The sequence below is a fragment of the Salibaculum sp. genome, from assembly GCF_035270045.1.
Classification (GTDB): Bacteria; Pseudomonadota; Alphaproteobacteria; order Rhodobacterales; family Rhodobacteraceae; genus Salibaculum.
The window spans coordinates 53,768-108,266 of sequence record NZ_DATFIP010000019.1 but is presented as its reverse complement, the minus strand read 5'-3'; the positions used below and the strand labels follow the sequence as shown (position 1 = coordinate 108,266).

Sequence of the window (54,499 nt, the reverse complement as noted above, 5' to 3'; positions counted from 1 at the left end):
CCGGCTTCAACTGGAACATGAAGTAGAAAGAGGCCACTTCCAGCGCCCGGATATGGGCCAGTCCCAGCATGTCGGCCACGTATTCGATGGCCGGGCGCGACAGCCAGCCTTCCTGCTCCTGGGCGCGCCACAGCAGCGGGATGATCGCGCTGGCCTGGCGGCCCTCGGGGTACTTGGTGATCTGAGCCTCGGCCCAGGCCCGGTTGGCGGGCGTGAAGTCGAAGCTGTCGGGCTGGTCGTGGTGCGGACGGCGGAGCATGGTCTTAATGTCTTTCCGTGTCTTGACCGCCCGTTACGGGCAGGTCTCGTTCGTCAGTTCGGCGGACCCGTCTTCACGCAGGGCCAGCGCGCCGGAGGCGTAGAGCTCGGCAATGACCGCGTTCACCTTTTCGGGCGGCAGGCCCGAGGCCGCCATGATCGTGTCACCATTTTCAACGGTGACGACACAGCCGGCCTCTTCGATGGCCTGCGCCATGGACGCCACGTCCTCGGGATCGGCCTGCTGCTGCGCAAGCGCGGGCGCAGCGGTCACGAGGGCCAGCAAGGCGGCGGCGCGGATCATCTGTCAACCTCGCCGAAGACGATGTCGAGCGAGCCGAGAATGGCCGAGACGTCGGCCAGCTGGTAGCCCGATCCGAGGTGGTCCATGGATTGAAGGTGCAGATAACCCGGTGCGCGGATCTTGGCACGATAGGGTTTGTTGGTGCCATCCGACACCAGGTAGACGCCGAATTCCCCCTTGGGCGCCTCCACACAGGCATAGACCTCGCCCTCGGGAACGCGGAACCCCTCGGTGTAGAGCTTGAAGTGATGGATCAGCGCCTCCATCGAGGTCTTCATGTCCGACCGCGTCGGCGGGGTCAGCTTGCCACGGGTCAGAACGTCGCCCTGGTTTTCCGGCTCACGCAGCTTGGCACAGGCCTGGCGCATGATATGGGCCGACTGGCGCATCTCTTCCATGCGGCAGAGGTAACGGTCGTAGCAGTCGCCGTTCTTGCCCACCGGGATCTGGAAGTCGAATTCGTCATAGCATTCATAGGGCTGGGCGCGGCGCAGGTCCCAGGCCAGGCCCGATCCGCGGGCCATGACGCCGGAATAGGCCCAGTCCTGGATGTCCTGTTCGGTGACGACGCCGATATCGACATTGCGCTGCTTGAAGATCCGGTTTTCGGTCAGCAGCTCGCTGATGTCGTCGACCACCTTGGGAAACTTCTCGGCCCAGGCGTCGATATCGTCGATCAGCTTGGGTGGAAGGTCCTGGTGAACACCGCCGGGGCGGAAATAGGCCGCGTGCAGACGCGCGCCGCAGGCCCTTTCGTAGAAGATCATAAGATCCTCGCGTGCCTCGAAGCCCCACAGCGGCGGGGTCAGCGCCCCCACGTCCATCGCCTGTGTGGTCACGTTCAGCAAGTGGTTCAGGATGCGGCCGATCTCGCAGTAGAGCACACGGATGAGGGACGCGCGGCGCGGGATCTCGACTCCCGACAGTTTCTCGATGGCCAGGCACCACGCGTGTTCCTGGTTCATCGTGCCGACGTAGTCCAGCCTGTCGAAGTAAGGCAGGTTCTGCAGGTAGGTCCGGCTTTCCATCAGCTTCTCGGTGCCGCGGTGCAGCAGGCCGATGTGGGGGTCCACCCGTTCGACGATCTCGCCGTCAAGCTCCAGCACCATGCGCAGCACACCGTGCGCCGCCGGGTGCTGGGGGCCGAAGTTGATGTTGAAGTTGCGGATTTTCTGTTCGCCCGTCTGGGCGTCATCGAATTTGGTGCCGTCCATCACGCGCGCCTTTCGTCGATCTGGTCCTTGAAGGCCATGATCCAGAGCAGGATCAGCGCCACCAAGGGAAATATCGCGAGGATCGCGACCCAGTTAGGAATTCCGAACCGGGGCAGGAGCCGCCAGAACGGCACCACGATCAATGCCCCGATGACGAGCATCATGAGAAAGCCGCCGCCACCCATGCCGTAACTTCCCATCATTTCTAAGCCTCCTCGCCCTTTTCATCACCGGGCAGGATGTAATCCGCCCCTTCCCAGGGCGACATGAAATCGAACTGGCGGTATTCCTGCACCAGGTTGACGGGTTCGTAGACGACCCGCTTTTCGACCTCGTCATAGCGGACCTCGGTATAACCGGTGGTCGGGAAATCCTTGCGCAGGGGATGCCCGCGAAAGCCGTAGTCGGTCAGGATGCGGCGCAGGTCCGGGTGGCCCGAAAACAGGATGCCGAACATGTCGAAGACTTCGCGCTCGAACCAGTTGGCCGAGGGGTGCACCTCGGTGATCGAGGCGACCACGTCATCCTCGTGAATGCCCATCCGCAGGCGGATGCGCTGGTTCTGGTACATCGACAGGAAGTGATAGACGAGGTCGAACCGCTTGACGCGCCCGGGATGGTCCACCGCGGTTATGTCCACCAGCGTCGAGAACTTGCAGGTCGCGTCGGTCTTGAGGAACTCGACGAAGCCCGCGATGTTCGCCGGGGCGATCTCGACGGTCAGCTCGTCGCGGGCGATCCCCCAACCAAGCACGCAGTCGCTTCGCTTGAGCTCGATGTGGGTGCCAAGATCCTTGAGGGCTTCGGTCATGAGGGGCGCCTTTAGCGGGTGATTGTGCCGGTGCGGCGGATTTTGCGGGCCAGCTGGAGGATGCCGTAAAGCAGCGCCTCGGCCGTGGGCGGGCAACCGGGCACGTAAATGTCGACGGGCACCACGCGATCGCAGCCGCGCACAACGGAATAACTGTAGTGATAGTAGCCGCCACCATTGGCACAGGACCCCATCGAGATGACGTAGCGCGGCTCCGGCATCTGGTCGTAGACCTTGCGCAGCGCCGGGGCCATCTTGTTGGTCAGCGTGCCGGCCACGATCATGACGTCCGACTGTCTTGGCGAGGCGCGCGGGGCCACGCCGAAGCGTTCGGCGTCGTAGCGCGGCATCGAGGAATGCATCATCTCGACCGCGCAGCAGGCAAGGCCGAAGGTCATCCAGTGGAGGCTGCCGGTGCGCGCCCAGTTGATAAGGTCCTCGGACGAGGCCACGAGGAATCCCTTGTCCTGCAACTGCTTGTTGAGATCCTGGGTGGCGATCCCGGTGTCGGCCCCGGCGGCATCGGCGTCATAGGGCGCCTTGACCGACGGGGCGGATTTCACGCGCGCCTCCTGCTGGCCGTCGCCCTGCACGTCCGTCACAAGCGGCTTGTCGTCGCTCATTCCCATTCCAGCGCCCCTTTCTTCCATTCGTAGGCAAAGCCCACTGTCAACACGGCCAGGAACACCATCATCGACCAGAAGCCGGCCATGCTGATGTCGGCAAAGGCCACCGCCCAGGGAAACAGGAAGGCCACTTCCAGGTCGAAGATGATGAACAGGATCGACACCAGGTAGAAGCGCACGTCGAACTTCATGCGCGCGTCGTCGAAGGCGTTGAAACCGCACTCGTAGGCGCTGACCTTCTCGGGATCGGGATTGCGCACCGCCAGGACGACGGCGGCGAGGATCAGCACCAGGCCCAAGCCGATCGCCAGCCCCAGGAAGACGATGATGGGCAGGTATTCCCTGAGAAACTCTTCCACGCGGCAGCTCCCTTAGGTGGTCTTGGGCGGTCTCGGGCGGTGCGGGTCAAGTGCCGTTGGGCGCCAGCCCGCTTGGATTGCCCCTCCATGTATCCCCGTGACCGGGGGTGGTCAACGCCATGACCGGCCAAACCGGCGAAACTTTACCTCGAACGGACCGCCCTGATGGCCCGATGTCCGCTGCAGGATCAGGCGCCCGCCCAGGAGGGTGCGCGCTTGTGGAAGACGGCTGCGATGCCCTGACTGACCTCGCCGCTTTTCCGGCACGCGGCCAGCGGCGACGGGTCCAGCCCCGTGTCATGGCCAAGCGCCGACACCCGGGCCTTCGCCGACCCGGTCACCACGTCACCCGCGGCGCCGGGGACACAAGAGCAACCGCCCCGGCCCGCGACCGCTGCGTCGAAGACCCGCGGACCGCGCACTTTGGGCGTCAGCGCCGCCTTTCTAGCCACCGAGGCATGCCGCGGGTCGTTCTACAGCCCGTCGCGGGGACAAATTCGCCGGTTTCGACCCGCTCAACCACCAGGACCGCCCCACGGCGGATAAAAGTCCTGCGCGTAAAGCCGGTTGCCCTCGTCCTCGGGCGGCAGGGACTTGTGGAAGTCCTCGCGCTCGGTGATCCGGTCATACCACTTGGCCAGTTCGGGATAGCCGTCGAGCGTCACGAAATGCCGGCCCATGTAGACCGCCTGACCCACACCGATATCGGCGGCCGAGAACCCGGAGGTCAGCAGGTAATCCCGGTTCTCGACCGGGGTCGAAAGCCGCGCCTCGATCACGTCATAGCACCTGGCCAGGCGCCGCGCCTCCAGCTTCATCACCGTGGGTGACCGCATGGAGTCGTCGAACAGCGCGACATGCTGCTGTGTCAGCGCGGCCGTGTGCTGGGTGACGGTCTCGGCGAAATGCACCCAGACCAGCCAGTCCATGCGGTCCAGGTCGCCCGGCGGGCGGCCCAGCCCCGCATCGGGATGGGTTTCGCAAAGGTACTCGGCGATCGCGCCGGTTTCGGTCATGACCTCGCCCTCGATCTCCAACGCCGGAACCCGGCCCAGCGGGTTGAGGGTGCGATAGGCGTCGCTGCGCAACGTCTCGTCGAACGGGTAGAGCACCAGGTCGAAATCGACCTCCAGCTCGTGCAGCAGCCAGAGCGTGCGCATGGAGCGGGTCTGGTGGCAGTGATGCAGGCGGATCATGGCGCGTCCTTTTCCTGTGCGATCAGCGGGGTTCCGGCGGCGACCTGCGCGCCAGCCTGCACCATGATTCTGGCAATGCAACCGTCGCGCGGCGCAACCCCTGTGCCTTGGCCGCGCGGACGACGCGGCAGGCGATCTCGCCACGGTCGGCGGTCAGCAGGGTGTCCAGAATCGGGCTAGTCCCCGTCCTTGTCCCCGTCCAGCACCGAGTATTTCCGGTACCGGTGGCGGTAGATGAGGTTCGGCCGGTCCCCCTCGACAAGGTAGAAGATGATCCCGACCGAGACGATCCCGTCGAAGAGCAGCAACACGTCCGGGTTCGCGCCGACGTTGCGCACGAAGGCGTAGAGGTTGAACCCCGCCATCACCAGCGCGACCACGACCGCCCAGGGCAACCGCAGCCACAGCCCCACCCCCGCCAGCACCGGCAGCAGCCCGCCCAGCAGGATCACCCCCGGCGCATAGCCCGCCCCGGCGAACAGCCACAGCTTGAGCAGGCCGACGAGGACCAGGTAGACAGAGATGACGTGAAGCGCCGGGGTCAGACGACCCTTGGGATGGGCGCGCGCAACCTGCGGGTCGACATGAACCCACGGAACACCGGAATAGGCGTCGGGCTTTTCTTGCTCGGTCATGCGGGGACTCCTTTCAGCTGGTCGCACCATGGCCTGTCCCCCCGCAAGTAGGGCCGCGCCAGACCGGCGTCGAGAAGGTGGCCTGACGCCGCCCGCCCATCCAGTAGAAGCCGGCCCAGCCCGCGGTCGTAGCGGTCGGTCTCGCCCGAGAGCATCACCTCTACCTGCCCTGCGCGGTAGAGCTTCCAGCGTAGAAACAGGCTGGCACGTGCAGCCAACAGCCGTTCCTGCCAGCAGCCGCCGCGCAGTTCCGGCGTGTCGATGCCCGACAGCCGCAGGCGGGTCTGCGACGCTTCGGCGCAGGTCATGGCGATGGTGTCGCCGTCGATGACGCGCACCAATCGGCAATCGCCCTCGGCCTTCATCCAGCCGTTCACGTAGTCGGCCACCACCGGCGCGGCGATGATCACGAAGACCGCCGTCGCGATCTTGCCCAGGGGCCGCCGGCCCCGCCCCGGACCACGATAGCCGCGCATGCGCGGCATGCGGGTGCGCCGCAGAACCATTACATGCGGAACACGCAGAAGCGCATGTCCTCGATGGGGGCCTCGAGCGCGGCGCGCAGCGACCGGACCGGCACCTTGCGACTGTCGCGCGGGTCGATCACGCCGTCATCCCAGAGGCGCGCGATGACCCCGGCGCATGGCGCGCCGCCCTCATAAATGCCATGGGCCGCCGTTACGCCCCTTTCGAGGAACTCCGACCCGGGGTCGAGGACCTTGGCCAGCCGAGCGGGCGGGGGCAACTTGCCGCGTCCGGCCGGGCGCGCGCCGGCCTGTTCGCCGCCACTCTGGGCGGCCCGCGCCGTCTCGCGCGCCGGTGTCGTGTCATGGGCCTGTCTCATGGGCCCTCCGCGAACAGGAATTTCAGGTCGATCGTGCGTTCGGCGGTCATCTGCAACCGGCAGGACGAGGCGAAAGTCATCCGGACCGTGCCCGCCCCGCCCTCGGCCCGGGCGAGGGCGCAGTCGGCATCGCGAAAGGCGATCCAGGCGCGTTGCGCCGCTAGCAGGCTCTCGGCCCGGGTCGCAAATTCGGGAAACCGCGCCGACTCGGCGGCATCCAGGGCCTGCGCGGCAACGCGCGCACGCATGTATTCGGCGTTGAGCAGCCTGTCCCAGGCCTCGGTCTCGGCCAGGACGCAGAACATCAGGCCCTGGGTGGAATAGCCGCCCGGCTCGGCCTCCATGCAGGCGGCAGAGCCTTGCCCGATACAGACCTCGGCGGCCGCGCGGGTGCGCGATACGGCCAGGCAGGGGTGCACCCCGTCCATGTACTGCATGAGCGCCGCCACCCGGGGCTGTGGTTCAGCCCACGCCCCGGTGGTGGCGAGCAGGCCGAGGAAAAGCGCGAAGAGCCGGGAACCACCCGGCGCCCTGCCGCCTCGACCGCAGTTCATTCGTCCAGCTCCCGTCTTATCAACTCGAGCTCGTGATCCAGGAAATACGAGATAACCGCACGGATGATGACCAGCAAAAGCAGGAACACCAGGTCCGTCAGCGCGAGACTGAGCGCGGTGTGAATAACATCCGTGACGATGAACAGTTCCAGCCCGGCCAGGATGTAATGGCCCAGTTCGGCCCGGGCACCATTGGTCCGGCGCAGGCGGTCGGTCCCGCGCCGGGCGACCTCGGCCCGCGCCACGCTCAGGATGAAGCGCACGGCCCCGATGATCAGCAGCAGGCAGGCGAATATGTCGATGATGGCCGCCGCCCATTCCAAGCTGTCGACCAGCCACGGCAGGCGTCCATGCAGGATGCCGCCGGTCTGCTCGGTATCGAACAACGATTCCATGGTCAGCCCATCGCTCCCATCCGTTTCTTCCCGATCAGCATGTGGCGGATCTCGCTGGTGCCGGCATAGAAATCCATCAGCTTGGCCTCGCGGAACAGAGGGCTGACCACGTTGTCATTCATGAAACCCGTCCATGGCCTGTTGACTGGCGCAACGGGCGCCCCGGCCCGGCTGCCCTAGTCGAATTCGAGTGATGCGGTGACCACGCCATGCTCCCGCTCGTTGGGCGCGTATTATCGAACAATTGTAAAATTTTTGCAGGTGCAACCGCCGCCGTCAATCGTCTTCCCTCAGCCCGAAACACGACAGGTCCAGGCGCCGGGCATTGGCCCGTTCCCGCGGCGTCAGCGGGTAGCGTGCCAGCATCTCGCGGTAGTGGTGATGCAGCCGCGCGCCCCAGTCCCGGCGCAGATGGCCCATCAACCGCTCATGCGCCTCGATCCAGGTCTGCCGACTGTAATTGTCGTCGATCGTCGGACGATGCTTTCCGAAACGGCGTGGCGTGGTGCGCCGCGTGGCGGCCTCGGCCTCCTGCACCATGGTCCGGGTCAGGCCGCTGAGCGTCTCGAAAAGCCAGTCTTCGGCATCCTCGACCTGGTCGGGGACAGCGATCCCGGGCCCCCGATACCCCAGCCGCGCGAGCGCCGCGCGCAACGCGGCCTCGGCCTCGGTGCCCGTCACTGCGCCTGTCACTGCGCCGCGACCCCCGCCTGCCAGACGGCCCCGACCTCGGCGCGGATGATCCGGGCGATCTGGGCGCAATCCTCTGGGGTGAAGGTCAGCGGCAGACGCATGTCGACGATGCCGCGCAGAACCCTGTCGCTTGCGGGCATGGGATCGGACGGGGCATAATGCCAACTGTCATAGCGGCTGGTGAAACCCTGCGGTTCCGCGGCACCGAACCACTTGAGCTCGACCCCACGGCGGGCACAACGGGCCAGCACCTCCTCGATGGCGGGCCCGGACCAGTCCAGAAGCAGGAACTGGTAGGACGAGGCGACGAAGCCCTCGCCCTCGGGCCGGTCGATCCGGGCCAGGCCCGGGGTGTCGGCAAGGCCCGCATCGACAGCGGCATGGAGCGCGTTCCAGCGGGCACACTGCCGGTCCAGATCGGCCAGTTGCGGCCGCAGGATGGCCGCGCGCAAGTTGTCCATGCGCCCCGAGACATTGGGCGTGTCATACTTTATCCGCGCAAAGACCTCGGGCGGCGGCGCCGCCCTGTGGCGGTCGAACAGCATGTAGGACCCCGACAGCAGGATTGCCCGGGCCATGGTCTGGGCATCGTCCGAAACCAGCAATCCCCCCTCGCCCGAGTTCATGTGCTTGTAAGTCTGGGTCGAGAAACATCCCATGCGGCCCCAGCGCCCCGTGGGCCTGCCGCGCCAATGCGCACCCATGGTGTGCGCGCAGTCCTCGATCAGGGTCAGGCCGTGCGTATCACAGAGCCCCACCAGCTTTTCCATGTCGCAGATGTGCCCGCGCATGTGCGACAGCATGAGCACATCGGCGCGGTCCGCCTTCGCGGCCAGATCGTCCAGGTCAATCACAAGGCCTTCGGTCACGCCGACGAAAACGGGCTGCGCGCCGATACCGGCAATGGCGCCGGGCACCGGCGCCAGCGTGAAGGCATTGGTCAGGACCCGGTCGCCGGGCCCCACGCCGACGGCCCGCAGCGCCGTGGCAAGCGCATAGCCCCCCGAGGCCACGGCCAGCGCGTACCTAGCCCCGACGGAGGCGGCGAATTCCTCTTCCAGGGCCGCGACCTCGGGAACCTCGCCCGGCGTGATGTTGTAGCGGTGGAGCCGTCCGTGGCGCATGACCTCGACGGCGGCTGCTATCCCCGCCTCGGGGATCGGTTCCTGCTGGGTGAACCTGCCTTCGAAGACCTCTTCCATCCCGCTCATCCCCGCCGGCGCGCGGCGCTGCCGTCCTCCATGACGGTGGCGCAAGGGCCGGCCCAAGCACGCAACCACCTCTGGGACCGTAGCAAATCGCAAAGACTCCGGAAAGCCAAGACCGGTCGCCCGCGAGCCGGTGCGCCCGGATCAGCCCGACAGCAGGAGGCGCCACACAAGGTAGTTGGGCGCGAAGCCTGCAAACGCGACACAACCGACCTGTGCCCAGGCGACCATGCGCCCCATGGCCCCCTTGCCCTGACTGGCGGGATACAGCGTGTAGGCCCCTGCCATGACGGCGTAGCCCGCAGCTTCGCGCTTGCGGTTCGCCCGCTCGCGTTCCGCCATCGCCCGCTCGAAAACCTCTTTCTGGCGCGCCGCCTCGGCCGCCTGGCGTTCCTGCCGGGTCATTTCTTCCTGCATGGGTGTCGAAACCTCCCTCTTTATCCTCGGGCGAAGTAGACCGGCCACTCGTGATATCCAATCACTCGATCAGTTATTCCTGCCAAGCGCAACGATCCGAGCACCTGGCGTCGCAACGCCGATCAGCCGATCAGCCGCCGGACCTCGGCGCCCAGCGCATCGTACCCGCCGATCAGACCCTGCGCCCCCATCCCGCGCACCGCATCGCCGTGCGGGCCGAAGGTGACGAGAATCACGGGCACCCCGGCGGCGCGGGCCGTGTCACGGTCGGTCACCGTGTCCCCGACCAGGACCGAGCTCTCGGATCGACCGCCAGCCCGGTCCACCGCCGCCAGGTAGGGGGCGGCATCGGGCTTGCGCGTGGGCAGCGTGTCGGCACCGATCAGCGAGGCGAAAAGATCCCGCACGCCGAGGCTGGTCAGCAACCGGTCGGCCAGCGCTTCGGGCTTGTTGGTGCAGACCCCGACCCTGTAGCCGGCCCCGCGCAGCGCCTCGATCGCCGGGAGTGCGCCGGGAAAAAGCCGCGAGTGCACGTCGAGCGCCGCGGCGTAGTGCGACAGGAACAGGGGATACTGCCGGTCCACCTCTGCCGCGTCGCGCATGCCGGCGCGCGCCAATCCAAGCGCCAGCATGGCCCGCCCGCCACGCATCGCCGTGGCCGCATCCGTCACCGGGTCCAGCAACGCGCCCGGCCCGAAATCGCGCAGGCAGACATTGGCCGCGGCCACCATGTCGCCGCTGGTTTCGGCCAGGGTGCCGTCGAGGTCGAAAATCACGGTGCGCATCACGGGTCTCCGGCAAGGTTTCGCCTTCTGTAACCTGACGACACGCGATGTGAAGCCCCCCGCCTTGCCAAGCCCACTGTGGGCGGTAGAAGGGGACCGAAGTCAAAGAGGTGGGGCAGCATGGCCACAGCACTGGTCGTTCTTGCCGCGGGCAAGGGCACGCGGATGAAATCGGACCGGCCCAAGGTCCTGCACGAGGTCGCGGGGGCACCGCTGCTGGCGCACGCGATGCGGGCAGGCGCGTCCATCGACCCGGTGCGGACCATCGTCGTCGCCGGCCACGGCGCCGCGGCGGTCGAGGCCGCGGCCCGGGCCTGGGACCCGGAAGTGGAGGTCGTGCTGCAGGCCGAGCAACTGGGCACCGGCCACGCGGTCGACCAGTGCCGCTCGGCCCTGGCGGATTTCGACGGTGACGTGGTCGTGCTCTACGGCGACACACCCTTCATCCGTCCCGAAACGCTGGCCGCCATGCAGGCGGCCCGTGCCACCCATGACATCGTTGTCCTCGGCTTCGACGCGGCGGATCCGGGCCGCTATGGTCGCTTGAAGATGTCGGGCCAGTCCCTTGAGGCCATTGTGGAGTTCAAGGACGCATCCGAACAGGACAGGGCCATCACACTGTGCAATTCCGGCGTCATCGAAACCGATGCAAAAGGGTTGTTTTCCTTGCTCGAAGCAGTCGGCAACGACAACGCCAGCGGCGAATACTACCTGACCGACGTCGTCGGGCTGGCACGTGCACGGGGGCTCACGGCCACGGTCGTGACCTGCGACGAATCCGAGACGCTGGGTGTTGATTCGCGCGCCGCGCTGGTCGATGCGAATGCCATCTACCAGGCCCGTGCCCGCACCGAGTTGATCGCGGCAGGCGTGACCATGCTGGCACCCGACACGGTTCACCTGGGGTTCGACACCGTGATCGGACCGGACACGGTGCTGGAGCCGAACCTGGTCTTCGGCCCCGGCGTGACAATCGAGAACGGCGCCACGATCCGCGCCTTCAGCCACCTGGAAGGTTGCCACGTCGCCCGCGGCGCCGTGGTCGGCCCCTACGCGCGGCTGCGTCCGGGCGCGGAACTGTCCGAGGACACCCGCATCGGCAACTTCGTCGAGATCAAGAACGCGCAGATCCACGCCGGCGCCAAGGTCAATCACCTGTCCTACATCGGGGACGCGGAACTGGGCGAGAAGACCAATGTCGGCGCGGGCACCGTGACCTGCAATTACGACGGGGTCTTCAAGCACCGCACGACCATCGGGCGCAATGTCTTTGTCGGGTCAGACACGATGCTGGTCGCGCCGGTGACACTGGGCGACGACTCGATGACCGCCACCGGAACCGTGGTCACCGAGGACGTGCCCGAAGGGGCGCTGGCGCTGGGCCGCGCCCGGCAGGTCAACAAGCCTGGCCTGGCGCGCAGGATGTTCGAAAAGTTAAAATTCGCGAAGGCCCAACGCGATAAGGATACTGAATAATGTGTGGAATTGTAGGTATTCTGGGCAGACACGAAGCGGCACCGATCCTCGTGGATGCGCTGCAACGGCTTGAATACCGCGGCTATGACAGCGCCGGCATCGCAACGGTGAACAACGGCGCACTGGACCGGCGACGGGCCGTGGGCAAGCTGGTCAACCTCCAAGACCTGCTTGTGCATGACCCGCTCACCGGCAAGGCCGGGATCGGCCATACGCGCTGGGCCACCCACGGCGCCCCGACGCTGACCAACACCCACCCCCATGGTGCCGGGCGCGTTGCCGTGGTCCACAACGGCATCATCGAGAATTTCCGCACCCTGCGCCACGAACTTGGCGGGTTGGGCATCGACCACCAGACCGAGACCGACACCGAGACAGTGGCGCTGCTGACCCAGCACCACCTGGACGAGGGGCTAGACCCGCGCGCCGCCGCCGAAGCCACCATCGCCCGGCTGGAAGGCGCCTATGCGCTGTGCTTTCTCTTCGAGGGGGCCGATGACCTGCTGGTGGCCGCGCGCAAGGGAAGCCCGCTGGCCATTGGCCACGGCGAGGGCGAGATGTTCGTCGGTTCGGATGCCATCGCGCTTGCGCCCATGACCGACCGGATCACCTACCTCGAAGAAGGTGACATCGCCGTCATTACCCGCAACAGCCTGGAGGTGCGCGACAGCACCGGACAACTGGCCGACCGCCCCGTCAAGACGATTCAGCGCGACGCCGCGCTGGTGGACAAGGGCGGGCACCGGCATTTCATGGCAAAGGAGATCGCCGAGCAGCCCACCGTCCTGACCTCGGCGCTGAATTACTATTTGGACGACGACGCCATCACCCTGCCCGACCCGGGCCTCGATTTCACCGGTGTCCAGAGGGTGATCATGGTCGCCTGCGGCACCGCCTACCTGGCCTGCCTGACCGCCAAGTACTGGGTCGAGCAACTGGCCGGCATCCCTGTCGAGGTCGACGTGGCGTCGGAGTTCCGCTATCGCGAGCCCCCAATCGGCCCGGGCACCGTGGCGCTTTTCGTCAGCCAGTCGGGCGAGACCGCCGATACCCTGGCCGCGCTGCGCTATTGCCAGGGCAAGGCTGACCACATCGTCTCGATCGTCAATGTCGCCGAAAGCTCGATCGCGCGGGAAAGTGACCTCGCCCTGCCGATCCTGGCCGGCGCCGAGATCGGCGTCGCCTCGACCAAGGCCTTCACCTGCCAGTTGACGGTGCTGGCGGCCCTCGCGCTCAAGGCCGCGCAGGACAAGGGCCGGATCGACGCCAACGGGCTGGCCGGGCACATCTCGAATCTGCGCGGTCTGCCTGGGCTCATGAATATCGCCCTGGGCCAAGAAGAGAAAACGCAACGTCTGGCCCGCAAGCTCGCCGAGGCGCGCGACATCCTTTTCCTCGGGCGCGGTCCAATGTATGCGCTTGCCCATGAGGGCGCCCTGAAGCTTAAGGAAATCAGCTATATACATGCCGAAGCTTATGCGTCGGGCGAACTCAAGCACGGCCCCATCGCACTCGTCGACAAGACCGTCCCTGTCATCGTCATGGCCCCGCGCGACGCGCTGTTCGACAAGACCGTCTCGAACATGCAGGAGGTCATGGCCCGCGGCGGCAAGGTGCTGTTGATCACCGACCAAGAGGGGGCCGAGATCGCCGGAGACGGGGTCTGGGACACGCTGATCCTGCCGGCCGTCGATCCCCTGCTGGCCCCGATCCTCTACGCGGTGCCTGCCCAGCAACTGGCCTATTATACCGCGATCGCACGCGGCACGGATGTCGATCAGCCGCGCAACCTGGCCAAATCCGTCACCGTGGAATGACCCGATGCCCGACCTGACCCCGCAGGTCAATGTGCTGGCGGATCGTATCCACGCCATGCGCGGCGACGGCCGGCGCCTTCTGGTCGCCCTCGCCGGGGCGCCAGGCAGCGGCAAGTCGACCCTCGCCGGGGAACTTGCCCGGCGGTTGAACGCCCAGAAGTGCGCAACCCGGGTCGTGCAAATGGACGGTTTCCACCTGGACAACGCGGTGCTGACCGACCGCGGACTGCTTGGGCGCAAGGGCGCCCCCGAGACCTTTGACAGCGCCGGGTTCCTGCACCTTGTGCAGCGTCTGCGCGAACGCACGGAGGTCATCGCCCCAGCCTTCGACCGCGCCCGGGACCTGGCCGTTGCCGGGGCACAGGTGATCCCCGCCGAGGCCGAGGTGGTCCTCGTCGAAGGCAATTACCTGCTGTTCGATGCCCCTCCCTGGTTCAACCTGGCACCGAACTGGTCGCTTTCGGTGCGGCTCGAGGTGCCCCTGCAGGACCTGCGCGCACGGCTGATCCAGCGCTGGCTCAAGCTGGGGCATACCCGCGTCGCGGCAACGCGCCGGGCCGAGGCGAACGACATTCCCAACGCCGAGGCCGTGGTGGCGCGCGCCCTGTCGGCCGATATCGTGCTGACACCGGATGGCCAGGCGGCCGACGGGCCATAGCGACTCGGAGCCTGGGCGCATATAGTAGCTGTCAATGAGCATCACACCAGATATTGCCGGCGATTCGGCGGGCGCCTTTCTCGGGGTTGGCGCCTCTTTGAGCGGGCGGCGCTGGGTCGGCCCCACGATCGAGGCCGACCGCCTTGCCCAGGGCCTGGCCCAGGAGGCCGCGCTGCCCCTGCCGCTGTGCCGCATCCTGGTGGCGCGCGGGGTCACGGCAGGGGCGGCCCCGGCCTTTCTCTCGCCCACGCTGCGCGCCTTGCTGCCTGATCCGCGTGTCCTGCGCGACATGGAAACAGCCGCCACGCGGCTTGTGCGGGCCGTGGACGCGGGCGAGCGCATCTCCGTTTTTGCCGACTACGACGTCGACGGCGGCGCCTCGGCGGCGCTGCTGCTGAGCTGGCTGCGGGACCTCGGGGTCTCGGCCACGCTCTATGTTCCCGACCGCATCGACGAAGGCTATGGCCCCAATGTGCCGGCGATGCAGACGCTGGCCCGAGACCACGACCTGATCCTCTGCGTCGATTGCGGCACCCTGTCCCACGAGGCCATCGCCGCCGCCGAGGGCGCGGACGTGCTGGTGCTCGATCATCACCTGGGCGGCGAGACCCTGCCCCCGGCCCTGGCCGTGGTGAACCCCAACCGCCAGGACGAGGACGGCGGACTGGGCCATCTCTGCGCGGCAGGTGTCGTGTTCCTGCTGCTGGTCGAGGTGACGCGCCAGCGCCGCGCGGCCGGGCAGCCCGGCCCCGACCTCATGGGGCTGCTGGATCTGGTGGCGCTGGCCACCGTGGCCGACGTGGCACCGCTTCAGGGGATCAACCGCGCCTTCGTTCGCCAGGGACTGACAGTCATGGCCCGGCGCCAGCGGCCGGGGCTGGTGGCGCTGGCCGACGTCGCGCGGCTGGACAGCGCCCCAAGCAGCCATCACCTCGGCTTCGTTCTGGGGCCGCGTGTGAACGCGGGCGGACGGATCGGCAAGGCCGACCTGGGCGCACGGCTGCTGGCCACGCCCGACCCGCGCGAGGCGCAGGCCATGGCCGCCCGGCTGGACGCATTGAACACCGAACGCCGCGAGATCGAGGAACAGGTCCGCGCCGCCGCCCTGTCCCAGGCCGAGGCGCGCGGAATGGACGCCCCGCTGGTCTGGGCAGCGGGCGAAGGCTGGCATCCGGGCGTGGTGGGCATCGTCGCCTCGCGGCTGAAGGAGCGCACCAACCGCCCCGCCATCGTGATCGGCCTGGAGGGGGACGAGGGCAAGGGATCGGGCCGCTCCGTTTCCGGCATCGACCTGGGCGCGGCAATCCAGCGGCTGGCGGCCGAGGGGCTGCTTCTCAAGGGTGGCGGGCACAGGATGGCCGCGGGCCTGACCGTGGCGCGCGACCGGCTGGACGACGCCATGGACCGCCTGTCCGAACTGCTGGCCAAGCAGGGCGCTGACGGGCTCGGACCCGCGGATCTGGCGCTCGACGGGATGCTGATGCCGGGGGGCGCCACGGTCGAGCTGATCGAACAGATCGAACAGGCCGGCCCCTTCGGCGCGGGCGCTCCGGCACCGCGCTTTGCGTTCGCGGATTGCCAGATCCTGTTTGCCAAGCCGGTGGGCACCGGTCACCTGAAGGTGACCTTCGGCGACGGGTTGGGCGCGCGCGTTGACGCCATCGCATTCGGCGCCATGGACGGGCCGCTCGGGGCCGCGCTCACGGCCCGCGACGGCGCCCGCTTCCACCTCGCGGGACGACTTGAAATCAACACCTGGAAGGGCCGCCGCAGCCCCCAGTTGCGCCTCGAGGATGCCGCGCGCGCCCATTAGAAAAAAGCGCACGAATCCTCTTGCGTCCCCCCGGGGGTTTTTCTAAACAGCGGTTCACGGTCAGCGTGGCCCGTTCGTCTATCGGTTAGGACGCCAGGTTTTCAACCTGGAAAGAGGGGTTCGATTCCCCTACGGGCTGCCACATTTCCTTTTACCATCTGCATTGACCTTGTGGTCCGACACGTGTTGACGCGCGATGCCGCTCAGATGCTTGCATTCGGGGCACCTCGGCATATCTGCTACGGACACGCCCCGGAAAAAGGAGAGCCCGATGAAGTGTCCAATCGACGGAGAGACCCTCGTGATCGCAGAGCGCAGCGGTGTCGAGATCGATTATTGCCCGACCTGCCGCGGTGTATGGCTGGACCGTGGCGAACTGGACAAGATCATCGAGCGCTCGGCCCCGGCGCCCGACGCGACGCGGGGCGGCCGCGAAGAACGTCCGCGCAAGAAGAAGGAATCCTTCCTCGGCGAGCTGTTCGATTTCTGAGCGCGGCTAGCCGATCATCGCGTCGGCCCCGAGGGCAAAGGAGGCTAGCAGGGACAGTGTCAACAGGACCGACGCCCCGCCCAGAGCCAGGCCGATCATACAGACCAGTCCATCACGCTCGACCAGGCCCACGCCCACGATGAAGAGCGAGAGCGCCGGAAACCAACCGCTGAACGGCACGGGCAGGAACAACGCGAAAGCGATGACGAAGAGCAACAGGCCAAGGGGCCGCTCGTTTCTTCGGGCAAAGAGAAGCGTGTAGCGAGGCACCAGCACGCGTTCCAGCCGTCGTGTCACGGGCCGCAGCCGCAGCACGGCACGGCGCAGTTTTTCCGGGTCGAGCGGCTTGCGCGCCAGAACCCGGGGCAGCCGCACGTGCGGGAACCCGACGATCATCTGGCCGGTGATGACGAGCAGCGGCAACGCCGTGATCAGCGACGAGCCAGGTGGCAGCGGCAAAAAGGTGAGCAGCGAAAAGACCACGATGGCCCAGCCGAAGGAAGCCTCGCCCAGGGCGGCCAACAGGGTGCCCACCGTCAGAGTGCCCGCGTCATGCTGACTGCGGGAGATGCGCAGGATCGGCAGCGAGAGGGAGGGTCTGCGTGGTTTGTCGTCCTGTGGGGGGCGCATCTTGTCCTTTCCGGTTGCCTGGCCCGGATATCTGCCTTCGCGCGGCGGATTACAATCGCAACCCGCATCCCCGGGCCTGGAAAAGGGGCCAGGCAAGTCAGCCGGTGGCCACCCGTATCAGCCGCGCTCGTCCTTAGAGGTGCCCATGACCATGTGGCTGGTAATGGCGCGCACGTGGGGCACGGTGCCAAGGTGATCGGTATGAAACGCCTTGTAGGCCGCCAGGTCCTCCGTTTCGACCCGCAGAAGGTATTCGAAGGCGCCGGCGATATTGTGGCACTCGCGCACCTCCGGCGCGCGCGCCATCGCGGCCTCGAACCCCTCCTGCGCGGCCTTGGAATGTTCCGACAGCCCCACGGTGACATAGACGACGAAGGCCCGCCCCGTCCGCGCCGGATCCAGACGCGCGCGATAGCCGAGTATCACACCGCGCCGTTCAAGTTCCTGCACACGGCGCAGGCAGGCCGAGGGCGAGAGGCCGACACGCTCGGCCAGGTCGAGATTCGACAGGCGGCCGTCTGCGGAAAGTTCGCGCAATATCATGCGGTTTATGGTGTCCATATCGGCCATGGATTGCAGGTTTACCGGACCTCGCCGAAGGAATGCAATTTCATTTCGTCGAACTAAGCGCAATCTGCCCGCCATGACGCCGGACCTGCTGACCGCCCTTGCCGCCTTTGCCTTCGTCGCCTCGATCACGCCGGGGCCGAACAACCTGATGTTGATGGCATCGGGGGCGAATTTCGGCTGGCGGCGCACGGTGCCGCACCTGTTGGGGGTCAGCCTGGGCCACGGGTTCCTGGTTCTGGTGCTGGGGTTGGGTCTGGCTCGGGTCTTCGATGCCTATCCGCAGGCCAGGACCCTGCTGACCCTGCCCTGCGCTGCCTATCTGCTGTGGCTGGCCTGGAAGATCGCGAATGCCGCGCCACCGGAGAAGGCCAGCGCCAAGGGCACCCCCCTGACATTCCTGCAAGCGGCGGCCTTCCAGTGGGTCAATCCCAAGGCCGTCTACATGGGGATCACCGCCCAGACCACCTATGCCCCCCAGGGCGCGGGCTGGACCGGGGCCGTGGCGGTGGCCGGCGTTTTCATCTGCGTCAATATCGTGTCCGTGAACACCTGGGCCATGGGCGGCACGCATGTGCGCCGATGGCTGGCCAGCCCGGCACGGCTGCGGGTGTTCAACTGGACAATGGCGGCACTGCTGGTGCTGACCCTGGTGCCGATCGTTCTGGACCTGGCCTGAATTTCCAGAAATTCAGGCACGGAAGGAATTTCTGGAAATTCCTTCGGCGCGGTTCAGAACGGCACGTCATCGGCCTGCCCGGCGCTGACCACGAACTTGCCCACCACGCGCTTGGCACCGGCCTTGTCGAACTCGATCTGCAGCTTGTCGCCCTCGATCTCCATCACCTCGCCATAGCCGAATTTTTGATGAAAGACCCGGTCGCCGACAGTGAAGGCCGATATCGCCTGCGCGTCGATCACCAGGCCCCGGGCCTCGGCGGGCTGGGACATGGGCCGCCGGTCGCGGCGGGCCTGCATCCGTCGCCATCCGGGCGAATTGTAGGCATCGGCACCGGCGGCCCGGTCCGGTAAGTCCGAGTGCGGCAAGTCCATGCCCCCGCCCGTGCTGCCGTAAAGACCCGGCGGTGTCAGCACCTCGACATGATCCTCGGGCAATTCGTCGATGAAACGGCTGGGCATCTGGCTTTGCCACTGGCCATAGACGCGGCGATTGCCCGCGAACGAGATCGTACAGACCTCTTCTGCCCGGGTGATGCCGACGTAGGCAAGCCGACGTTCCTCTTCCAGGCCCTTGAGCCCGCTTTCATCCATGCTGCGCTGTGACGGAAACAGACCATCCTCCCAGCCCGGAAGGAAGACGGCGGGAAACTCAAGCCCCTTGGCCCCGTGCAACGTCATGATGGTGACCTTTTCCTCGGTCTCCTCGCTTTCGTTGTCCATGATCAGGCTGACATGTTCGAGGAAGCCTTGCAGGTTCTCGAACTGCTCCAGCGCCTCGACCAGTTCCTTGAGGTTCTCCAACCGGCCCGGGGCCTCGGGCGTCTTGTCGTTCTGCCACATGGTGGTGTAGCCGCTTTCGTCGAGGATCATCTCGGCCAGTTCGACATGGGTGTCGGATTCCTCGCGCAGCTGGCGGTGCCAGCGGTCCAGCCCCTGCACCAGTTCGGCCAGGTTGGCGCCGCCCTTGCCCTTGATCAGCCCGCCCTGCACGCAAAGCCGCGCGCCCTCGACCAGGCTGACACCATTGGTCCGCGCGGTGCGCTGGATGGTCTGCACCGCCTTGTCGCCAAGGCCACGTTTGGGGGTGTTGACGATGCGTTCGAAGGCCAGGTCGTCGTCCTGGCTGACCGCCAGGCGGAAATAGGCCATGGCGTCGCGGATCTCCAGCCGCTCGTAGAAACGCGGCCCGCCGATGACGCGATAGGGCAAACCGATGGTCAGGAAGCGATCCTCGAAGGCACGCATCTGGTGGCTGGCACGCACGAGGATCGCCATGGACTCGAGGCTCATCGGGTCGCGCCCTCGGGTGCCGCGCTGCATCGCCTCGACCTCCTCCCCGATCCAGCGGGTCTCTTCCTCGCCGTCCCAGTGGCCGATCAGGCGGACCTTTTCGCCCTCGCCCGCGGCGGTGAAAAGCTCCTTGCCCAGCCGGCCCTTGTTGGCCGCGATCACCCCGCTGGCCGCGCCCAGGATATGGCCGGTCGAGCGGTAGTTCTGTTCCAGCCGCACGACCTTGGCGCCGGGAAAGTCGCTCTCGAATTTCAGGATGTTGCCCACCTCGGCCCCGCGCCAGCCATAGATCGACTGGTCGTCGTCACCTACGCAGCACACGTTCTTGTGCCCCTGCGCCAGTAGCCTCAGCCACAGGTACTGCGCGACGTTGGTATCCTGATATTCGTCTACCAGGATAAAACGGAACCATCGCTGGTATTGCGCCAGCACATCGGGGTGGTCCTGGAAGATCGTGACCATGTGCAACAGCAGGTCGCCGAAATCGGCGGCGTTCAGTTCCTTCAGACGGCGCTGGTAGGCGGCGTAAAGCGGCACGCCGCGCCCGTCATAGGCCGCCGTCTCGGCCACCGGCACGGTGTCCGGCGTCCAGGCCTTGTTCTTCCAGCCGTCGATGATGTTCGCCAGCATCCGCGGCGGCCAGCGCTTGTCGTCGATGTTCTCGGCCGCGACCAGTTGCTTGAGCAGGCGCAGCCGGTCGTCGGTGTCGAGAATGGTGAAGTTGGACTTGAGCCCGACCAGTTCGGCGTGGCGGCGCAGCAGCTTGACGCAGATCGCGTGGAAGGTGCCCAGCCAGGGCATCCCCTCGATCGTCTCTCCCATCAGGGCGCCGATGCGGCCCTTCATCTCGCGCGCGGCCTTGTTGGTGAAGGTCACCGAGAGGATTTCGTTGGGCCGCGCCTTGCCCGTGGTCAGCAGGTGCGCGATGCGGCAGGTCAGCGCCTTGGTCTTGCCCGTGCCCGCCCCCGCCAGCATCAGAACGGGACCGTCCAGCGCCTCGACCGCTTCGCGCTGGGCAGGGTTGAGGCCGTCCAGGTAGGGGGCGGCGGGCCGTGCCATGGCGCGCTGGCTGAGTGGCACGGCGGCCTCGAAGGCGTCATCGTCGGAAAAACTGCTCATGCGCGGCAATCTAGCGTGACTCGGCCCGAGGGGAAAGAACTGTTCCCCGAATGTTCCGAGCCCGATGGGACATTGCCTGTTAACGCTAACGGATACCCAGTTCTCCGCTGTTTACACCTGTCGCGAAATCTTCATAGATTGCTGCGACTGCAAACAGGGGGAGCCTGACCCGTGGCCGATTTCCAGAAGATCCTTGTCGCCAACCGGGGCGAGATTGCCATCCGCATCATGCGGGCCGCCAACGAAATGGGCAAGAAGACGGTCGCCGTCTACGCCGAGGAGGACAAGCTGGGCCTGCACCGGTTCAAGGCGGACGAGGCTTATCGCGTGGGCGAGGGCCTGGGCCCGGTCCAGGCTTACCTGTCGATCGAGGAGATCATCCGCGTGGCAAAGGCCTGCGGGGCCGACGCGATCCATCCCGGTTATGGCCTTTTGTCGGAAAACCCTGAGTTCGTGGATGCCTGCACCGCGGCTGGCATCACCTTCATCGGGCCCAAGGCGGAAACCATGCGCGCCCTGGGCGACAAGGCCAGCGCTCGTCGCGTGGCCATCGAGGCGGGCGTGCCGGTCATCCCCGCGACCGAGGTCCTGGGCGAGGACATGGACGCGATCCGCAAGGCAGCAGCCGAGATCGGCTATCCGCTGATGCTCAAGGCAAGCTGGGGCGGCGGCGGCCGCGGCATGCGTCCGATCGAGTCCGAGGACGAACTGGAGGAAAAGGTGCTGGAGGGCCGCCGAGAGGCCGAGGCCGCCTTCGGCAACGGCGAGGGCTACCTCGAAAAGATGATCACCCGCGCCCGCCACGTCGAGGTGCAGATCCTCGGCGACAAGTCCGGCGAGATCTACCATCTGTGGGAACGCGATTGTTCCGTTCAGCGCCGCAACCAGAAGGTCGTGGAACGCGCCCCCGCGCCCTACCTGTCGGATGCCCAGCGCGAGGACCTGTGCAACCTGGGCCGCAAGATCTGCGCCCATGTCAATTACGAATGCGCCGGCACGGTCGAGTTCCTGATGGATATGGAGACAGGCGCGTTCTACTTCATCGAGGTGAACCCCCGGGTTCAGGTGGAACACACCGTCACCGAAGAGGTGACGGGCATCGACATCGTCCGCGCCCAGATCCTGATCGCCGAAGGCAAGAGCCTGATGGAAGCGACCGGTGTGGCCAGCCAGTATGACGTGAAGCTGGACGGGCATGCCCTGCAATGCCGGGTGACGACAGAGGACCCGCAGAACAATTTCATCCCGGATTACGGCCGCATCACCGCATATCGCGGCGCCACGGGCATGGGCATTCGGCTCGACGGCGGCACGGCCTATTCCGGCGCGGTCATCACCCGCTATTACGACAGCCTGTTGGAAAAGGTCACCGCCTGGGCCCCGACGCCGGAAGCGGCGATTGCCCGAATGGACCGCGCCCTGCGCGAATTCCGCATCCGGGGCGTCAGCACGAACCTCGATTTCGTCATCAACCTGCTGCGCCACCCGACGTTCCTGAATAACGAGTATTCAACGCGGTTCATCGACGAGACCGACGCTCTGTTCGACTTCAAGCCGCGCCGGGACCGGGCCACCAAGATCCTGACCTATATCGCCGACATCACGGTGAACGGGCACCCCGAAACCGCCGGCCGACCGCGACCGGGCGCGGCGGCGATCACGCCGAAACCGCCGGTGCGCGCGGCGGACGACATTCCTGACGGCACCCGCCAGATCCTCGACCGCGCGGGCCCCGAGGCCGTCGCCAAATGGGTGCGGGACCAGAAGCACCTGCTTGTCACCGACACGACCATGCGCGACGGGCACCAGTCGCTGCTGGCCACGCGGATGCGATCCATCGACATGATCAACGCCGCGCCCGGCTATGCCGCCAAGATGCCGGGACTCTTCTCGGTGGAATGCTGGGGCGGGGCCACCTTCGACGTGGCCTATCGATTCCTGCAGGAATGCCCCTGGCAGCGGCTGCGCGACATCCGTGCCAAGATGCCCAATATCCTGACGCAGATGCTGCTGCGCGCCTCGAACGGGGTGGGCTACACCAACTACCCCGACAACGTGGTGCAGGAATTCGTGCGCCAGTCGGCGGAAACGGGCGTCGATGTCTTCCGGGTCTTCGACAGTCTCAACTGGGTCGAGAACATGCGCGTCGCCATGGATGCCGTGCAGGAGGCCGAGAAGATCTGCGAAGGCACGATCTGCTATACCGGTGATATCCTGGACCCGGACCGGGCCAAGTATGACCTGAAATACTATGTCGGCATGGCCAAGGAACTGGAAAGGGCCGGGGCGCACATGCTGGGCCTCAAGGACATGGCCGGCCTGCTCAAGGCCTCTTCGGCCGGGCAGTTGATCCGGGCGCTCAAGGACGAGATCAGCATCCCGATCCACTTCCACACCCATGACACCAGCGGGGCGGCCATCGCCACCGTGCTGGCGGCCTCGGACGCGGGCGTGGACATCATCGACGCGGCGATGGACAGTTTCTCGGGCAACACCTCGCAACCGACGCTGGGCTCCGTGGTCGAGGCGCTGCGCCATACCGACCGGGAGACCGGCCTCGATATCGCCGCCATCCGCGAGATTTCCAACTACTGGGAAACCGTGCGCGCCCATTACGCCGCCTTCGAGAGCGGCCTCCAGGCCCCCGCCTCCGAGGTCTACCTGCACGAGATGCCCGGCGGGCAGTTCACCAACCTCAAGGCACAGGCGCGATCCCTCGGGCTGGAGGAACGCTGGCACGAGGTCGCCCAGGCCTACGCGGATGTGAACATGATGTTCGGAGATATCGTGAAGGTCACACCGTCATCGAAAGTGGTGGGCGACATGGCCCTGATGATGGTCAGCCAGGGGCTGACCCGCGCCCAGGTCGAGGACCCGGCGGTGGATGTCTCCTTTCCCGACAGCGTGATCGACATGATGCGCGGCAACCTGGGCCAGCCGCCGGGCGGCTTTCCCGAGACCATCATCCGCAAGGTGCTCAAGGACGAGAGGCCGAATCTGGAACGGCCCGGCAAGCACCTCCAACCCGTCGACCTCGAGGCGATGCGCAAGGAGGCCAGCGAGAAGCTTGGCGGGATCGAGATCGACGACGAGGACCTGAACGGATACCTGATGTATCCCAAGGTCTTTGCCGACTACGCGACCCGGCACGAGACATACGGCCCGGTCCGCTGCCTGCCCACCTCGACCTTTTTCTACGGGATGGAACAGGGCCATGAGATCAGCGCCGAGATCGATCCCGGCAAGACGCTGGAAATCCGCCTGCAAGCCATCGGCGAGACGGACGAGAACGGCGACGTGAAGGTCTTCTTCGAACTCAACGGCCAGCCGCGCACGATCCGGGTGCCCAACCGCAAGGTCAAGGCCGACAGCAGACAGCGCCCCAAGGCCGACGCCAGCAACCCCGCCCATGTCGGCGCCCCGATGCCCGGCGTGGTGGCCAGCGTCGCGGTCCAGCCCGGCCAGAAGGTCCGCGACGGCGACATGCTGCTGACCATAGAGGCGATGAAGATGGAAACCGGCCTGCACGCCGAACGCGACGGTGTGGTCAAGGCCGTTCACGTCCAGCCCGGCGGCCAGATCGACGCCAAGGACCTGCTCTTGGAATTCGAGTAACCGGCCGGCCGGACCGGGGTCCTGGCTTCCTGGCGACCTGCAAGGCGGGTCGCGGAATGGTCGGGCCCGACAGCTGATCGGGTGCCCTTTCCGGGGTGAGCCGGCGGTTCCCGATACGCCCGCCCGCCATCGCCGCGATGGACGAGACATCGCTGGCCCTTGTCGACCTCACCCGGTCCACGGAGATGGAACGGGCCGTCTTTCAGTCGGTGATCGGCACGAAGAACTGCTTTGAGCGCCGCTTCAGCCGGTCAGACGGCACCTTCCAAGCGGCCCCGGGCCGCTTGGCGTCTGGTCGCCGGGCATGGGCGGGGATCTGCCGGAACGGCCCCCCTGAGACAGCGGGCGACCGCCGATAATTTGTCGTTTTTCCATATGGATGGCTGGACTCCGCTGCTCAGTCGGCCATTTGCCGCGCAGCAGCATTCCGGTCGAGCGCTCCCCCCTTTCAGACCGGCGGAACTCGCCCTAGGTCGCGCCACAGGCACGAGAGCCCGCAACCTCAACTCTCCGGGCGCAGACGCCCGGAAACACGAAAGGCAACGAGCATGTACAAGACGATCATCCTGGCCCTCGCCACGGCGGGCGCCACGTCAACGGCGGCCCTCGCGCAATCCGCGCTGGACGCCTCGGGTGCCGAGAACCGCATCGAAGATCTGAACGAGGATATCGAGGACGACTTCGAGCGCGACACCCCGCAGTTCGGCAACGAAGGCCGCGCCACCGGCTTCACCGGCAGCTTCGCGTTGCAAGGGTCGGCCACCAGTGGCAACACCGATACCGCCACGCTGGGGATCGGAGCCAACATGGGCTATTTCGACGGCGTCAACGGCTATGACCTTCAGTTGAGCTACCAATTCTCGGAAAACGAAGGCGTCACCGACGAGGACAGCCTGCTGTACGAACTGGAATACACCCGCAACTTCGGGCGTGACTACTACGGCTTCGCCAAGGTGCAGGGCAACGTCGAACGCCTGCCTTTTGATACCAGCGACAACTTCCTCGGCGCCGGTGTCGGCTACCGAGTTTTCGACAGCGCCAGCATGCAATGGTCCGTACAGGCCGGTGTCGGCTACCGCGTGGCCGAGTTGAACAGCATCGACGACCTGGAAGAGGGTGCGCTGGCGGTCTCCTCGGACTATTACCAACAGCTGTCGCCCACCCTGGCCCTGACCAACGACACCGATATCATCGGGTCGGAATCGGACACGGTGGTCTACAACGACCTGGGGCTGAACGTTAACATGACCGATACACTCGCGCTGCGCACCAGCGTCGTGACCGAGTATCACACCGACCCCGAACCGGGGAAGGAAGACACCGACAACACCTTCGGCGTCTCGCTGGTCTACAGCTTGGACTGAGGTCGGCCACCTGTTTGCATTTCCCGAGCCCCAGGGGGGCGGTCCCAGAGCGGGACCGCCCCCTTTTTGCTGCCGTGGCCGCGAAATTTTTGCCCGAGCTGCGGCATTTTCCGCTTGCAGCCCAGCGCCAGTTTTCCTAAATCACGCCCTACCGAACGGACGCGGGTGTAGCTCAGGGGTAGAGCATTACCTTGCCAAGGTAAGGGTCGTGAGTTCGAATCTCATCACCCGCTCCAATCGGTTTTCCCGACACCTATGTGTTACGGCGCCCGCCGTGATCGGCCCAAGGGCAATGGCGCGAGTTGATTCCGGGCTTGTCGCCGAGCCTCCGGCGCGTCATGCTGTCGCAGCATCCTCGCTTCAGGGAGCCTGACAGATGTGGGATTTTTCAATGAGACGCGCCATGGGTATCATGCGCGCAACGGCGCCATTCCTGGTGTTCCGCATGACGGTCTATTTCGGCATCGCGCTGGCCTACGTACTGGTCACGGGCACCGGCGCCGGGATCGGCTGGGGCATCGGCAATTTCGGCGACGAGGAGTTCCGCGCCGGATCGACATTCTACGGCGGGATCGCCGGCTTCGGCCTGACCGCAGGGGTGATCTATTTCCTGCGCGAATACTTGCTTTACGTGGTCAAGGCCGGTCATATCGCGGTCATGGTCGAGATGCTCGACGGGCGCGACCTGCCCCGGGGCAAGGGTCAGATCGCCTACGCGAAAGGCATCGTGACCGAGCGCTTCGGCGAAGCCTCCGTCCTTTTCGCGGTGGACCAGCTGGTCAAGGGCGTGATCCGGGCGATCACGGGGCTGGTTCAGGGTCTGATGAATTTCCTGCCGGTTCCCGGTCTGGATCGTATCATGGGCGTGGTGCGTGCCTACCTGCGCCTGGCTGTCGGGCTGGTCGACGAGGTCATCCTGGCCCACGGCATCCGCACCCGGGCCGACAACCCCTGGGACAGCGCGCGCGAGGCACTGGTTCTTTATGGCCAGAACGGCGGGCCGATGCTGCGCAACGCGGCCTGGCTGACACTTTTCACCTACGGGCTGTCGATCCTTGTGTTCCTGGCGATGCTGGCTCCGGCGGCACTGGTCGTCTACCTGATCCCGGGCGCATGGTCGGCGGGCGGGCTGGTTTTCGCGATTGTCTTTGCCTGGGCGGTCAAGGTCGCGCTGATCGAACCCTTTGCCATCGCTTGTCTTTTGCAGGCCTTCTTCAAGATCACCGACGGCCAGGCGCCCAACCCCGAATGGGAAGCCAGGCTCGACGGGGCGTCGCGCAAGTTCGCCCGGATCAAGGACCGTGCCATGGATTGGGCCACCGACGGGCGGACCGCGCCCGGACCGGCGCCCGGGGCCTGAGCGGCAAGACCGCGCAACCTCCGACGCAGCGCTTGTCGGGCGCCTGCCCGGCGGGCTAGGCTAACAACGGGGCGAGAAACATTCTGCCGCCCCGGCAACAACTGACGATGAGGTCCGCCATGACCGTTCCCATCCTCTTCCAATCCCTCGAGGGGCAGACCCGCAAGATCGCCGATTTCGCCGCCGACCAGGTGCGCGAGGCCGGTAAGACGCCGCGCCTGATCGACATGTCGGATCCGATGGTCGAGGTCCCGCTGGACGATGCCGAGAAGGTGATCCTGGCCGCCCCTGTCCATGAACGCCGGCATCCGCAGGAGTTCGAGCTTTTCCTCACCGCCAGCAAGAGCGACCTGGAACGCTGCAAGACGCTGTTGCTGTCGGTCAGTATGAACGCCGCCTTCCCCGAGGGCCGGGCCGAGGCGCAGGACTACCTCACCGAGATGCAGATGCGCACCGGGTTCACCCCCGATGCCAGTGCACTGGTGGCCGGGGCCGTGCAGACGCCGAAATACGACTATTTCGCAACGCAGGTGATCCAGCACGTGGTCCTGAAAGGCAAGGATTTCGACGCCGAGGCGGCGGAACACGAGTTCACCGACTGGGACGCGCTGCGCAGCACGCTGAGCGCTTTCCTCGCCTGAGGGCTAGAGGATCGGCACCTGTGGCGCGGCGTCGCGCGGCAACTGCCCGGTCAGGCGCGGATCGTCGGCGATCTCGACCTGGCGGCAATAGGGTGTGAAGCCCGAACGGACATAGAACGCCAGCGCAGCGGGGCTGTCCAGGGTGCAGGTATGGACATGAAACCGGGTGATCGGCGCGGCCCAGGCCCGGGCCAGCGCCTGTTCCATCAGCCAGCGTCCGGCCCCCTGCCCTTGCAGCTGCGCGGCCAGTCCGAAATAGGCCAGTTCGCACTCACCCGGCGTGCGGAAGTCCAGTTCCAGCAGCCCCAGATCGCGCTCGCCCTGCCGCAGCGAAAAGACCTGCACCTCCGGATCATGCAGAATGGCCGCCAGGGCCGCGTCGTCCATCCCCAGCCGCGAGAACCAAAGCCAATCGCGCCCCACCCGCGTGAAAAGCGCGCGATACCAGACCGGGTCGGCGCGGTCGTGGGCCACCAGTTCGGCCGTGATCGGCGGGACGGGCCGCGGCGCGGGCCGTTGATACATCTGCAAATGCGTCACCACGGCGGCCAACTTGCCCGGTGGAACGTCCGAATGCCCGTCTGGCAGCATCAGAACGCCTTGAAGGTCAGGGTCGTGAGGCTGCGCTCGATCCCGTCGATGTCGAGCAGGTTTTCATTGATGTAGCGGCCCACGTCGGCGGCTTCGGGGACGTAGAGCTTCATCAGCAGGTCCCATTCGCCCGAGGTCGAGTAGAGCTCGGAATGGATTTCCTTGAGCGCGATGGCATCGGCCACCCGATAGGTCGTGCCGGGGCGACAGCGAATCTGAACGAAGACACAGGTTTTCATGGCGCGGGTCCTTGCGGTTTCGGCGCAGGCTGGCACGGGCGCGCGCCAAGGGCAATGCGATGTCGCCGCACGGTCACGCCCTCGCACGGGCCGCATGGAACGCGGCCGCGCGGCGCTGGCCCGCGGATTCGAAAGGCGCTACAAGGGGTCGAAACGCGCGGTGCGCAACAGGCAGGAGCGGCAAATGACCAAGGCCATGTTCGTGATGTCCACCGGGCGCTGCGCGACGCAGTACCTGGCCCATTCCCTTCGCGACCGTGCCGAGGATGTCGTGGTCGAGCACGAGCCCATCGGAGCGCGCTATCGCCCGCGCCTGGGCTATCGCAAACCCAACAAGCTGCACGAAACGCTGGGCCGCAACCTTCATATCCAGCGCAAGTTCTTCGAGATCGAGGATCATCTTGCGGCCGGACGGCGCTATGTCGATGTGGGCTGGCCCACCTTCGCCTGGCTGGACTACCTCGAGTCTCGTTTCGGCGACCGGTTCGAGTTCATTCACCTGGTACGCAACCCCTTCCACGTCGCGGCCTCCACCCTGACGCACGGGGCCTTTGCCGGGCGCGAGGACATGCGAACGCGCACCTGCTTCATCCGCGGCACCGACCGCAACGTCAGACACGCAGAGTTCGCCCAAGCCTATGACGGGTTCACCCCATACGAAAAGGCCCTTTACAGTTGGCTCGAGATCAACGCCCATGTCCAGGACGCCCATGACAAGCCCGGCTTTCGCGGATTGTATCGATTCGAGGATCTGTTCTCGGGCAACGGCGGGGCGCTGGACACCATCGCGACCACGATCATGGGCCGCCCCGTCATGGGGCTCACCTCCGAACCCTACGACAAGTACAGCCGGCGGCTCAAGGCGGGGATCGAACTGAAGAACGAGGATCTCCATCGCACGGTGGTCGATCGCGCGGTGGCCCTTGGCTATGACCGGGGCGAGATGGAAAGCTCTCTCGACGTACCGGAACTGGAAGCCCTCTACATGGCCCAGCGCGTCGCCAAGACCACCTGAGGCACCGCCCGTTCCGCTGCCCGCTTGGCGAAGACTGCCGCGGGCCCTATAAGCGCCGAAACCCGAGCCGGAAAAGGATCGCCCCGATGCGCAAGGCCACGATCAGCCGCAAGACCGCCGAGACCGAGATCACCGTCGAGATCGACCTCGACGGGAGCGGGCAGTATGACAACCGGACCGGCGTGGGGTTCTTCGACCACATGCTCGACCAGCTGTCGCGCCATTCGCTGATCGACATGACCCTGCACGCCGCGGGCGACCTGCATATCGACGCCCATCACACGGTCGAGGATTGCGGCATCGCCCTGGGCCAGGCGCTGCTTCAGGCGCTGGGCGACAAGCGCGGAATCACGCGCTATGGGGAATGCCACCTCGCCATGGACGATGCACAGGTGCGCTGCGCGCTGGACCTGTCGGGCCGGCCCTACCTGGTCTGCAACCTCGACCTGCCCACGGACAGGATCGGCGCCTTCGACACCGAACTGGTGCGCGAATTCCTCCAGGCGCTGGCGACCCATGGCGGCATCACGCTGCACGTCGACCGTCTGCACGGCTTCAACAGCCACCACATCGCCGAGGCCGCCTTCAAGGCGGTGGCCCGGGCCCTGCGTCAGGCCGTGGAACCCGACCCGCGCAAGGGCGATGCCATTCCATCGACCAAGGGCGCGCTGTGACCACCGTTCTGATCGACTATGACAGCGGCAACCTGCACTCGGCGCAGAAGGCCTTCGAGCGGATGGCCCACGAGGTCGATGCGGGCGACGTGATCGTCACCTCGGACCCGGACGCGGTGCGCCGGGCCGACCGCGTGGTCCTGCCTGGCGACGGGGCCTTTCCCCATTGCCGCGACCAGTTGTTCGGCCTGTCGGGCATGGCCGAGGCCGTGACCGAGGCGGTCGAGAGCCGGGCCGTGCCCTTCCTGGGTATCTGTGTCGGGATGCAGATGCTCGCCAGCCTGGGCCATGAATACGAGGAAACCCCGGGCTTCGGCTGGATCCCTGGAGAGATTTGCCGGATCACCCCGGACGATCCCACCCTGCCGGTGCCGCACATGGGTTGGAATGACCTTGTCGTGGACCGCAAGCATCCCGTGCTGGAGGGGCTCGAGAACGGAGACCATGCCTATTTCGTCCACAGCTGGGCGATGCGGGTCGCCGACCCCGCCCACCTGGTCGCGCATGTGGACTACGGCGGGGCCGTCACCGCGGTCGTCGGGCGCGACACGATCGTCGGCACACAGTTCCACCCCGAAAAGAGCCAGGCCACCGGCCTGCGCCTGATCGCCAATTTCCTGTCATGGCGCCCATAGCGCCAAATGGACCTGCGGTGTCAGCTGCGACAAGATTTCATGACGATTTCTGTCGGCATTCAATTGCATCTCATTCGCATTTGACGCATATCTCGGTCACCGTGATGGACAAAAAGGGGCAGAGCGGCCGATGCGTGATGGAAATATCTTTCTGCTCATGATGACCGTCTTGCCTTTTGTCCACGCCCTGTGCCCCGGCCTCTTGACACGGTCAGGGCGCATGGCCGACGCCATTTTCATGGCCCCTTCCAAGGCCGTTAACCGGACCGCGCCTGCGGCTCGGTCGCGCGCGACCGAGCGCGGCTGCACGTGGTGCGGAACCCTTGATCTTCGGATCCCCTGAGGACGGAAAAGCCCTCGGAGGCAATGAACCGAACGGCCCAGACGCGGGCCGGAACACGAGGAGGAACATGAATGGGCGCCGATACCGGCAGCACCGCGGGGAACGGATGGGTCGGCATCCTGCCCACCATCGCCTCGGCCGCGATCTTCGCCTGGTTCCTTGGGTTCATCCCCGCCGTGGCCGACGGCCAGACGCCGGGGTGGATTCTGGACTGGGTCCCGTCGCTGGGCATATCCGTGGCCTTTCTCGTGGACGGGCTGGCCCTGACCTTCGCCCTGCTGATCTCGGGGATCGGTACCCTGGTGTTCCTCTATGCGAACAGTTACCTGGCCGGGCATCCCCAGTTCGCCCGCTTCGCACTGTTCCTGTTCAGCTTCATGCTGGCGATGCTGGGGCTGGTGCTGGCCGATGATCTGATCGCGCTCTTCGTCTTCTGGGAACTGACGACGATAACCTCCTACCTGCTGATCGGTTTCGGCCACGAGACCGAGAAGGGGCGGCGCTCGGCCTTGCAGGCGCTTTTCGTGACCGGCTTCGGCGCTCTGGCGATGCTGGCGGGCTTCATCCTGCTGGGCAATGCCGCGGGCACATTCCGCATATCGGAAATCATCCCGCAGGCCGGGGCCATCGTCGCCCACCCGCACTACCTGGCAATCCTGATCCTGGTCCTTCTGGGCGCCCTGACCAAATCGGCGCAGTTTCCCTTTCATTTCTGGTTGCCGAATGCCATGGCCGCGCCCACGCCGGTCTCGGCCTTCCTGCACTCGGCCACCATGGTCAAGGCCGGGGTCTACCTCATGGCACGGTTGCACCCGGCCCTGTCGGGCACCGAGGTCTGGATCTGGACGCTGACCGTTCTGGGCGCGATCACTGCGGTGCTGGCAAGCCTGCTTGCAATGCGCCAGACCGACCTCAAGCAGGCGCTGGCCTATACCACGCTGATGGCGCTGGGCACGTTGACGATGTTCCTGGGCCAGGATTCGGCCTACGCCATGACCGCCTTCGCGACCTTTCTGGTCGTACATTCGCTCTACAAGGCGGCCCTGTTCCTGGTCGTCGGCTGCATAGACCACGAAACCGGGACCAGAGAGGTGGAGATCCTGGGCGGGCTCGCCCGGCTGATGCCCGTCACCGCGCTTGCGGCGGCGCTGGCTGCGGCCTCGATGGCCGGTCTGCCCCCCTTCATCGGGTATATCGGCAAGGAACTGATCTACGCCGGCTCGATCGCGGCGGTGCCCTCGTCCGTACTGGTGACGGGGGCGGCGCTGGCCGCGAACGCCCTGATGGTCGGTGTCGCGGGCGTGGTGGCCATCGGGCCGTTCTGGCGGCGCGCCGGTGGCACGATGCCCAAGACCCCGCACGAGGCCCCCTGGCCGATGCTGGCAGGCCCGGTCATCCTCGCGGTGGCGGGCACGGCCTTCGGGATCTTCCCCGCTCTGCTGCAAGGCACGTTGATCGACCCGACGGCCGGGGTGCTCATCGGCGATTTCGACAAGGTCAAGGAACTCAAGCTCTGGGCCGGTGTGAACCTGCCGCTCTACCTGTCGCTGGCGACCTTCGCGCTGGGCTTCCTGCTCTACGGCTTTGCGGGCCGTGTGCGTGCGGGCCTCGCCGCGGCCGACCGGGCCACACCCACCGCCGACCCGATCTGGGATGACTTCCTGAAGGGACTGAAGGGCCTCGCCGCCTGGCAAACCCGCGCCATCCAGACCGGGGTGTTGCGGCAATACATGTTCGTCACCTTCGCCACCGTCTTCGTGACATTGGCCGTGACGATGGTGGTCCGAGACGCCGGGCTGGCCCTGCCCGCTTTCGATACCGCGGAACCTCTGGGGATCGCGCTGGTCGCGCTCATCATGCTGGGCGCGGGCCTGGCGGCCATCACGGCAGACCGGATCACCGCCATGGCCGCCCTTGGTGTGTCCGGCATCGGCGTGGCCATGGTCTTCATCGTCTTCTCGGCGCCGGATGTGGCAATCACGCAGCTCATGGTCGAGACCCTCGTGGTCGTCCTCGTCGCCGTGGCGCTGCTGCGGCTGCCCCGCCTTGAAAGCGCGCGGCAGGACTTTCGCCCCTGGGATGCGCTTCTGGCCGTCGGGGTGGGTGCCGTCGTGACGGTTATCCTGTTGGCGGTGGTCGCCGTCCCGCTCGACCGGCGGCTGAGCGACTATTTCGAGGCCACCGCCTGGCCCGAGGCCTTCGGGCGCAACATCGTCAACGTGATCCTCGTGGATTTCCGCGCCCTCGACACCTTCGGCGAAATCGCGGTCGTGGTGATCGCGGCGCTGGCAGCCTATGCCCTGCTGCGCACCACGCGAGCAGACGACACGGAGGACAGCAAATGAACTCGGTCATCCTGCGCGCCGGGACGCGTTACCTCGCCGGTCTGCTGCTGGTCTTCTCCATCTACATGTTGCTGCGCGGACACAACGAGCCGGGCGGCGGTTTCATCGGCGGGCTGATCGGGGCAACGGGCTTCGTGCTCTTCGCCATTGCCTGCGGCACCGAGGACGCACGGCGATCCCTGCGGGTCGAGCCACAGGCCATCGCCGCCGTCGGGCTGGGTATCGCCCTCCTCGCCGGGCTGGCCGCGGCCCTTTTCGGCGATGACCTCTTCACCGGCCAGTGGCTGTTCATCAACGCCACCGAAACCGAGAAGGGCCTGCCGCTCTCGACGGTGCTGGTCTTCGACATCGGGGTCTACATGGTTGTGCTCGGGTCGATCCTCACGCTGGTCTTTGCCATGGAAGAGGAGATCTGAGTTGGAAGCCCTGCTTGCCATTGCCATAGGCGTGCTCGTCACCTGCTCGGTCTACCTGATGCTGGCGCGCAACGTCCTGCGCTTCATCTTCGGACTGGTCCTGATCTCGAACGCGGCGAACCTGACGATCTTTACCGCCGGGCGCCTGACGCTGGGCAGCCCCCCGCTTATCCCGGAGGGGGCCGAGGCACCGGCCGCCGAGGTGGCCAATGCACTGCCCCAGGCACTTGTCCTGACGGCCATCGTGATCGGCTTCGGGCTTTTCGCCTTCGCGCTGGTCCTGGTGTTCCGGGCCTACACCTCGCTCGGCACGCTCCATACAGACGACATGCGCGTCGCGGAACCGCGGGAGACGGACAAGGCATGAGCTGGTATCTCGCGACACCCCTTGCGCTGCCTTTCCTGACGGCGGTGCTGGCCTTCCTCTGGCGCAAGCGTGCGGCAGGTCGTTGGATTTCCCTTCTCGGCAATGCGTTCTTGCTGGGTGCTGCCGGCCTTCTGATGGTCGAGGTTCTGCGCGAAGGCGTGATCGCGGGGCAGATGGGCGGCTGGCGCGCGCCGTTCGGCATCACGCTCGTCGCTGACTACCTGGGCGCGGTCATGGTCGTCATCACGGCAATCACGGCGTTCGCCACGGCGCTTTATGCCATGGGCGACATCGACGAGGCGAAAGAACGCCTGGGCTACCATGCGCTGTTCAACCTGCTGATCGCGGGCGTCACGGGGGCCTTCCTGACCGGGGACCTCTTCAACCTCTACGTCTGGTTCGAGGTCATGCTGATCTCGAGCTTCGGCCTGCTGGTGCTGGGTGGGTCGCGCGCGCAGATCGACGGCGGCGTGAAATACGTGACGCTGAACCTCGTCTCGACAATCCTGTTTCTTGCCGGGATCGGCCTTTTGTATGGCATGACCGGCACGCTGAACATGGCCGACCTCGCGCTCCGCGTGCCGCAGGTCGAGAACCAGGGCATGGTCACCGTCATCGCGATGCTGTTCATGATCGCGTTCGGGGTGAAGGCGGCCGTGTTTCCGTTGTTCTTCTGGCTGCCTGCCGCCTACCACACACCGGCCTTCTCGGTCTCGGCGGTCTTTGCCGGGCTATTGACCAAGGTCGGGGTCTACGCGCTGATCCGCATGTTCACGCTGGTGTTCACCGGCGACACCGGCTTCACGCACGAGATCCTGCTTTGGGTCGCGGGCTTTACCATGGTGACCGGAGTGCTGGGCGCGGCGGCCCAGAACGAAATCCGCAAGATCCTGTCGTTCCACATCGTCAGCCAGATCGGGTACATGATCCTCGGTCTCGCGCTTTACACGCCGCTGGGGATCGTGGGCGCCGTGTTCTACCTCGTCCACCACATCATCGTGAAGGCAAACCTGTTCCTGATCGGCGGCGTCGTGCACCGCGCGACCGGGTCCACGGACCTGGCCCGCATCGGCGGACTTTACAAGGCGGCGCCCCTGCTTGGCGTCCTGTTCCTGATCCCCGCCTTCTCTCTTGCCGGCTTCCCACCCCTGTCGGGCTTCTGGGCGAAATACGTGATCGTCGCTGCGGCCCTCGAGGATCAGGGCTGGGTGATCGCCGGCGTCGCACTTGCCGTCGGCCTGCTGACGATCTACTCGATGACCAAGATCTGGGCCGAGGCCTTCTGGAAGAAGCACCCCGCGGGTTATGAACCGGAACTGAACCGCGTTTCGGCCGCGCCCCGGCGCTGGATGCTTGCACCCATCGCAGGGCTGGCGACGCTGACCATGATCATCGGCCTTTTTCCCGAGCCCTTCGTGGTCTTTGCAGAGACCTCGGCGCAACAACTGCTTGAGCCTGCCGGCTATATCACCGCGGTGCTGGGAGACGCGCCATGAACACCCTTGCCGTGAACCTGCTTCTCGCCGTTCTCTGGAGCGCCTTCTTCGGGAACTTCGGGCTCCTGGTCCTGGGCTCGGGATTTGTGCTGGCCTACCTGGTGATGTGGCTGCTGCAACCGCTGACCGGCGGTCCGTCACCCTATTTCGCCCGCGTTTTCTACTGGATCAAGCTGGCGATCTTGTTCCTCTATGAACTCGTGGTCTCGAGCCTCCAGGTTCTGTGGGACATCGTCACACCGGGCTACAATGCCCGGCCCGCGATCATCGAGGTGCCTCTGGACGTGAAATCCGATGCCGGCATACTTCTGGTGACAAATCTGATCTCGCTGACCCCCGGAACCTTGTCGCTGGACGTCAGCGAGGACCGCAAGACACTGAGCATCCACGCCATGTTCGCGGACGACCCCGCGGCTGTCTGCCAAACGATCAAGTCCGGCATGGAGAAATGGGTGATCGACGCCGTTGAAGGGAGGCGCGCATGACAGTCCTTACCATGGCCGTGAATGCGGGCTTCCTTCTGGTCTTCCTGGCGGTGGCACTGGGGTTCATCCGGCTGGTGCGGGGTCCAACGATGCCGGATCGCGTGGTGGCGCTGGACATGATGACAGTGGCGATCGTGTCCTTCTGCGGGCTGATGGCCGTGCGCTCGGAGGTTCAGGCGTTTCTGGACGTTGCCCTCGCGCTGGCACTGGTCGGCTTTCTTGCCACCGTGGCGCTGGCCCGGTTCGCCGAGCGTCGTCGAAGTCGCGGCCAGGAAGGAGACGGTTGATGATGGATCTTTTGGCGGCAGGGCTCCTGCTGGTGGGCGGCGCGCTGATCCTCGTGGCGGGAATCGGTATCCTGCGCATGCCCGATGTCTTCATCCGCATGCATGCCTCGACCAAGGTCGGGACGCTGGGGTCGGGTCTGATCATGGCCGGGGCCGCGGTCCATTTCGGGGCGCCAACCGTTATCTTCAAGGCCGTGCTGATCGTGCTGTTCCTGTTGCTGACGGCACCGATTGGCGCGCACATGATCAGCCGCGCGGCCTTGCGGATCGGCGTCGAGCCGTGGGGCGTGGACACGGCGGACAAGGACCCGGCAAGCCAAATCACGGACCAGGACAAGACAGGCGTATAGGGCGGGCCCCTATAGAGCAACGACACGCCGCCGCGTAACCGGAACTCGCGGACGCATTCGACGTCAGGACGCGTGAAAAGTGGAACCGCGCCACGCGGTGGCGCGGTTCAATATCTGGGCGGGCCCCCTACTCTGCCGCGTCCCTGTAAGCCTCCAGCGGCGGGCAGGTGCAGATGAGGTTTCGGTCGCCGTAGACATTGTCGACCCGGCCCACCGGGGCCCAGTACTTGTCCACCTTGAAGCTGCCTGCCGGAAAGCAGGCGGCCTGCCGCGAGTAGGGCCGGTCCCAGTCGTCCTTGACCATGTCCTGCATGGTGTGGGGCGCGTGTTTCAACGGGTTGTTGTCCTGCGGCCAATCGCCTTTTTCGACCTTCCGGATTTCCTCGCGGATGCCCAGCATGGCGTCGCAAAAGCGGTCTAGCTCGGCCTTGTTCTCGCTCTCGGTGGGTTCCACCATCAGCGTTCCGGCCACCGGCCAGGACATGGTCGGCGCGTGAAACCCGCAATCCATCAGCCGCTTGGCAATGTCATCGACTGTCACGCCCGCCTCGGCAAAGGCGCGGGTGTCGATGATGCATTCATGCGCGACATGGCCGTTGTCGCCGGAAAAGAGCACCTTGTAGGCCCCTTCCAGCCGCTTGGCGATGTAGTTGGCGTTGAGGATCGCCACGCGGCTTGCCTGGGTCAGTCCCTCGCCCCCCATCATCAGCACGTAGGCCCAGGAGATCGGCAGGATGGACGGCGACCCATAGGGCGCCGCGGCCACCGGCCCCTGCTCGCCCCCAAGGGCCGGATGCCCGGGCAGGTGCGGCGCCAGCTGCGCCTTGACCCCGATCGGCCCCATGCCGGGGCCGCCGCCGCCATGCGGAATGCAAAAGGTCTTGTGCAGGTTGAGGTGACTGACATCCGCGCCGATCTCGCCCGGCTTGGACAGTCCCACCATGGCGTTCAGGTTGGCCCCGTCCAGGTAGACCTGGCCGCCGAACTCGTGCGTGATCTCGCAGACCTCTCGAACGGTATCCTCGAAGACGCCATGGGTGCTGGGATAGGTGATCATGCAGGCGGCCAGGCTATCGCCCGCGGCCTCGGCCTTGGCGCGGAAATCCTCCACGTCGATATCGCCGCGGTCGGTACAGTTCACCACGACCACGTCCATCCCGCACATGTGTGCGCTCGCCGGATTGGTGCCATGGGCGTTGACCGGGATCAGGCAGGTCTTGCGCTGGGTGTCACCGTTGGCCGCGTGATAGGCCATGATCGTCAGCAGGCCGGCGTATTCCCCCTGCGCGCCCGAATTGGGCTGCATCGACATCGCGTCATAGCCGGTGATGGTGCACAGCTTCTCGGAGAGATCCTCGATCAGTTCCGCGTAGCCCTGCCATTGATCGGCGGGAGCGAAGGGGTGGATCAGGCTGAACTCGCGCCAGCTGACCGGCATCATCTCGGCGGCCGAATTCAGCTTCATCGTGCAGGACCCCAGCGGGATCATGGCCCGGTCCAGTGCCAGGTCACGGTCGGACAGGCGCCGCATGTAGCGCATCATCTCCGTCTCGGCCCGGTTCATGTGGAACACCGGGTGCTCCATGTAGTCCGAGCGCCGGTGAAGCGTCTCGGGCACCCGGTATTCGGGCGTAAGGTCATCGTCCTCGCGGTCGATCCCGAAGGCGCGCCAGACCTTCTCGATCACGGGCCGCCGCGTCGCCTCGTCAAGCGAGATGCCGACCTGCGTTTCGCCGACGGCGCGCAGGTTGATCCCCTCGTCCACGGCGGATTCCATCACCGCTTTCTGCCGCGCTCCGACCTCGACGGTGATCGTATCGAAAAAGGCGCCGGGCTGAACCTCGAACCCGGCTTCTTCCAGGCCCCTGGCCAGGCGAACCGTCTTGCGGTGGATGCGCTGCGCAATGGCCTTGAGCCCCTCGGGGCCGTGAAACACCCCGTAGAAGGACGCCATGACGGCAAGCAGCGCCTGCGCGGTACAGACGTTGCTGGTGGCCTTCTCGCGGCGGATATGCTGCTCGCGCGTCTGCAGGGACAGCCGATAGGCCGTGTTGCCGTGGCTGTCGACGCTGACGCCGACGATCCGCCCCGGCATGTGGCGCTTGTAGGCCGTCTTGCAGGCGAAATAGGCTGCATGCGGCCCGCCCAGTCCCATCGGCACACCGAACCGCTGGGTGTTGCCCACCGCGATATCCGCGCCCATCGCGCCGGGTTCCTTCAACAGTGTCAGCGCCAGCAGGTCCGCGGCCACGATGCCGATCGCCTTCTCGGCATGCAGCGCCGAGATCTGCGGGGTGACATCGCGCAGACCGCCATGGGTGCCCGGATACTGGAAGATCGCCCCGAAGACCGCAGCGGCGTCCAGGTCCTCGGGCGCGCCGACGACCACCTCGATGCCCAACGGGGCGGCGCGGGTCTGCATGACGGCGATGTTCTGCGGGTGGCAGTTCGCGTCCACGAAGAACGCGCGCGCCTTTGATTTCGCAACCCGCTGCGCCATGACCATGGCCTCGGCGCAGGCCGTGGCCTCGTCCAGCAGCGAGGCATTGGCGATCTCAAGGCCCGTCAAGTCGGCGACCATGGTCTGGAAATTGAGCAGCGCCTCCAGGCGGCCCTGCGAAATCTCGGGCTGGTAGGGGGTATAGGCGGTATACCAGGCGGGGTTTTCCAGCACGTTGCGCTGGATCACCGGCGGCGTGACCGTGCCGTGATAGCCTTGGCCGATCAGGCTGGTCAGGACCTCGTTCTTCGCCGCCACCTGGCGCATGTGGTTGAGCAGTTTGCGCTCGGACATGGGCTTGCCGAAGTCCAGCGGCTCGGCCTGGCGGATCGCCTGCGGTACGGTCTCGTCGATCAACTGGTCGAGGCTGTCCACGCCGATCACCTTGAACATCTCGTCCATCTCGGCAGGCGAGGGCCCGATGTGGCGGCGGTTGGCAAAGTCATAGGGCAGATAGTCGGTCGGGGTGAAGGGCATCGAACACCTGTTTTTCTGGGTTGAAAATACCGCGGATGGAGGCTGCGCCCCCTATGCGCCGATGAAGTCCTTGTAGGCGTCGGCATCCATCATGCCGTCCAGCGCCGAAAGATCCGCCACCTTCATCTTGAAGAACCAGGCTTCGCCCAGCGGGTCGGAATTTACCAGGTCCGGGCTGTCGGTCAGGGTTTCGTTGACCTCGACGATCTCGCCGTCCAGCGGCGCAAGGATGTCCGAGGCCGCCTTGACGCTTTCGATGACCACGACCTCGTCGTCCTTGGCCACCTCGCCGCCTGCCTCTGGCAGTTCGACGAAGACCACGTCGCCAAGCTGGGTCGCGGCGTGCTCGGTGATGCCGACCACCACGTGGTCGCCCTCGACGCGCAGCCATTCATGTTCCTCGGTGAATTTCATGTCTCTCTCCTTCAGGTCTTGTAGCTGGATGGCCGGAACGGCAGTTCGCAGACGGTCACGGGCAGGCGCTTGCCGCGCACCTCGCCCCAAAGCGGCGTGCCCAGCGCGGCATGTGCCGTGCCGACGTAGCCCATGGAAATCGCGCATCCGGTCGAGGGGCCGTGGGCGCCCGACGTCACCTCGCCCACCGACCGGGTCGCCTCTTGTTCGGCGAAGAGCGGCGTTCCGGCCCGCATCGGCGCGCGCCCCTCGGGGCGCAGGCCGACGCGCAACCGCGCGGGACCATCGACCAGATGGTGCCGGATGCGTGCGAAGCCCGGGTAATCTCCGGCCTCGCGCCGCGCCTTCTGGATCGCCCAGGTCAGGTTGGCCTCGACGGGGGTGGTGGTCTCGTCCAGATCGGCGCCGTACAGGCACAGGCCCGCCTCCAGCCGCAGGCTGTCGCGGGCGCCAAGGCCGACCGGCGCGACCGCATCATCCTCGAGCAATGCGCGGGCCAGCGTCTCGGCCGCGCCTTCGGGCACTGAAATCTCGTAACCATCCTCGCCGGTATAGCCAGACCGCGAAATCCACAGCTCCCCGAAATCTGAGGCATGCGTTTCCACATCCATGAAGCGCATTTCCACCACGTCGGGGATCAGTCGGGACAGCGCCGCCTCGGCCCTCGGGCCCTGCAGCGCCAGCAGGGCACGGTCGGTGATCTCTTCCACCTGTGTCGTCGCCAGTGCCGCACGCATGTGCGCGATGTCAGCGGCCTTGCAGGCCGCGTTGACCACAACGAAAAGATCATCGCCACGGTTGGCGATCATCAGGTCATCCAGGATGCCGCCCGCGTCATTGGTGAAGAAGGCGTAGCGCTGGCGGCCCGGTTTCAGCGTCTGCACCGCCTGGGGCACGAGAGCTTCCATCTCGGCGGCCGCCTCGGGTCCGCGCAGGATCACCTGCCCCATGTGGCTGACATCGAACAGACCCGCGTTCTCGCGAGTCCAGAGGTGTTCCTGCATGACACCGGCGGCATATTGGACGGGCATCTCGTAGCCCGCGAAGGGCACGAATTTCGCCCCCAAGCTGGCGTGCAGGTCGTAAAGCGGCGTTCTTTTCAGGTCGGCCATGCATGCTCCGGTCCGTTGGGCCGGGGGCAGGCCCCCGGGCATTGGATGCGGGCGCGGCCCGCGGTCAATGCCCCCTCTGTCCGTTTGCCTGAGATCGCTATCCCTTCGGCGGGTGCATGTGGCACCACTCTCCAGAGTCCTGTCACGCGGCGGTCCTGAAGCCTGAGAGTTTACCGGGGCGGTTGCTCCTTCGGCACTGGCGCTGCCAGTTCTCCCGTCACGCGTGGCGACCGTAGCGCGAGAGTCCCCCGATCACAAGCCCCCCGGGCCGACACGGCATTGAAAGGTTTGGCTTTGCCGTGACGCTCGGCTTGCTTTAACATAGTGAAAATTGAATATGAAAACGGGAGGAACCCCATGCAAATCGACCGCCGCACCCTGCTCTTGACCGGCAGTGCCGCCCTTGGCGCCGCCGCCTTGCCCCGCTGGGCCCATGCGCAGATCACCCTGGGCGATGTCCGCATCGACACGCTCAGCGACGGCAACCTGGTGCTGCCGCGAGATTTCCAGTTCGGCGATCTGCCACAGGACGAGGTCACGGCGATTCTCCAGCGCCACGGGATTACCGGCAACGAGCTGACGCCGGACTGCAACGTAACCCTGATGCGCGACGGCACCAACACGGTGATCTTCGACGTGGGCGCCGGGCCGAACTTCATGCCCTCCGCAGGCACTCTGTGGGAGGCGCTGGACGCGATCGGCGTCACGCCAGCCGAGGTCACACACGTGGTCTTCACCCACGCCCATCCTGATCACCTCTGGGGATTGCAGGACGATTTCGGCGATCTCGTGTTTCCCGAGGCGCAATACCTGATCGGCCGCGCGGAACGCGACTACTGGCTCGATCCTGCCACACCCGACACCATCGGCGAGGCACGCCTGGCCTTCGCAGCCGGCGCGATACGTTACCTTGGCGCGCTGGAAGATCGGCTGACGGTCTTCGAGGACGGCGCGGAAATCCTGCCCGGCGTCGCCGCCCGCGCCACTTTCGGTCACACGCCCGGGCACATGTCCTTCGAGCTGCGTGGTGGCAGTGAAAGCGTGATGGTGCTGGGCGATTGCATCGGAAACGAACACGTGGCCTTCGCGCGCCCCGAGTGGGTTTCCGGCTCGGACCAGGACCAGGAGATGGGGGCGCGGACCCGCGCGGCGTTGCTGGACCAATTGGCCAGCGAACAAATGGCCTTTGTCGGTTTCCACCTGCCCTATCCGGGGATCGGGCGGGCCGAACCGTCGGGCGATGCCTATCGCTTCATCGCGGCGTGACCGCAGAAACGGAAACGGGGCCGGTCTTCCGGCCCCGCCAAGGGAATTCCGGCAGTTTCTTCCGCGTTACTGCGCCGCCAGGGGCTGACGCGCCAACTGGCACTGGGTCCAGAGATCACAGAGCGCCCCCACGAGACGATCGATGTCCGCTTGCGAATGAACCGGGCCGGGCGTAATGCGCAACCGCTCGGTCCCCTTGGGAACCGTGGGATAGTTGATCGGCTGGATGTAGATTCCGAACCGGTCCATCAGCGTGTCGCTGATGAACTTGCACTTGACTGGGTCGCCCACCATCACCGGGATGATATGACCGGGGTTGGGAAGATGCGGGATGCCGATCTCGTCAAGCCGCTCGCGCACCTGCGCGACCTTTTTCTTTTGCAGGTCGCGTTCCGCCGCCGAGGCTTTCAGGTGCCGGATCGAGGCGCAGGCTCCTGCCGCGACCGCTGGCGGCAGCGCGGTGGTGAAGATGAAACCACTCGAAAAGGAACGCACGAAATCCACCAGGTCGGCCGAGGCCGAGATATAGCCGCCGACCACGCCGAACGCCTTGCCCAGCGTGCCCTCGATCACGGTCAGCCGGTCCATCAGCCCCTCGCGTTCGGCGATGCCGCCACCGCGCGGTCCATACATGCCAACGGCGTGCACCTCGTCGAGATAGGTCATGGCGTTGTAGCGGTCGGCCAGGTCGCAGATCTCGCGAATGGGCGCGATGTCGCCATCCATGGAATACACACTCTCGAAGGCGATCAGCTTGGGCGCATTCGCCGGCAGCGCCCGAAGCTGGGCCTCAAGGTCCTGCAGGTCGTTATGCTTCCAGATGACCTTCTGCGCCTTGGAATGGCGGATCCCCTCGATCATGCTCGCATGGTTGAGCGCGTCCGACAGGATCACCAGCCCCGGAATCCTGGCCCCCAGCGTGCCGAGCGTGGCCCAGTTCGAGACATAGCCCGAAGTGAACAGAAGCGCCGCCTCCTTGCCGTGAAGGTCGGCCAGCTCACGTTCCAGCAGAACGTGATGATGGGTGGTGCCGGAAATGTTGCGCGTGCCCCCGGCCCCGGCCCCCACGGTATCGAGCGCCCCGTGCATGGCCGCCAGCACGTCGGGGTGCTGGCCCATGCCAAGGTAATCATTGGAACACCAGATCGTCACGTCGCGGACGGCATCGTCCAGATGGTTCCGAGCCTTGGGAAAGGCACCGCGCTCCCGCTCCAGGTCGGCGAAGACGCGATAGTTGCCCTCATCCTTCAGACGCGTGAGTTCGGAGCGGAAGTAGTCGTCATAGTCCATGTCTGGTCAGTTCCCCACGGCAGCCTGGACGATCTCGTCCAGAAGGGATTCGACGGTCTGCATGGGCCCATCCGGATAGGTGCGATGCCCCACCATGACCTCGCCATCCTGTTCGGTGACGAAGACACCGTAGGGGCAATGCGCGATGTTCATCGGGTCGGCTTCCATGACCTCGCGCGAAACGGTGGCCGAGCAGAACAGGAAGACATCGGCGGCGTCGAAGATCGTGACGTCCGACCCCACGTCCTCCGCCGTACGGTTGAGCATCTCGCCAACGTGGCTGACATAGTCGACGACCAAGCCCCGGCCGATGATCTCGTTCTCGACGGCGAAGGTGGCGTCATCGAAACTGCCCTCGAAAGGTGTCATGACGGCCTCTTGCCCAAGGGCGGTCGAGGCGGTGAGGCACAGGGCCAGCGCGGCAATCGTTTTCATGGAATATCCTCCGTGTTGGCCGCCATTCTCGACGACGGGCACCCCGCGGGCCTTGACCTGGATCAAGGCCCGCGGGAACAGTCGATCAGCCGAACATGTCGGCGGTGATGCCGTCATACCAGCCGATCGATTCACGGTAGGTCGCGGCGCGGACCTCCGCGCTTTCGCCGGTGTCCGAGATGAAGCCGTCAACCTTGGCGATCTTCTCGTCCGTGGCCTCGTAGGTGGCGCCCACCTTGACCCCGTTGTCGGTGTCGATCAGCGACCAGCAGGTATTGGCAAAACGCGCCGGGAAGACGCTGGATCCGGTCAGGGCACCCCGCACCGCGTTGGCGCAGACCTTGGCCTGGCTGTTGGCCGAGAAGCCGGATTTCGGCATGTCGCCCTGCGCCGCGCTGTCGCCCAGGACATGGATGTTCTCGTCCATGGTGCTGGACAGATCGGCGGCGTTGACCGGGGCCCAGTTGCCCTCGGTGATCCCCGCGATCTCGGCGATGCGGCCGGCCTTCATGGCCGGAATCACGTTGCAGACATCGACGTTCTCGACCGCGCCACCGATCGACAAGGTCATGGCTTCGGGGTCGACCTCGATATCGTCGCCGCCGAAATCCGGACCGATCCGCTCGATCATGCCCGCATAGTTGTTGCGCCAGCCCTCTTCGAACAGGGCCTGCTTGGAAAAGTTCTGCTTGGGATCGGCGATCAGGATCTTGGCCGTCGGATTGATCTCGGTCAGCAGGTGCGCAACCATGCTGACCCGCTCGTAGGGGCCAGGCGGGCAGCGATAGGGATTGGGCGGGGCAACCATCGCATAGGTGCCGCCCTCGGGCATGGCCTCGATCTGGGCCTTGAGCAGTTCGGTCTGGCTGCCGCCCTTGTAGGCGTGGGGCATCCGGTCCTGGGCGCTGATGTCCCAGCCGGGTACGGCGCCATCGACGAAATCGATGCCGGGCGACAGGATCAGGCGGTCATAGGGCAGCGTGTAGCCGCCCGCGGTGGTCACGGTCTTGGCGTCGCGGTCCACCCCGGTGGCCCAATCGTGCAGCACGTTGATTCCGTAGTTCCCGGCCAGGGTGCCGTAGGAATGGCCGAGGCTGTCGATCTCGCGGAAGCCGCCGATGTAGAGGTTCGAGAAAAAGCAGGTGTAATAGGCGCGCGTCGGCTCGATCAGGGTGACGTCGATTTCGCCGTTCGAATCCTTGGCGATGTAGCGCGCCGCGGTGGCCCCGCCCGCGCCGCCACCGACAACGACGACGCGCGGTCGTCCGCTGCCCTGGCCCATGACAGTGGGCGCCGAAAGCGTGGCCGCGCCGGCGGCCGCGGTGCCTATGAAGGCTCTGCGATTAAGTTTCATGTCGGGTCTCCTCCCCTTTTGATGTTTGACGCACCGCTTGTCGCGGCGTCGTTCTGGTCCGGTCCGTCCAGCCCCGTTCGAATGGGGCCCCTCCCGGCCCCAAACAACCTAGCGCCTATTCGATGTTCTCGAAATAGGCAGCGAGCGCCGCGATCTCTTCGTTCGACAAGCGGCTCGCCATCATCTCCATGACATTGTGCTCGCGCACCCCCTCCTTGTAGGCATGCATGGCGGTGACGAAGATGTCCGCCGGCCAGTTGGTGATCGACGGGATGCCGCTGGCCGCACCGCTTTGCTGGTGGCAAGACGTACACTCCGTCGACAGGTATTCACCATAGGCCGGGTCGCCCACGATGGCGAGGATTTCGGGATCGACCTCGTGATCCACGGCGGCGGCGGTGGGCGCGGCCTCGGGGATATTGGCCGGGTCGGCCGAGAAACGACGCAGATAGGCCAGCAGATCGGAGCGGTCCTCGGCGCTTTTCATCCCGACATAGTTCATGCGGGTGCGGCTGACGAAGACGCGGGGGTTCTCGATGTAACGGTCCAGCGACTCGAAGGTCCATTTCAGCCCGGCATCGGCCCGCAGCATCATGTCCTCGGAATAGCGGAAGCCCTCGATTGCGCCCGCCTGGCGGTCAAAGATCCCGTTGAGATGCGGACCGACGCGGTTGCGCGCGCCCTGACCAACCTGGTGGCAGGACGCGCAGTCCGAGCGAAAGAGCGCTTCACCCCGGTCGGGATCTCCGCCCACCTGGGCGGCGCTGCCGCTGCCCAAGCCGGCGACGAGCACCGCCGGTAAAAGCGCAGCGCGGATCATCACTGCGCCTCGAAGGTCGAAAGGTATGCGGTGATCGCCGCGATCTCTTCCTCGCTGCGCAACCCGGCGAAGGACATGTTGGTCCCCGGCATGGCGCCGCGCGGATCGGCCAGGTATTCCCCGAGGTTCTCGGGGCCCCAGACCTCGCCGGCCTCGGCGGCCTCCTGGAAGACGCCCGAGTAGCGGAAGCCATCGATCCCGCCGATGGTGCGGCCGAGCACGCCATTGAGGTGCGGCCCGACGCCGTTGCGGGCACCCTCGCCCACCTGGTGACAGGCGCGACACTTGCGGAAAACGCCCTCGCCCTCTTCGACCAGGGCCGGATCGACCGCAGCAACCGCGGTGGTCTCGTCCTCGGCGGCAGCCTCTTGCGTAGCCGTCTCCTCGGTGGTCTCGGCGGCGGCTTCGGTCGCCTCGGCCTGCTCGTCTTCGGGCGTCACGTCCAGCACGCTGGCGCGCATGGTGATCTCGACACTGTCCTTGCAGTTCTCCATGCAGGGCTCTTCGCTGAAGGCCGGTATCTCGCCCTCGGCACGGTCATCCATGAAGAAGCCATCCTCGTTGGGCAGGCTGACCTCGGTGAAATTGTCCTGCGACAGTTCGAAATCGTCATCCACCAGGTTGTTGAGGTAGAGGATGTAGGCCGTGATCGCGTAGACCTCGTCGTCGGTCAGGCTCTGGGCCTGGCCGTAGGGCATGGCGCGGTGCACGTAGTCCCACACGGTGGACAGGTACGGCCAGTAGGAGCCGGGCGTCTTGACCGGGTCCTCGTGTTCGAGCGTGTCCCAGCCGCCGGCCAGGACGGGCCAGCGCGCGCGGCCTTCTCCGAAGTCGCCATGGCACTGGGCGCAATTCTCGATATAGGCCTCTTCGCCGGTCCAGACATCGCCCGAGCCCGCGGGCAGGCCGGCGCCGTCGGGGCGGATGTCGATGTCCCAGGCGGCAACCTCTTCGTCCAGCGCCTCGCGGCCCAGGTCGAAGCTGATCCCGTCAAGCTCGCCGATCATGGGGCTTTCGTGGCTTTCCGCCCAGGCGGCGCCAACGAAAAGCGCCGGTGTCGAGGAACCGCCCTCGAAGGTGTCACCGGTATCGGCGGTGGCCTCGGCCGTGACGGTTTCAGGGGCCGCGGTCTCGGCCTCGGCGACGGTGTCTTCGGCCACCTCCTCGACCATCTCGGCCTCGGCGACCTCCGCGGTGACCTGCTCGGTCACGACGGCCTCGGCCTCGGCAGTCTCGGCTTCGGCCGTCTGGACAGCCATGGCATCGGCCTCGGCCTGCGCCGTGGCGGCGGCAATCTCGGCGTTGTGGGCTGCACGTTCGGACAGACCGACGCTCAGCGCGATGACCGAAGTCGCGGCCACGGCGACCAGGGCGAGTTGATTAGGAAATTTCGACATTCTCGGCCTCGCCATTCTCGTTCACGTACCAGGTCTGGATACCGTTGTTGTGGTAGATGGAGTTCTCGCCCCGCCATTCGCGCAGCTGGTCCTTGGTGGGCTGTACATAACCGGTGCTGTCATGGGCGCGGCTCTGCAGCAGCAGCGGCTTGCCGTCCCATTCGAACTCGAAATAGAAGCGGTGCATGGACTTGCTCAGGCTGGGACCCGACATGCGGGCCTGGTGCCAGGACTTGCCGCCGTCCAGCGTCACGTCCACCCGCGGAATCGTCCCGCGGCCCGACCATGCCACGCCGGTCAGCACGGTATAGCCGGGGCCATGGGTCAGCGGCGCTTGGGGGCTGGGATTGGTGATGACCGATTTGGCGTCCATCTCCCAAGTGAAGCGGCGCGCCTCGCCGTTTTCCAGCAGGTCGGTATACTTGCTGGTTTCCTCGCGGTGGTGCCAGGGCTTGTCACCCACCTCGATGCGGCGCAACCACTTGACCCACATGTTGCCTTCCCAGCCGGGCACGACCAGACGAACAGGATACCCCTGTTCGGTGCGCAGCGCCTCGCCGTTCATCTTGAAGGCCACCAGGCAGTCGTCCAGCGCCTTTTCCATGGGGATCGAACGGGTCATGGCCGCAGCATCGGCGCCCTCGGGCAGGATCCACTTGGCGTTGGTCTTGATGCCCGCCTCGGCGAGCAGCAGCTTGAGCGGGATGCCGGTATACATGACGTTGTGGATCATCCCGTGGGTGAACTGGCAGCCGTTGAGCTGCGCGCCCGCCCATTCCATGCCGGTGTTCGCCGCGCATTCCAGGAAATAGACATGGTTTTCGCGCGGGAACCGCATCAGGTCTTCCATGGTGAAGACCAGTTCGCGGTCCACCAGGCCGTTGATCATGAGGCGGTGTTCGGCCGGGTCGATCTCGGCCGCGCCGCTGTGGTGACGCTCGAAGCAGACGCCGTTGGGCGTGATGATCCCGTCAAGCTCATGCAGCGGCGTGAAGTTGATCGAGGAAATGTTGTCGGCCGTCAGCCAGTCCACCGTCCGGCGCACCACGTGGCGTTCGTGCCGGGATGGCATGCCATAGGGGGCGGCATCCACGCCATCGCCCAGGTAGACCTGCCAGTCCTGCAATTCGGTGATCGCCGGGTCCGGGGCGGTCTGCCCCTTGGCGACGGTGGCGGCAACACTGCCCGCGCCAGCGGCGGCAGCCCCTGTCAGGAAGGACCGCCGCGACGGCTTCATGCCCTTGAACTTCATGTCCATGTCTCGTCCTCTCGATACGTCAATCGGCTCAGGCGCCGACGACCTTGACGCTGGTATTCGGCGTCACGGTCACGGTGCCCTGCTTGCGGATATGGTCCTCGACCACGTCCCAGATCTGCGGGCCTTCGGTGCCCTCGTTCACGGAGGCCCAACCGGCGACCACGTAGGTCTTGGCCGGATCGATGGCCTCGCCCGTGGAAAGCAGCGTCATGTCGGTGATGCGGCTGCCCTGGGGCTTGGTGATGTCGATGCGGTAGCCCATGCCCCCGATGCGGACCATGTCACCACCCTGCTGGTAGTAAGGGTCGGGATTGAACAGGTTGTCGCCCACGTCTTCCAGGACCGTGTGAATGAACTCGCCCGTCATCTCGGTTCGGTAGGCCCGGCCATAGGTCATCGAGGTGACGTTCCAGATATCCTCGCGCGTGATGTCCTGACCGGGCAGGATGGACGGCCCCCAGCGCACGCCGGGCGACATGGCGATGTCGGCCTCGCGTTCGCTCATGAGCGCGTCGCAGATGAGGTCGTCCCAGGAGCCGTTGAAATTGCCCCGCCGGTAGAGCAGCCCGTCGGTCTGGCCGATGACCTCCTCCAGCTGGTCCTTGAAGGGCGCGCGTTGATCGTCGATCAGGCCGGAGACTGTCGGATCGGGCGCGATCACGTCCGAAAAGATCGGGATCAGCTTGTGGCGGAAGCCCATCATGCGACCATTGCGGATATCAAGATCGACGCGGCTGACGAACTTGCCGTTGGAGCCCGACGCGACGACGATCGTGTCCCCCACCAGCACGGGTTCGGGCAGGGCGTCATGGGTGTGGCCCGACAGGATCACGTCGATGCCGCTGACGACCGAGGCCATCTTCTTGTCAACGTCAAAGCCGTTGTGCGACAGGCAGACCACGCATTCGGCCCCCTGGGCGCGCACTTCGTCCACCATCTGCTGCATGTGCTCGTCACGGATGCCGAAGGAATAGTCGGGGAACATCCAGCCCGGGTTGGCGATGGGCATGTAGGGGAAAGCCTGGCCGATCACCGCCACCTTGACGCCGCCGCGCTCGAAAAACTGGTAGGGTTTGAACTCGGCCGCGGGTTCGTCCCACATTGCGTCGAATATGTTCTGGCCCAGCGCGGCGAAGGGCAGGTCAGCGACGATGTCGCGCACCCGGTCCTGGCCCAGGGTGAATTCCCAGTGGAAGGTCATGGCATCGGGCTTGAGCGCGTTCATCACGTTGACAACGTCCTGCCCCTCGGTCTGGTAGCAGGTGTAGGAGCCGTGCCAGGTGTCGCCACCGTCCAGCAGGATCGCGTCCGGCCGGTCGCCGCGGATCGCGTTCACGACCGTGGCCACGCGATCCATGCCGCCCATCTTGCCGTAGGTCCGCGCAAGCGCCGAGAAATCGTTGTAGGTCAGGGCATAATGCGAGGGGCTGCCATCCTCGATCCCGTAGAGCTTGCGGAACTCCGCGCCCGTGATGTGCGGCACCACGCCCCTGTTCGCGCCCACGCCGATATTGACCTCCGGTTCGCGGAAATAGATCGGCTTGAGCTGGGCGTGGATGTCTGTGATGTGGATCAGCGAGACATTCCCGAAGGTGTCGAACTGCAACAGCTGGTCCTGCGTCAGGGCCTGCTGCGCGGCCAGTTTGCTCCAGTTGCCGAAGCCGGAAGCCCCGACCATGGCCGAGGCGGCCATGGAGGCCTGGAGAAAATCACGACGGGAGATCATGGGCGGATCCTTCTGGTCTTGGTCTGCCTTCGCGCCTTCATATGCGCAAAAGTGAATATATCAGGTGCAAGAAAACCCACGCCGGCGGAGCCAGCGCGGGTTTCCCTGATCAGTTGCGGACGGCGGGGCCCTCGACCGTCAGGCCGTTGCCGCGCGAGGCGACGTAGAGTTCCAGCGCGAGGAATTCCTCGCTGCCCACCGCGAAGGTCTCGGCGCGGGTATCGCGGATGCAGCCGCGAAAGCGCGAATGCGTGCCGTTCAGGCGGGCATTCTTGAGGCGGTAGGTCGGAAAGCCGTTGATCTGCCCCTGGGACAGGTGATCGGCCCGGATGTAGTTGTCGTAGTTCAACTCGTGGCAGGAGGCGCAGGACAGATCCAATTGGCCGAAGCGGGTGTAGTAGAGTTCCTTGCCCATTTCCCAGGTCTCTGCAGCGGGGCCGTCGATGGCCACGTCGACGACCTGACCACGTCCGACCGAGGAGATCGCCGCCTCCATCGCCAGCATGGGTCGCGAATCCAGTCCGTAGGGCTCGGCGCCCATCTGGTTCACCCGGCAGTCGTCCACCTGCATCTGGATGTTGCGGACCTCGCCGGCCTCCTCGTTCCACTTGGGATAGGTGGCGCGGACCATTCCCATGGAGTCTTCCATGGCACCGTGGCAATCGGCGCAGGACTTGCCCTCGGCCCCCTCGGCCGTGTTCCATGCGGACATACCGTTGTCGGCGTCGATCATGGCCGGGTTCTCGAAATCGTCCATCTGGAGTTGCTGGGTTTCGGAGGCCCGGAAAGTCCAGCCCGAACGCACGGTCGGCACCGCGCCGTCCAGGTGGGCCGCCGGCTCGGTTTCGGTGATCATCTCGATCTCGCCGTTGACGACCAGGTCCTCGGCATTCGCCGCCAGCGGCGCGGCCAAAAGGGCCAGCCCGCAGGCCGCGGTCTTGAGTGTGGACATTGTCATTATGTTGTTCCTCCCTGTGGTCCGTCCGCCTCAGCTGACGGCGATGTCCTTCGATTCCTCGTAGACCGAGCCGTCGTCGTCGTACCAGGTGAAGGCGAAGGTGCCGCTTTCGGGCACGACGGCCTGGAACTCGATGAAGGGATTGGTGGAAATCGCCGGTTCGAGGATCATTTCCATGACGCTCTCGCCGTTGAAGTCACAGGTGAAGCGATTGATGATCGACCGCGGGATGGTGTTGCCGTCGCTATCCTTGCGCTGGCCCGACTCCATCGGGTGCGAGATCAGCGTCTTGATCGTGATGGTGTCGCCGGCGGCGGCATCGCGGGGGACGCGGACGCGGGGGGTAACGTTGTCTGCCATGTCTTGTATCCTCTCCTTGGGTTAGCCGCCGCAGCCGCCGATGGTGACTTTCACTTCCTGGCTGGCCTGCACGAACGAGCCGTCTTCCATCTTGGCGATGGCGATGACGTCCTGCGTGCCGGCCAGACGGATGCGGGTCGAAGCGGCCTGCGCCCCGGCCAGCGGGCCGAAGTTGAAGGTCGCGACATCCGGGGTCGGGTTGCCCGCGGCCAGGATGGTGATCGAAGCGGCGCCGGGGGCGCTGACCTCGACCGGGACCGTGTTGCCGTTCTCGGCAATCTCGGGGGCGGTCAGCGTGATGCCCCCCTCGCCCGGCTCGGCACCGTCGGTGAAGGCGGCAATGGCATCCTCAATGGCGGCGCGGGCCTGCATCGGAAGCGCGGTCGCCGCCGCAGCCCCCAGTGCCATCAGGATGGTTTCTCTACGCGAAAAGCTCATGATTTCTCCTCTCGGGTTCGCGGTTCCGTGACCGTCGTATCAGTCGGTCAGGGTCATCAGGTAGGCGACAACGTCCTCGATCTGCTGGGCAGAAAGAAGCGGGTCCAGCTCGCCCTCCGCTGCCTTGCCAGTGTAGGCGTTGCCGGGTCGGGTGAAGCCATCGACCTTGTAGAAGGCCGGCATGACACTTCCGGGGAAGGTCATCTTGGCGTTGATCAGGATACCGCGCAACTCTCCCTCGGTGCGGTATTCACCGATGCCGTCAAGCGGCGGGCCGACCTCGCCGTGGAAGGGCACGTCGGAATAGTCCTCGGCGGCGTGGCAGGACACGCAGTTGCCGATGCCCTTGGAGACCATGACCTCTCGGCCCGCTTCCGGGTCGCCCGGCGTACCTGTCAGCGACTGTTCGACAGAGCCGTAATCGCCGAAGCTCACCTCGGTCGGCGCCACCATGTCGGCCAGCGCCACGCTGCCCCCCATGGCCAAGCCGCAGGCCAGTGCAATTGTTCGCGTCATGATCCCTCCCTAAGGTCTTTCGAACTTCTTATTCCTGTATACCGTAGCGCACCGGCTGGCCGACTCGCAACATCAAATTCATAGGCTTGAATTTATCCATGTGCAGGAACCGCCCGGCCGCGGGGCCGGGCGCGCTGCCTGATCGCGCCCCGGGCGGGGTCGGGCGCGGCGCTATTCGCCACCCTCGGCATAGAGCCCCTCACCCGCGTTGAAGATGCGGGCATGGTACTTCTGGAAGTTTTCCTCTTCGTAAACCTCGTCGCGCACGAAGGTCAGCATGTTGTGGAACATGCCGGGGCTGAGCGCACCGGGCACGTAGGCGGCGGCAACCCGGTTGGCGGGGGCCGCGTCGGGAACCCCCTCGGGAAAGAAGTAGATGGTCGGCGTGTACATGGCGCCCCATTTCCGGACCATCCGCTTTTCGGGCAGCGCCTCGCCGTCGAAGTCGGTGACTTCCAGGTCGCCGAACATGTTGATCTGCACGACGTAGAACTCTTCGTGTAACAAGGCGTCGATCTCCGGGATCGGGTAGACCTCCTCGTGCATCTGCGTGCAGTAGATGCAGCCGCGCTGCTCGATCATCACCGCAAGGCGCTTGCCCTGCGCCGTGGCATCGGCGTGATCCTCGCGCAGGTCGAGAAAGGTCTCGTGCATCCAGTCGGCCTTGTGAAGGCCGTCGTCGCCAATCTCTGCCGCCTGCGCGGGGGCCAAGAGTGCCAGGGCCGCAAGGGCCGCGATTGCGGGTTTGAACACTGTCTTGAACATCGGGTCTCCTCCCTTTTTCGATGCCGGCCGGTCTAGCCGAGGTTGCTGAAGGCCGGGAATGTCTCGATCATCCAGTTGCCGATGGCATTGATCGTGTTGGTGGCGATCAGGATCGCGAAGACGATCAACAGAACACCCATGGCCTTCTCCACGTAGGCCATGCGGGCGCGGTGCCGCTGCATGAAGCCCAGGAACGGCTTGGCAAAGAACGAGGCGATGACAAAGGGCAGCGTCATGCCCAGCCCGAAAACCGCCAGCAAAAGCGTGCCTTGCACCAGGTCGCCCATCCCGCTGGCCATCATCAGGATCGTGGCCAGCACCGGCCCGACGCAGGCGGTCCAGCCAAAGCC

60 protein-coding genes, 2 tRNA genes, 1 pseudogene and 1 riboswitch (2 of these 64 cut by a window edge) are annotated in these 54,499 nt (G+C 65.7%); of the genes and pseudogenes, 23 read left to right on the top strand and 40 right to left on the bottom strand.

What is annotated here, in order from left to right; all coding sequences use genetic code 11:
• From VJ897_RS03440 to VJ897_RS03350, 19 genes and pseudogenes are all read right to left on the bottom strand, one after another.
• Positions 1-259, bottom strand: partial view of an NADH-quinone oxidoreductase subunit E gene (locus tag VJ897_RS03440; RefSeq protein ID WP_324053273.1) — the start only. It extends 848 nt beyond the left edge of the window; 259 of the gene's 1,107 nt are visible here — the first part of the coding sequence; it begins with the start codon at positions 257-259; its stop codon lies off the left edge, out of view.
• A gap of 33 nt (positions 260-292) precedes the next feature.
• Complete coding sequence (locus tag VJ897_RS03435; RefSeq protein WP_324053270.1) at positions 293-562, bottom strand: hypothetical protein; 270 nt, start codon at positions 560-562, stop codon at positions 293-295.
• Positions 559-1,776, bottom strand: a complete 1,218-nt coding sequence (locus tag VJ897_RS03430; protein WP_324053269.1) for an NADH-quinone oxidoreductase subunit D — start codon at positions 1,774-1,776, stop codon at positions 559-561. Before VJ897_RS03430 ends, VJ897_RS03435 begins: the two co-directional genes overlap by 4 nt.
• Positions 1,776-1,979, bottom strand: coding sequence for a hypothetical protein (locus VJ897_RS03425; protein WP_324053267.1), 204 nt, complete (start codon positions 1,977-1,979; stop codon positions 1,776-1,778). Before VJ897_RS03425 ends, VJ897_RS03430 begins: the two co-directional genes overlap by 1 nt.
• A 2-nt stretch (positions 1,980-1,981) precedes the next feature.
• Complete coding sequence (locus VJ897_RS03420) at positions 1,982-2,587, bottom strand: NADH-quinone oxidoreductase subunit C (protein WP_324053265.1); 606 nt, start codon at positions 2,585-2,587, stop codon at positions 1,982-1,984.
• Positions 2,588-2,598: 11 nt separating this feature from the next.
• The gene (locus VJ897_RS03415; protein ID WP_324053263.1) at positions 2,599-3,216 is read right to left on the bottom strand and encodes a NuoB/complex I 20 kDa subunit family protein; all 618 of its coding nucleotides are present in this window, start codon (positions 3,214-3,216) and stop codon (positions 2,599-2,601) included.
• The gene (locus tag VJ897_RS03410) at positions 3,207-3,572 is read right to left on the bottom strand and encodes an NADH-quinone oxidoreductase subunit A (protein WP_324053262.1); all 366 of its coding nucleotides are present in this window, start codon (positions 3,570-3,572) and stop codon (positions 3,207-3,209) included. The genes VJ897_RS03415 and VJ897_RS03410 overlap by 10 nt, the downstream gene beginning before the upstream one ends.
• Before the next feature lie 188 nt (positions 3,573-3,760).
• Positions 3,761-4,024 (bottom strand): hypothetical protein, encoded by a 264-nt coding sequence (locus VJ897_RS03405; RefSeq protein WP_324053261.1) that lies wholly within the window; start codon positions 4,022-4,024, stop codon positions 3,761-3,763.
• 63 nt (positions 4,025-4,087) lie between these two features.
• Entirely contained in the window at positions 4,088-4,768 is a 681-nt protein-coding gene (locus tag VJ897_RS03400) for a glutathione S-transferase family protein (RefSeq protein ID WP_324053260.1), read from the bottom strand.
• A 176-nt stretch (positions 4,769-4,944) separates the two neighbouring features.
• Positions 4,945-5,403 (bottom strand): hypothetical protein, encoded by a 459-nt coding sequence (locus VJ897_RS03395; protein WP_324053258.1) that lies wholly within the window; start codon positions 5,401-5,403, stop codon positions 4,945-4,947.
• The gene (locus VJ897_RS03390) at positions 5,400-5,879 is read right to left on the bottom strand and encodes a thermonuclease family protein (RefSeq protein WP_324053256.1); all 480 of its coding nucleotides are present in this window, start codon (positions 5,877-5,879) and stop codon (positions 5,400-5,402) included. Before VJ897_RS03390 ends, VJ897_RS03395 begins: the two co-directional genes overlap by 4 nt.
• Before the next feature lie 29 nt (positions 5,880-5,908).
• On the bottom strand, positions 5,909-6,247 hold the full coding sequence (locus VJ897_RS03385) for a hypothetical protein (RefSeq protein ID WP_324053323.1): 339 nt from the start codon (positions 6,245-6,247) through the stop codon (positions 5,909-5,911).
• Positions 6,244-6,801 carry a lysozyme inhibitor LprI family protein gene (locus tag VJ897_RS03380; protein ID WP_324053254.1) on the bottom strand — a complete coding sequence of 186 codons (558 nt, stop codon included), beginning with the start codon at positions 6,799-6,801 and terminating at the stop codon, positions 6,244-6,246. Before VJ897_RS03380 ends, VJ897_RS03385 begins: the two co-directional genes overlap by 4 nt.
• Positions 6,798-7,196: a DUF1622 domain-containing protein gene (locus VJ897_RS03375; protein WP_324053252.1), complete on the bottom strand. Its 399-nt coding sequence runs from the start codon at positions 7,194-7,196 to the stop codon at positions 6,798-6,800. The genes VJ897_RS03380 and VJ897_RS03375 overlap by 4 nt, the downstream gene beginning before the upstream one ends.
• Positions 7,197-7,198: 2 nt before the next feature.
• Positions 7,199-7,324 (bottom strand): annotated as a pseudogene (locus VJ897_RS03370) (acyl-CoA dehydrogenase family protein); the annotation flags it as partial.
• Between the two features lie 148 nt (positions 7,325-7,472).
• Positions 7,473-7,877 (bottom strand): hypothetical protein, encoded by a 405-nt coding sequence (locus tag VJ897_RS03365; RefSeq protein WP_324053250.1) that lies wholly within the window; start codon positions 7,875-7,877, stop codon positions 7,473-7,475.
• 8 nt (positions 7,878-7,885) lie between these two features.
• A complete protein-coding gene (locus tag VJ897_RS03360) occupies positions 7,886-9,091 on the bottom strand; it encodes a DegT/DnrJ/EryC1/StrS family aminotransferase (protein ID WP_324053320.1) in 1,206 nt (401 codons plus the stop codon).
• Between the two features lie 150 nt (positions 9,092-9,241).
• On the bottom strand, positions 9,242-9,502 hold the full coding sequence (locus VJ897_RS03355; protein ID WP_324053249.1) for a hypothetical protein: 261 nt from the start codon (positions 9,500-9,502) through the stop codon (positions 9,242-9,244).
• 134 nt (positions 9,503-9,636) lie between these two features.
• On the bottom strand, positions 9,637-10,299 hold the full coding sequence (locus VJ897_RS03350; RefSeq protein WP_324053248.1) for an HAD-IA family hydrolase: 663 nt from the start codon (positions 10,297-10,299) through the stop codon (positions 9,637-9,639).
• A 120-nt stretch (positions 10,300-10,419) separates the two neighbouring features.
• Here VJ897_RS03350 and glmU point away from each other — a divergent pair, with 120 nt between their 5' ends.
• The 6 genes from glmU to VJ897_RS03320 all read left to right on the top strand — a co-directional run bounded on the left by glmU (position 10,420) and on the right by VJ897_RS03320 (position 16,553).
• Complete coding sequence (glmU, locus tag VJ897_RS03345) at positions 10,420-11,775, top strand: bifunctional UDP-N-acetylglucosamine diphosphorylase/glucosamine-1-phosphate N-acetyltransferase GlmU (protein WP_324053246.1); 1,356 nt, start codon at positions 10,420-10,422, stop codon at positions 11,773-11,775.
• The gene (gene glmS, locus VJ897_RS03340) at positions 11,775-13,592 is read left to right on the top strand and encodes a glutamine--fructose-6-phosphate transaminase (isomerizing) (protein WP_324053244.1); all 1,818 of its coding nucleotides are present in this window, start codon (positions 11,775-11,777) and stop codon (positions 13,590-13,592) included. Before glmU ends, glmS begins: the two co-directional genes overlap by 1 nt.
• Before the next feature lie 4 nt (positions 13,593-13,596).
• Positions 13,597-14,250, top strand: coding sequence for a nucleoside/nucleotide kinase family protein (locus VJ897_RS03335; RefSeq protein ID WP_324053242.1), 654 nt, complete (start codon positions 13,597-13,599; stop codon positions 14,248-14,250).
• Between the two features lie 34 nt (positions 14,251-14,284).
• Entirely contained in the window at positions 14,285-16,063 is a 1,779-nt protein-coding gene (gene recJ / locus VJ897_RS03330; RefSeq protein WP_324053240.1) for a single-stranded-DNA-specific exonuclease RecJ, read from the top strand.
• A gap of 67 nt (positions 16,064-16,130) precedes the next feature.
• A tRNA-Glu gene (locus VJ897_RS03325) sits at positions 16,131-16,205 on the top strand.
• A 129-nt stretch (positions 16,206-16,334) separates the two neighbouring features.
• Positions 16,335-16,553 (top strand): TFIIB-type zinc ribbon-containing protein, encoded by a 219-nt coding sequence (locus tag VJ897_RS03320; RefSeq protein ID WP_324053238.1) that lies wholly within the window; start codon positions 16,335-16,337, stop codon positions 16,551-16,553.
• A gap of 6 nt (positions 16,554-16,559) precedes the next feature.
• Here the strand turns inward: VJ897_RS03320 and VJ897_RS03315 are convergent, their stop codons facing one another.
• Positions 16,560-17,183 carry an exopolysaccharide biosynthesis protein gene (locus VJ897_RS03315; protein WP_324053236.1) on the bottom strand — a complete coding sequence of 208 codons (624 nt, stop codon included), beginning with the start codon at positions 17,181-17,183 and terminating at the stop codon, positions 16,560-16,562.
• Positions 17,184-17,300: 117 nt separating this feature from the next.
• Positions 17,301-17,753, bottom strand: a complete 453-nt coding sequence (locus VJ897_RS03310) for an Lrp/AsnC family transcriptional regulator (protein WP_324053234.1) — start codon at positions 17,751-17,753, stop codon at positions 17,301-17,303.
• Positions 17,754-17,826: 73 nt separating this feature from the next.
• On the opposite strand from VJ897_RS03310, the gene VJ897_RS03305 reads away from it, so the two are divergent.
• Complete coding sequence (locus VJ897_RS03305; protein WP_324053232.1) at positions 17,827-18,429, top strand: LysE family translocator; 603 nt, start codon at positions 17,827-17,829, stop codon at positions 18,427-18,429.
• Positions 18,430-18,482: 53 nt separating this feature from the next.
• On the opposite strand, the gene VJ897_RS03300 is transcribed toward VJ897_RS03305, so the two are convergent.
• The gene (locus VJ897_RS03300; protein ID WP_324053230.1) at positions 18,483-20,840 is read right to left on the bottom strand and encodes an ATP-dependent helicase; all 2,358 of its coding nucleotides are present in this window, start codon (positions 20,838-20,840) and stop codon (positions 18,483-18,485) included.
• Positions 20,841-21,011: 171 nt separating this feature from the next.
• Between VJ897_RS03300 and VJ897_RS03295 the strand changes: the two genes are divergently transcribed.
• From VJ897_RS03295 to VJ897_RS03275, 5 genes are all read left to right on the top strand, one after another.
• Entirely contained in the window at positions 21,012-24,455 is a 3,444-nt protein-coding gene (locus VJ897_RS03295; RefSeq protein WP_324053228.1) for a pyruvate carboxylase, read from the top strand.
• Positions 24,456-25,003: 548 nt separating this feature from the next.
• The gene (locus tag VJ897_RS03290) at positions 25,004-25,819 is read left to right on the top strand and encodes a DUF481 domain-containing protein (RefSeq protein WP_324053226.1); all 816 of its coding nucleotides are present in this window, start codon (positions 25,004-25,006) and stop codon (positions 25,817-25,819) included.
• A 161-nt stretch (positions 25,820-25,980) separates the two neighbouring features.
• Positions 25,981-26,055, top strand: a tRNA-Gly gene (locus VJ897_RS03285).
• 167 nt (positions 26,056-26,222) lie between these two features.
• Positions 26,223-27,179, top strand: a complete 957-nt coding sequence (locus VJ897_RS03280) for a hypothetical protein (RefSeq protein WP_324053224.1) — start codon at positions 26,223-26,225, stop codon at positions 27,177-27,179.
• A gap of 119 nt (positions 27,180-27,298) precedes the next feature.
• Entirely contained in the window at positions 27,299-27,820 is a 522-nt protein-coding gene (locus VJ897_RS03275; protein WP_324053223.1) for a flavodoxin domain-containing protein, read from the top strand.
• Positions 27,821-27,823: 3 nt separating this feature from the next.
• Here the strand turns inward: VJ897_RS03275 and VJ897_RS03270 are convergent, their stop codons facing one another.
• Together VJ897_RS03270 and VJ897_RS03265 are read right to left on the bottom strand one after the other, a co-directional pair.
• Complete coding sequence (locus tag VJ897_RS03270; protein ID WP_324053221.1) at positions 27,824-28,411, bottom strand: GNAT family N-acetyltransferase; 588 nt, start codon at positions 28,409-28,411, stop codon at positions 27,824-27,826.
• The gene (locus VJ897_RS03265) at positions 28,411-28,650 is read right to left on the bottom strand and encodes an Lrp/AsnC ligand binding domain-containing protein (RefSeq protein ID WP_324053219.1); all 240 of its coding nucleotides are present in this window, start codon (positions 28,648-28,650) and stop codon (positions 28,411-28,413) included. Before VJ897_RS03265 ends, VJ897_RS03270 begins: the two co-directional genes overlap by 1 nt.
• Between VJ897_RS03265 and VJ897_RS03260 the strand changes: the two genes are divergently transcribed.
• The 10 genes from VJ897_RS03260 to mnhG all read left to right on the top strand — a co-directional run bounded on the left by VJ897_RS03260 (position 28,649) and on the right by mnhG (position 37,063).
• The gene (locus VJ897_RS03260) at positions 28,649-29,665 is read left to right on the top strand and encodes a hypothetical protein (RefSeq protein ID WP_324053217.1); all 1,017 of its coding nucleotides are present in this window, start codon (positions 28,649-28,651) and stop codon (positions 29,663-29,665) included. The two genes, VJ897_RS03265 and VJ897_RS03260, sit on opposite strands and share 2 nt — an antisense overlap.
• Before the next feature lie 86 nt (positions 29,666-29,751).
• A complete protein-coding gene (hisB, locus tag VJ897_RS03255) occupies positions 29,752-30,339 on the top strand; it encodes an imidazoleglycerol-phosphate dehydratase HisB (protein WP_324053215.1) in 588 nt (195 codons plus the stop codon).
• A complete protein-coding gene (gene hisH, locus VJ897_RS03250) occupies positions 30,336-30,974 on the top strand; it encodes an imidazole glycerol phosphate synthase subunit HisH (protein ID WP_324053213.1) in 639 nt (212 codons plus the stop codon). Before hisB ends, hisH begins: the two co-directional genes overlap by 4 nt.
• Before the next feature lie 414 nt (positions 30,975-31,388).
• Positions 31,389-33,662, top strand: coding sequence for a hydrogen gas-evolving membrane-bound hydrogenase subunit E (mbhE, locus tag VJ897_RS03245; protein WP_324053211.1), 2,274 nt, complete (start codon positions 31,389-31,391; stop codon positions 33,660-33,662).
• Complete coding sequence (locus VJ897_RS03240) at positions 33,659-34,078, top strand: Na+/H+ antiporter subunit B (protein WP_324053209.1); 420 nt, start codon at positions 33,659-33,661, stop codon at positions 34,076-34,078. Before mbhE ends, VJ897_RS03240 begins: the two co-directional genes overlap by 4 nt.
• Position 34,079: 1 nt before the next feature.
• Entirely contained in the window at positions 34,080-34,445 is a 366-nt protein-coding gene (locus tag VJ897_RS03235) for a Na+/H+ antiporter subunit C (RefSeq protein WP_324053207.1), read from the top strand.
• Complete coding sequence (locus tag VJ897_RS03230) at positions 34,442-35,941, top strand: Na+/H+ antiporter subunit D (protein WP_324053205.1); 1,500 nt, start codon at positions 34,442-34,444, stop codon at positions 35,939-35,941. Before VJ897_RS03235 ends, VJ897_RS03230 begins: the two co-directional genes overlap by 4 nt.
• On the top strand, positions 35,938-36,426 hold the full coding sequence (locus VJ897_RS03225) for a Na+/H+ antiporter subunit E (RefSeq protein ID WP_324053203.1): 489 nt from the start codon (positions 35,938-35,940) through the stop codon (positions 36,424-36,426). Before VJ897_RS03230 ends, VJ897_RS03225 begins: the two co-directional genes overlap by 4 nt.
• On the top strand, positions 36,423-36,713 hold the full coding sequence (locus tag VJ897_RS03220) for a cation:proton antiporter (protein WP_324053201.1): 291 nt from the start codon (positions 36,423-36,425) through the stop codon (positions 36,711-36,713). The genes VJ897_RS03225 and VJ897_RS03220 overlap by 4 nt, the downstream gene beginning before the upstream one ends.
• Entirely contained in the window at positions 36,713-37,063 is a 351-nt protein-coding gene (gene mnhG, locus VJ897_RS03215; RefSeq protein WP_324053199.1) for a monovalent cation/H(+) antiporter subunit G, read from the top strand. The genes VJ897_RS03220 and mnhG overlap by 1 nt, the downstream gene beginning before the upstream one ends.
• Positions 37,064-37,190: 127 nt before the next feature.
• Here mnhG and gcvP read toward each other — a convergent pair whose 3' ends face one another.
• Genes gcvP through gcvT form a run of 3 tightly spaced genes read right to left on the bottom strand, consistent with a single transcriptional unit; the run spans position 37,191 to position 41,566 of the window.
• Entirely contained in the window at positions 37,191-40,040 is a 2,850-nt protein-coding gene (gcvP, locus tag VJ897_RS03210; RefSeq protein WP_324053197.1) for an aminomethyl-transferring glycine dehydrogenase, read from the bottom strand.
• Positions 40,041-40,091: 51 nt separating this feature from the next.
• Entirely contained in the window at positions 40,092-40,454 is a 363-nt protein-coding gene (gcvH, locus tag VJ897_RS03205) for a glycine cleavage system protein GcvH (RefSeq protein WP_324053195.1), read from the bottom strand.
• An 11-nt stretch (positions 40,455-40,465) separates the two neighbouring features.
• A complete protein-coding gene (gene gcvT / locus VJ897_RS03200; RefSeq protein ID WP_324053194.1) occupies positions 40,466-41,566 on the bottom strand; it encodes a glycine cleavage system aminomethyltransferase GcvT in 1,101 nt (366 codons plus the stop codon).
• Positions 41,567-41,706: 140 nt separating this feature from the next.
• A riboswitch (glycine riboswitch) is annotated at positions 41,707-41,793 on the bottom strand.
• 130 nt (positions 41,794-41,923) lie between these two features.
• On the opposite strand from gcvT, the gene VJ897_RS03195 reads away from it, so the two are divergent.
• A complete protein-coding gene (locus tag VJ897_RS03195; protein WP_324053192.1) occupies positions 41,924-42,832 on the top strand; it encodes an MBL fold metallo-hydrolase in 909 nt (302 codons plus the stop codon).
• 66 nt (positions 42,833-42,898) lie between these two features.
• On the opposite strand, the gene hemA is transcribed toward VJ897_RS03195, so the two are convergent.
• The 13 genes from hemA to VJ897_RS03130 form a co-directional block, all read right to left on the bottom strand.
• Positions 42,899-44,122: a 5-aminolevulinate synthase gene (hemA, locus tag VJ897_RS03190; protein ID WP_324053190.1), complete on the bottom strand. Its 1,224-nt coding sequence runs from the start codon at positions 44,120-44,122 to the stop codon at positions 42,899-42,901.
• Between the two features lie 6 nt (positions 44,123-44,128).
• Complete coding sequence (locus VJ897_RS03185) at positions 44,129-44,557, bottom strand: DUF302 domain-containing protein (protein WP_324053188.1); 429 nt, start codon at positions 44,555-44,557, stop codon at positions 44,129-44,131.
• Between the two features lie 85 nt (positions 44,558-44,642).
• Positions 44,643-45,911 (bottom strand): FCSD flavin-binding domain-containing protein, encoded by a 1,269-nt coding sequence (locus tag VJ897_RS03180; RefSeq protein WP_324053186.1) that lies wholly within the window; start codon positions 45,909-45,911, stop codon positions 44,643-44,645.
• A 115-nt stretch (positions 45,912-46,026) separates the two neighbouring features.
• Positions 46,027-46,731, bottom strand: a complete 705-nt coding sequence (locus tag VJ897_RS03175; RefSeq protein ID WP_324053185.1) for a c-type cytochrome — start codon at positions 46,729-46,731, stop codon at positions 46,027-46,029.
• Positions 46,731-48,128, bottom strand: coding sequence for a c-type cytochrome (locus VJ897_RS03170; RefSeq protein ID WP_324053183.1), 1,398 nt, complete (start codon positions 48,126-48,128; stop codon positions 46,731-46,733). Before VJ897_RS03170 ends, VJ897_RS03175 begins: the two co-directional genes overlap by 1 nt.
• Positions 48,112-49,386 (bottom strand): sulfite dehydrogenase, encoded by a 1,275-nt coding sequence (soxC, locus tag VJ897_RS03165; protein WP_324053181.1) that lies wholly within the window; start codon positions 49,384-49,386, stop codon positions 48,112-48,114. Before soxC ends, VJ897_RS03170 begins: the two co-directional genes overlap by 17 nt.
• Positions 49,387-49,414: 28 nt before the next feature.
• The gene (soxB, locus tag VJ897_RS03160; RefSeq protein ID WP_324053179.1) at positions 49,415-51,112 is read right to left on the bottom strand and encodes a thiosulfohydrolase SoxB; all 1,698 of its coding nucleotides are present in this window, start codon (positions 51,110-51,112) and stop codon (positions 49,415-49,417) included.
• Between the two features lie 109 nt (positions 51,113-51,221).
• Positions 51,222-52,070 (bottom strand): sulfur oxidation c-type cytochrome SoxA, encoded by an 849-nt coding sequence (gene soxA, locus VJ897_RS03155; protein WP_414706664.1) that lies wholly within the window; start codon positions 52,068-52,070, stop codon positions 51,222-51,224.
• Between the two features lie 30 nt (positions 52,071-52,100).
• Positions 52,101-52,430: a thiosulfate oxidation carrier complex protein SoxZ gene (gene soxZ, locus VJ897_RS03150; protein WP_324053177.1), complete on the bottom strand. Its 330-nt coding sequence runs from the start codon at positions 52,428-52,430 to the stop codon at positions 52,101-52,103.
• A gap of 21 nt (positions 52,431-52,451) precedes the next feature.
• Positions 52,452-52,868 carry a thiosulfate oxidation carrier protein SoxY gene (gene soxY / locus VJ897_RS03145; RefSeq protein WP_324053175.1) on the bottom strand — a complete coding sequence of 139 codons (417 nt, stop codon included), beginning with the start codon at positions 52,866-52,868 and terminating at the stop codon, positions 52,452-52,454.
• Between the two features lie 39 nt (positions 52,869-52,907).
• Positions 52,908-53,384, bottom strand: a complete 477-nt coding sequence (gene soxX / locus VJ897_RS03140; RefSeq protein WP_324053174.1) for a sulfur oxidation c-type cytochrome SoxX — start codon at positions 53,382-53,384, stop codon at positions 52,908-52,910.
• 171 nt (positions 53,385-53,555) lie between these two features.
• Positions 53,556-54,149, bottom strand: coding sequence for a thioredoxin family protein (locus tag VJ897_RS03135; protein ID WP_324053172.1), 594 nt, complete (start codon positions 54,147-54,149; stop codon positions 53,556-53,558).
• A 32-nt stretch (positions 54,150-54,181) separates the two neighbouring features.
• Positions 54,182-54,499, bottom strand: partial view of a cytochrome c biogenesis CcdA family protein gene (locus tag VJ897_RS03130; protein ID WP_324053170.1) — the final stretch only. The gene runs 420 nt beyond the window's last position; only the last 318 of its 738 coding nucleotides appear in the window; its start codon lies beyond the right edge, outside the window; its stop codon occupies positions 54,182-54,184.

What these genes read in the sequence shown, in the direction of transcription:
- VJ897_RS03435 (WP_324053270.1), bottom strand. Translation starts at nt 562, where the DNA reads ATGATCCGCGCCGCCGCCTTGCTGGCCCTCGTGACCGCTGCGCCCGCG.
- VJ897_RS03430 (WP_324053269.1), bottom strand. Translation starts at nt 1,776, where the DNA reads ATGGACGGCACCAAATTCGATGACGCCCAGACGGGCGAACAGAAAATC.
- VJ897_RS03425 (WP_324053267.1), bottom strand. Translation starts at nt 1,979, where the DNA reads ATGATGGGAAGTTACGGCATGGGTGGCGGCGGCTTTCTCATGATGCTC.
- VJ897_RS03420 (WP_324053265.1), bottom strand. Translation starts at nt 2,587, where the DNA reads ATGACCGAAGCCCTCAAGGATCTTGGCACCCACATCGAGCTCAAGCGA.
- VJ897_RS03415 (WP_324053263.1), bottom strand. Translation starts at nt 3,216, where the DNA reads ATGGGAATGAGCGACGACAAGCCGCTTGTGACGGACGTGCAGGGCGAC.
- VJ897_RS03400 (WP_324053260.1), bottom strand. Translation starts at nt 4,768, where the DNA reads ATGATCCGCCTGCATCACTGCCACCAGACCCGCTCCATGCGCACGCTC.
- VJ897_RS03395 (WP_324053258.1), bottom strand. Translation starts at nt 5,403, where the DNA reads ATGACCGAGCAAGAAAAGCCCGACGCCTATTCCGGTGTTCCGTGGGTT.
- VJ897_RS03390 (WP_324053256.1), bottom strand. Translation starts at nt 5,879, where the DNA reads ATGCGCGGCTATCGTGGTCCGGGGCGGGGCCGGCGGCCCCTGGGCAAG.
- VJ897_RS03385 (WP_324053323.1), bottom strand. Translation starts at nt 6,247, where the DNA reads ATGAGACAGGCCCATGACACGACACCGGCGCGCGAGACGGCGCGGGCC.
- VJ897_RS03380 (WP_324053254.1), bottom strand. Translation starts at nt 6,801, where the DNA reads ATGAACTGCGGTCGAGGCGGCAGGGCGCCGGGTGGTTCCCGGCTCTTC.
- VJ897_RS03375 (WP_324053252.1), bottom strand. Translation starts at nt 7,196, where the DNA reads ATGGAATCGTTGTTCGATACCGAGCAGACCGGCGGCATCCTGCATGGA.
- VJ897_RS03360 (WP_324053320.1), bottom strand. Translation starts at nt 9,091, where the DNA reads ATGGAAGAGGTCTTCGAAGGCAGGTTCACCCAGCAGGAACCGATCCCC.
- VJ897_RS03355 (WP_324053249.1), bottom strand. Translation starts at nt 9,502, where the DNA reads ATGACCCGGCAGGAACGCCAGGCGGCCGAGGCGGCGCGCCAGAAAGAG.
- VJ897_RS03350 (WP_324053248.1), bottom strand. Translation starts at nt 10,299, where the DNA reads ATGCGCACCGTGATTTTCGACCTCGACGGCACCCTGGCCGAAACCAGC.
- glmU (WP_324053246.1), top strand. Translation starts at nt 10,420, where the DNA reads ATGGCCACAGCACTGGTCGTTCTTGCCGCGGGCAAGGGCACGCGGATG.
- glmS (WP_324053244.1), top strand. Translation starts at nt 11,775, where the DNA reads ATGTGTGGAATTGTAGGTATTCTGGGCAGACACGAAGCGGCACCGATC.
- VJ897_RS03335 (WP_324053242.1), top strand. Translation starts at nt 13,597, where the DNA reads ATGCCCGACCTGACCCCGCAGGTCAATGTGCTGGCGGATCGTATCCAC.
- recJ (WP_324053240.1), top strand. Translation starts at nt 14,285, where the DNA reads ATGAGCATCACACCAGATATTGCCGGCGATTCGGCGGGCGCCTTTCTC.
- VJ897_RS03320 (WP_324053238.1), top strand. Translation starts at nt 16,335, where the DNA reads ATGAAGTGTCCAATCGACGGAGAGACCCTCGTGATCGCAGAGCGCAGC.
- VJ897_RS03315 (WP_324053236.1), bottom strand. Translation starts at nt 17,183, where the DNA reads ATGCGCCCCCCACAGGACGACAAACCACGCAGACCCTCCCTCTCGCTG.
- VJ897_RS03310 (WP_324053234.1), bottom strand. Translation starts at nt 17,753, where the DNA reads ATGGCCGATATGGACACCATAAACCGCATGATATTGCGCGAACTTTCC.
- VJ897_RS03305 (WP_324053232.1), top strand. Translation starts at nt 17,827, where the DNA reads ATGACGCCGGACCTGCTGACCGCCCTTGCCGCCTTTGCCTTCGTCGCC.
- VJ897_RS03300 (WP_324053230.1), bottom strand. Translation starts at nt 20,840, where the DNA reads ATGAGCAGTTTTTCCGACGATGACGCCTTCGAGGCCGCCGTGCCACTC.
- VJ897_RS03290 (WP_324053226.1), top strand. Translation starts at nt 25,004, where the DNA reads ATGTACAAGACGATCATCCTGGCCCTCGCCACGGCGGGCGCCACGTCA.
- VJ897_RS03280 (WP_324053224.1), top strand. Translation starts at nt 26,223, where the DNA reads ATGGGTATCATGCGCGCAACGGCGCCATTCCTGGTGTTCCGCATGACG.
- VJ897_RS03275 (WP_324053223.1), top strand. Translation starts at nt 27,299, where the DNA reads ATGACCGTTCCCATCCTCTTCCAATCCCTCGAGGGGCAGACCCGCAAG.
- VJ897_RS03270 (WP_324053221.1), bottom strand. Translation starts at nt 28,411, where the DNA reads ATGCTGCCAGACGGGCATTCGGACGTTCCACCGGGCAAGTTGGCCGCC.
- VJ897_RS03260 (WP_324053217.1), top strand. Translation starts at nt 28,649, where the DNA reads ATGGCGCGGGTCCTTGCGGTTTCGGCGCAGGCTGGCACGGGCGCGCGC.
- VJ897_RS03265 (WP_324053219.1), bottom strand. Translation starts at nt 28,650, where the DNA reads ATGAAAACCTGTGTCTTCGTTCAGATTCGCTGTCGCCCCGGCACGACC.
- hisB (WP_324053215.1), top strand. Translation starts at nt 29,752, where the DNA reads ATGCGCAAGGCCACGATCAGCCGCAAGACCGCCGAGACCGAGATCACC.
- mbhE (WP_324053211.1), top strand. Translation starts at nt 31,389, where the DNA reads ATGGGCGCCGATACCGGCAGCACCGCGGGGAACGGATGGGTCGGCATC.
- VJ897_RS03240 (WP_324053209.1), top strand. Translation starts at nt 33,659, where the DNA reads ATGAACTCGGTCATCCTGCGCGCCGGGACGCGTTACCTCGCCGGTCTG.
- VJ897_RS03230 (WP_324053205.1), top strand. Translation starts at nt 34,442, where the DNA reads ATGAGCTGGTATCTCGCGACACCCCTTGCGCTGCCTTTCCTGACGGCG.
- VJ897_RS03225 (WP_324053203.1), top strand. Translation starts at nt 35,938, where the DNA reads ATGAACACCCTTGCCGTGAACCTGCTTCTCGCCGTTCTCTGGAGCGCC.
- VJ897_RS03220 (WP_324053201.1), top strand. Translation starts at nt 36,423, where the DNA reads ATGACAGTCCTTACCATGGCCGTGAATGCGGGCTTCCTTCTGGTCTTC.
- mnhG (WP_324053199.1), top strand. Translation starts at nt 36,713, where the DNA reads ATGATGGATCTTTTGGCGGCAGGGCTCCTGCTGGTGGGCGGCGCGCTG.
- gcvP (WP_324053197.1), bottom strand. Translation starts at nt 40,040, where the DNA reads ATGCCCTTCACCCCGACCGACTATCTGCCCTATGACTTTGCCAACCGC.
- gcvH (WP_324053195.1), bottom strand. Translation starts at nt 40,454, where the DNA reads ATGAAATTCACCGAGGAACATGAATGGCTGCGCGTCGAGGGCGACCAC.
- gcvT (WP_324053194.1), bottom strand. Translation starts at nt 41,566, where the DNA reads ATGGCCGACCTGAAAAGAACGCCGCTTTACGACCTGCACGCCAGCTTG.
- VJ897_RS03195 (WP_324053192.1), top strand. Translation starts at nt 41,924, where the DNA reads ATGCAAATCGACCGCCGCACCCTGCTCTTGACCGGCAGTGCCGCCCTT.
- hemA (WP_324053190.1), bottom strand. Translation starts at nt 44,122, where the DNA reads ATGGACTATGACGACTACTTCCGCTCCGAACTCACGCGTCTGAAGGAT.
- VJ897_RS03185 (WP_324053188.1), bottom strand. Translation starts at nt 44,557, where the DNA reads ATGAAAACGATTGCCGCGCTGGCCCTGTGCCTCACCGCCTCGACCGCC.
- VJ897_RS03180 (WP_324053186.1), bottom strand. Translation starts at nt 45,911, where the DNA reads ATGAAACTTAATCGCAGAGCCTTCATAGGCACCGCGGCCGCCGGCGCG.
- VJ897_RS03175 (WP_324053185.1), bottom strand. Translation starts at nt 46,731, where the DNA reads ATGATCCGCGCTGCGCTTTTACCGGCGGTGCTCGTCGCCGGCTTGGGC.
- VJ897_RS03170 (WP_324053183.1), bottom strand. Translation starts at nt 48,128, where the DNA reads ATGTCGAAATTTCCTAATCAACTCGCCCTGGTCGCCGTGGCCGCGACT.
- soxC (WP_324053181.1), bottom strand. Translation starts at nt 49,386, where the DNA reads ATGGACATGAAGTTCAAGGGCATGAAGCCGTCGCGGCGGTCCTTCCTG.
- soxB (WP_324053179.1), bottom strand. Translation starts at nt 51,112, where the DNA reads ATGATCTCCCGTCGTGATTTTCTCCAGGCCTCCATGGCCGCCTCGGCC.
- soxA (WP_414706664.1), bottom strand. Translation starts at nt 52,070, where the DNA reads ATGACAATGTCCACACTCAAGACCGCGGCCTGCGGGCTGGCCCTTTTG.
- soxZ (WP_324053177.1), bottom strand. Translation starts at nt 52,430, where the DNA reads ATGGCAGACAACGTTACCCCCCGCGTCCGCGTCCCCCGCGATGCCGCC.
- soxY (WP_324053175.1), bottom strand. Translation starts at nt 52,868, where the DNA reads ATGAGCTTTTCGCGTAGAGAAACCATCCTGATGGCACTGGGGGCTGCG.
- soxX (WP_324053174.1), bottom strand. Translation starts at nt 53,384, where the DNA reads ATGACGCGAACAATTGCACTGGCCTGCGGCTTGGCCATGGGGGGCAGC.
- VJ897_RS03135 (WP_324053172.1), bottom strand. Translation starts at nt 54,149, where the DNA reads ATGTTCAAGACAGTGTTCAAACCCGCAATCGCGGCCCTTGCGGCCCTG.